The sequence below is a fragment of the Pseudomonas sp. KK4 genome (genome assembly GCF_001984065.1).
Lineage (GTDB): Bacteria > Pseudomonadota > Gammaproteobacteria > Pseudomonadales > Pseudomonadaceae > Aquipseudomonas.
Genome location: NZ_LYVP01000033.1, coordinates 1 through 51697, shown reverse-complemented (window position 1 = coordinate 51697; position 51697 = coordinate 1). Strand labels below are relative to the sequence as shown.

The 51697-nt window shown below is 60.3% G+C and carries 53 protein-coding genes; 26 read left to right on the top strand and 27 right to left on the bottom strand.

What is annotated here, in order from left to right; all coding sequences use genetic code 11:
- Positions 1-161: 161 nt before the first annotated feature.
- The 4 genes from groL to B0W55_RS13715 form a co-directional block, all read right to left on the bottom strand.
- Positions 162-1808 carry a chaperonin GroEL gene (gene groL / locus B0W55_RS13730; RefSeq protein ID WP_077046518.1) on the bottom strand — a complete coding sequence of 549 codons (1647 nt, stop codon included), beginning with the start codon at positions 1806-1808 and terminating at the stop codon, positions 162-164.
- Positions 1809-1857: 49 nt separating this feature from the next.
- A complete protein-coding gene (locus tag B0W55_RS13725; RefSeq protein WP_077046517.1) occupies positions 1858-2151 on the bottom strand; it encodes a co-chaperone GroES in 294 nt (97 codons plus the stop codon).
- A gap of 248 nt (positions 2152-2399) precedes the next feature.
- Positions 2400-2876, bottom strand: a complete 477-nt coding sequence (locus tag B0W55_RS13720; RefSeq protein ID WP_077046516.1) for an FxsA family protein — start codon at positions 2874-2876, stop codon at positions 2400-2402.
- Between the two features lie 66 nt (positions 2877-2942).
- Positions 2943-3674 carry a HugZ family protein gene (locus tag B0W55_RS13715; RefSeq protein ID WP_077046515.1) on the bottom strand — a complete coding sequence of 244 codons (732 nt, stop codon included), beginning with the start codon at positions 3672-3674 and terminating at the stop codon, positions 2943-2945.
- A 164-nt stretch (positions 3675-3838) separates the two neighbouring features.
- Here B0W55_RS13715 and B0W55_RS13710 point away from each other — a divergent pair, with 164 nt between their 5' ends.
- Positions 3839-4597 carry an SDR family oxidoreductase gene (locus B0W55_RS13710; RefSeq protein ID WP_077046514.1) on the top strand — a complete coding sequence of 253 codons (759 nt, stop codon included), beginning with the start codon at positions 3839-3841 and terminating at the stop codon, positions 4595-4597.
- Positions 4598-4725: 128 nt separating this feature from the next.
- Here the strand turns inward: B0W55_RS13710 and apbC are convergent, their stop codons facing one another.
- Positions 4726-5820 carry an iron-sulfur cluster carrier protein ApbC gene (gene apbC, locus B0W55_RS13705; protein ID WP_077046513.1) on the bottom strand — a complete coding sequence of 365 codons (1095 nt, stop codon included), beginning with the start codon at positions 5818-5820 and terminating at the stop codon, positions 4726-4728.
- A 245-nt stretch (positions 5821-6065) separates the two neighbouring features.
- Between apbC and metG the strand changes: the two genes are divergently transcribed.
- The 8 genes from metG (at position 6066) to B0W55_RS13665 (ending at position 12958) form a co-directional block, all read left to right on the top strand.
- Complete coding sequence (metG, locus tag B0W55_RS13700; protein WP_077046512.1) at positions 6066-8117, top strand: methionine--tRNA ligase; 2052 nt, start codon at positions 6066-6068, stop codon at positions 8115-8117.
- A gap of 225 nt (positions 8118-8342) precedes the next feature.
- Positions 8343-8912: an Rnf-Nqr domain containing protein gene (locus B0W55_RS13695; protein ID WP_077046520.1), complete on the top strand. Its 570-nt coding sequence runs from the start codon at positions 8343-8345 to the stop codon at positions 8910-8912.
- Entirely contained in the window at positions 8909-9925 is a 1017-nt protein-coding gene (gene rsxB / locus B0W55_RS13690) for an electron transport complex subunit RsxB (RefSeq protein ID WP_077046511.1), read from the top strand. Before B0W55_RS13695 ends, rsxB begins: the two co-directional genes overlap by 4 nt.
- Complete coding sequence (locus tag B0W55_RS13685; RefSeq protein WP_077046510.1) at positions 9912-10898, top strand: RnfABCDGE type electron transport complex subunit D; 987 nt, start codon at positions 9912-9914, stop codon at positions 10896-10898. The genes rsxB and B0W55_RS13685 overlap by 14 nt, the downstream gene beginning before the upstream one ends.
- Positions 10895-11506, top strand: coding sequence for an RnfABCDGE type electron transport complex subunit G (locus B0W55_RS13680; RefSeq protein WP_077046509.1), 612 nt, complete (start codon positions 10895-10897; stop codon positions 11504-11506). Before B0W55_RS13685 ends, B0W55_RS13680 begins: the two co-directional genes overlap by 4 nt.
- Entirely contained in the window at positions 11499-12008 is a 510-nt protein-coding gene (locus B0W55_RS13675; protein ID WP_077046508.1) for an Rnf-Nqr domain containing protein, read from the top strand. The genes B0W55_RS13680 and B0W55_RS13675 overlap by 8 nt, the downstream gene beginning before the upstream one ends.
- Positions 12009-12033: 25 nt before the next feature.
- Positions 12034-12672, top strand: coding sequence for an endonuclease III (gene nth / locus B0W55_RS13670; RefSeq protein WP_077046507.1), 639 nt, complete (start codon positions 12034-12036; stop codon positions 12670-12672).
- A gap of 106 nt (positions 12673-12778) precedes the next feature.
- Positions 12779-12958 carry a PA3496 family putative envelope integrity protein gene (locus B0W55_RS13665; RefSeq protein WP_077046506.1) on the top strand — a complete coding sequence of 60 codons (180 nt, stop codon included), beginning with the start codon at positions 12779-12781 and terminating at the stop codon, positions 12956-12958.
- A gap of 89 nt (positions 12959-13047) precedes the next feature.
- Here the strand turns inward: B0W55_RS13665 and B0W55_RS13660 are convergent, their stop codons facing one another.
- Positions 13048-13674, bottom strand: a complete 627-nt coding sequence (locus tag B0W55_RS13660) for a response regulator transcription factor (RefSeq protein WP_077046505.1) — start codon at positions 13672-13674, stop codon at positions 13048-13050.
- A 452-nt stretch (positions 13675-14126) separates the two neighbouring features.
- On the opposite strand from B0W55_RS13660, the gene B0W55_RS13655 reads away from it, so the two are divergent.
- The gene (locus tag B0W55_RS13655) at positions 14127-14774 is read left to right on the top strand and encodes a hypothetical protein (RefSeq protein WP_077046504.1); all 648 of its coding nucleotides are present in this window, start codon (positions 14127-14129) and stop codon (positions 14772-14774) included.
- Positions 14775-14900: 126 nt separating this feature from the next.
- On the opposite strand, the gene B0W55_RS13650 is transcribed toward B0W55_RS13655, so the two are convergent.
- Positions 14901-16118 carry an argininosuccinate synthase gene (locus B0W55_RS13650; RefSeq protein ID WP_007938916.1) on the bottom strand — a complete coding sequence of 406 codons (1218 nt, stop codon included), beginning with the start codon at positions 16116-16118 and terminating at the stop codon, positions 14901-14903.
- Between the two features lie 129 nt (positions 16119-16247).
- On the bottom strand, positions 16248-17162 hold the full coding sequence (locus B0W55_RS13645) for an OmpA family protein (protein ID WP_077046519.1): 915 nt from the start codon (positions 17160-17162) through the stop codon (positions 16248-16250).
- A gap of 150 nt (positions 17163-17312) precedes the next feature.
- Here B0W55_RS13645 and pyrC point away from each other — a divergent pair, with 150 nt between their 5' ends.
- Both pyrC and rnt read left to right on the top strand, forming a co-directional pair.
- Positions 17313-18359 carry a dihydroorotase gene (pyrC, locus tag B0W55_RS13640; protein ID WP_077046503.1) on the top strand — a complete coding sequence of 349 codons (1047 nt, stop codon included), beginning with the start codon at positions 17313-17315 and terminating at the stop codon, positions 18357-18359.
- Entirely contained in the window at positions 18356-19033 is a 678-nt protein-coding gene (gene rnt / locus B0W55_RS13635; RefSeq protein ID WP_077046502.1) for a ribonuclease T, read from the top strand. Before pyrC ends, rnt begins: the two co-directional genes overlap by 4 nt.
- 217 nt (positions 19034-19250) lie before the next feature.
- Here rnt and B0W55_RS13630 read toward each other — a convergent pair whose 3' ends face one another.
- Positions 19251-19853, bottom strand: coding sequence for a peroxiredoxin (locus B0W55_RS13630; RefSeq protein ID WP_007971324.1), 603 nt, complete (start codon positions 19851-19853; stop codon positions 19251-19253).
- On the opposite strand from B0W55_RS13630, the gene B0W55_RS29985 reads away from it, so the two are divergent.
- The 3 genes from B0W55_RS29985 (at position 19853) to bfr (ending at position 21051) form a co-directional block, all read left to right on the top strand.
- Complete coding sequence (locus B0W55_RS29985) at positions 19853-20092, top strand: hypothetical protein (protein WP_139340913.1); 240 nt, start codon at positions 19853-19855, stop codon at positions 20090-20092. The two genes, B0W55_RS13630 and B0W55_RS29985, sit on opposite strands and share 1 nt — an antisense overlap.
- A 65-nt stretch (positions 20093-20157) precedes the next feature.
- Positions 20158-20376, top strand: a complete 219-nt coding sequence (locus B0W55_RS13625; protein WP_077046501.1) for a bacterioferritin-associated ferredoxin — start codon at positions 20158-20160, stop codon at positions 20374-20376.
- A gap of 198 nt (positions 20377-20574) precedes the next feature.
- The gene (bfr, locus tag B0W55_RS13620) at positions 20575-21051 is read left to right on the top strand and encodes a bacterioferritin (protein WP_077046500.1); all 477 of its coding nucleotides are present in this window, start codon (positions 20575-20577) and stop codon (positions 21049-21051) included.
- A 188-nt stretch (positions 21052-21239) separates the two neighbouring features.
- On the opposite strand, the gene grxD is transcribed toward bfr, so the two are convergent.
- The 3 genes from grxD to B0W55_RS13605 all read right to left on the bottom strand — a co-directional run bounded on the left by grxD (position 21240) and on the right by B0W55_RS13605 (position 24212).
- On the bottom strand, positions 21240-21581 hold the full coding sequence (gene grxD, locus B0W55_RS13615) for a Grx4 family monothiol glutaredoxin (RefSeq protein WP_007943565.1): 342 nt from the start codon (positions 21579-21581) through the stop codon (positions 21240-21242).
- Between the two features lie 97 nt (positions 21582-21678).
- The gene (locus B0W55_RS13610; protein ID WP_077046499.1) at positions 21679-23787 is read right to left on the bottom strand and encodes a molybdopterin oxidoreductase family protein; all 2109 of its coding nucleotides are present in this window, start codon (positions 23785-23787) and stop codon (positions 21679-21681) included.
- Between the two features lie 134 nt (positions 23788-23921).
- A complete protein-coding gene (locus B0W55_RS13605) occupies positions 23922-24212 on the bottom strand; it encodes a hypothetical protein (RefSeq protein WP_077046498.1) in 291 nt (96 codons plus the stop codon).
- Positions 24213-24621: 409 nt separating this feature from the next.
- On the opposite strand from B0W55_RS13605, the gene argF reads away from it, so the two are divergent.
- Together argF and B0W55_RS13595 are read left to right on the top strand one after the other, a co-directional pair.
- Complete coding sequence (argF, locus tag B0W55_RS13600; RefSeq protein ID WP_077046497.1) at positions 24622-25542, top strand: ornithine carbamoyltransferase; 921 nt, start codon at positions 24622-24624, stop codon at positions 25540-25542.
- Positions 25539-26648 carry an ABC transporter ATP-binding protein gene (locus B0W55_RS13595; RefSeq protein ID WP_077046496.1) on the top strand — a complete coding sequence of 370 codons (1110 nt, stop codon included), beginning with the start codon at positions 25539-25541 and terminating at the stop codon, positions 26646-26648. Before argF ends, B0W55_RS13595 begins: the two co-directional genes overlap by 4 nt.
- Positions 26649-26762: 114 nt before the next feature.
- Here B0W55_RS13595 and B0W55_RS13590 read toward each other — a convergent pair whose 3' ends face one another.
- Both B0W55_RS13590 and ybaK read right to left on the bottom strand, forming a co-directional pair.
- Entirely contained in the window at positions 26763-27545 is a 783-nt protein-coding gene (locus B0W55_RS13590; protein WP_077046495.1) for a PhzF family phenazine biosynthesis protein, read from the bottom strand.
- 125 nt (positions 27546-27670) lie between these two features.
- Entirely contained in the window at positions 27671-28141 is a 471-nt protein-coding gene (ybaK, locus tag B0W55_RS13585; protein WP_077046494.1) for a Cys-tRNA(Pro) deacylase, read from the bottom strand.
- Here ybaK and B0W55_RS29980 point away from each other — a divergent pair.
- From B0W55_RS29980 to glpD, 4 genes are all read left to right on the top strand, one after another.
- Positions 28140-28361, top strand: coding sequence for a hypothetical protein (locus B0W55_RS29980; RefSeq protein ID WP_139340912.1), 222 nt, complete (start codon positions 28140-28142; stop codon positions 28359-28361). The two genes, ybaK and B0W55_RS29980, sit on opposite strands and share 2 nt — an antisense overlap.
- Positions 28362-28414: 53 nt before the next feature.
- On the top strand, positions 28415-29920 hold the full coding sequence (gene glpK, locus B0W55_RS13580) for a glycerol kinase GlpK (protein WP_077046493.1): 1506 nt from the start codon (positions 28415-28417) through the stop codon (positions 29918-29920).
- Positions 29921-30003: 83 nt separating this feature from the next.
- A complete protein-coding gene (locus B0W55_RS13575) occupies positions 30004-30759 on the top strand; it encodes a DeoR/GlpR family transcriptional regulator (RefSeq protein ID WP_077046492.1) in 756 nt (251 codons plus the stop codon).
- A 320-nt stretch (positions 30760-31079) separates the two neighbouring features.
- Entirely contained in the window at positions 31080-32618 is a 1539-nt protein-coding gene (gene glpD, locus B0W55_RS13570) for a glycerol-3-phosphate dehydrogenase (protein WP_077046491.1), read from the top strand.
- Between the two features lie 75 nt (positions 32619-32693).
- Here glpD and B0W55_RS13565 read toward each other — a convergent pair whose 3' ends face one another.
- The 3 genes from B0W55_RS13565 to B0W55_RS13555 form a co-directional block, all read right to left on the bottom strand.
- Positions 32694-33803 carry an NADH:flavin oxidoreductase/NADH oxidase gene (locus tag B0W55_RS13565; RefSeq protein ID WP_077046490.1) on the bottom strand — a complete coding sequence of 370 codons (1110 nt, stop codon included), beginning with the start codon at positions 33801-33803 and terminating at the stop codon, positions 32694-32696.
- A 182-nt stretch (positions 33804-33985) separates the two neighbouring features.
- On the bottom strand, positions 33986-35695 hold the full coding sequence (gene recJ, locus B0W55_RS13560; RefSeq protein WP_077046489.1) for a single-stranded-DNA-specific exonuclease RecJ: 1710 nt from the start codon (positions 35693-35695) through the stop codon (positions 33986-33988).
- A gap of 54 nt (positions 35696-35749) precedes the next feature.
- Positions 35750-36292: a YaeQ family protein gene (locus tag B0W55_RS13555; protein ID WP_056853617.1), complete on the bottom strand. Its 543-nt coding sequence runs from the start codon at positions 36290-36292 to the stop codon at positions 35750-35752.
- Between the two features lie 148 nt (positions 36293-36440).
- Between B0W55_RS13555 and B0W55_RS13550 the strand changes: the two genes are divergently transcribed.
- Positions 36441-37640 (top strand): CaiB/BaiF CoA-transferase family protein, encoded by a 1200-nt coding sequence (locus B0W55_RS13550; RefSeq protein WP_077046488.1) that lies wholly within the window; start codon positions 36441-36443, stop codon positions 37638-37640.
- Positions 37594-38550 (top strand): TIGR02285 family protein, encoded by a 957-nt coding sequence (locus B0W55_RS13545; protein ID WP_077046487.1) that lies wholly within the window; start codon positions 37594-37596, stop codon positions 38548-38550. Before B0W55_RS13550 ends, B0W55_RS13545 begins: the two co-directional genes overlap by 47 nt.
- A gap of 169 nt (positions 38551-38719) precedes the next feature.
- On the opposite strand, the gene B0W55_RS13540 is transcribed toward B0W55_RS13545, so the two are convergent.
- From B0W55_RS13540 to ffh, 10 genes are all read right to left on the bottom strand, one after another.
- Positions 38720-39004, bottom strand: coding sequence for a DUF3509 domain-containing protein (locus B0W55_RS13540; RefSeq protein WP_077046486.1), 285 nt, complete (start codon positions 39002-39004; stop codon positions 38720-38722).
- 272 nt (positions 39005-39276) lie between these two features.
- Positions 39277-40686, bottom strand: a complete 1410-nt coding sequence (gene thrC, locus B0W55_RS13535; RefSeq protein ID WP_077046485.1) for a threonine synthase — start codon at positions 40684-40686, stop codon at positions 39277-39279.
- Positions 40687-40797: 111 nt separating this feature from the next.
- The gene (locus tag B0W55_RS13530; protein ID WP_077046484.1) at positions 40798-42102 is read right to left on the bottom strand and encodes a homoserine dehydrogenase; all 1305 of its coding nucleotides are present in this window, start codon (positions 42100-42102) and stop codon (positions 40798-40800) included.
- Between the two features lie 132 nt (positions 42103-42234).
- Positions 42235-42966, bottom strand: coding sequence for a DsbC family protein (locus tag B0W55_RS13525; RefSeq protein WP_077046483.1), 732 nt, complete (start codon positions 42964-42966; stop codon positions 42235-42237).
- A 249-nt stretch (positions 42967-43215) separates the two neighbouring features.
- Complete coding sequence (gene xerD / locus B0W55_RS13520; RefSeq protein WP_077046482.1) at positions 43216-44112, bottom strand: site-specific tyrosine recombinase XerD; 897 nt, start codon at positions 44110-44112, stop codon at positions 43216-43218.
- 99 nt (positions 44113-44211) lie between these two features.
- Complete coding sequence (rplS, locus tag B0W55_RS13515; RefSeq protein ID WP_003175895.1) at positions 44212-44562, bottom strand: 50S ribosomal protein L19; 351 nt, start codon at positions 44560-44562, stop codon at positions 44212-44214.
- 45 nt (positions 44563-44607) lie between these two features.
- Positions 44608-45360 (bottom strand): tRNA (guanosine(37)-N1)-methyltransferase TrmD, encoded by a 753-nt coding sequence (gene trmD / locus B0W55_RS13510; RefSeq protein ID WP_077046481.1) that lies wholly within the window; start codon positions 45358-45360, stop codon positions 44608-44610.
- A 2-nt stretch (positions 45361-45362) separates the two neighbouring features.
- The gene (gene rimM / locus B0W55_RS13505; RefSeq protein ID WP_077046480.1) at positions 45363-45899 is read right to left on the bottom strand and encodes a ribosome maturation factor RimM; all 537 of its coding nucleotides are present in this window, start codon (positions 45897-45899) and stop codon (positions 45363-45365) included.
- Between the two features lie 5 nt (positions 45900-45904).
- Entirely contained in the window at positions 45905-46156 is a 252-nt protein-coding gene (rpsP, locus tag B0W55_RS13500) for a 30S ribosomal protein S16 (protein WP_007944872.1), read from the bottom strand.
- Positions 46157-46406: 250 nt separating this feature from the next.
- Positions 46407-47786 (bottom strand): signal recognition particle protein, encoded by a 1380-nt coding sequence (gene ffh / locus B0W55_RS13495; protein WP_077046479.1) that lies wholly within the window; start codon positions 47784-47786, stop codon positions 46407-46409.
- A gap of 211 nt (positions 47787-47997) precedes the next feature.
- On the opposite strand from ffh, the gene B0W55_RS13490 reads away from it, so the two are divergent.
- From B0W55_RS13490 to B0W55_RS13480, 3 genes are all read left to right on the top strand, one after another.
- On the top strand, positions 47998-48810 hold the full coding sequence (locus B0W55_RS13490; RefSeq protein WP_077046478.1) for an inner membrane protein YpjD: 813 nt from the start codon (positions 47998-48000) through the stop codon (positions 48808-48810).
- Positions 48811-48822: 12 nt separating this feature from the next.
- Entirely contained in the window at positions 48823-50058 is a 1236-nt protein-coding gene (locus B0W55_RS13485; protein ID WP_077046477.1) for an HlyC/CorC family transporter, read from the top strand.
- Positions 50059-50370: 312 nt separating this feature from the next.
- Positions 50371-51684, top strand: coding sequence for an MFS transporter (locus B0W55_RS13480; RefSeq protein WP_077046476.1), 1314 nt, complete (start codon positions 50371-50373; stop codon positions 51682-51684).
- Positions 51685-51697: the final 13 nt, after the last annotated feature.

Here is a 51697-nt window from a genome sequence, read left to right as displayed (position 1 = left end):
CGCGAAGACGGTGGGTCAGCCTACATTGATGTTGGCTGACCCACCGTCTTCGCGAGCAAGCCCGCTCCCACAATGGATCGATGCGGACCTTGATTCATCAGCAATAAAAAACCCCGCCTGCTTTCGCAGGCGGGGTTTTTCAGTACAGGGGTAAGGCTGGCTTACATCATGCCGCCCATGCCACCCATGCCGCCCATGTCTGGCATACCGCCGCCAGCTGCACCTTCTTTCTTCGGTGCATCAGCGATGGCCGCTTCGGTCGTCAGGATCAGGCTACCGATGGACGCTGCAGCTTGCAGAGCCGAACGGGTGACCTTGGTTGGGTCCAGGATACCCATTTCGATCATGTCGCCGTACTCGCCAGTCGCGGCGTTGTAGCCGAAGCTGCCTTGGCCGTTCTTGACCTTGTCGACCACTACGCTTGGCTCGTCGCCGGAGTTGGCAACGATCTGACGCAGCGGTGCTTCGATAGCACGACGCAGTACAGCGATACCCACGTCCTGATCGGCGTTGTCGCCTTTGAGTTCGGTCAGTGCCTGCAGGGCACGGATCAGGGCCACGCCACCGCCAGGCACCACGCCTTCTTCAACGGCTGCACGGGTAGCGTGCAGGGCGTCTTCAACGCGGGCTTTCTTCTCTTTCATTTCAACTTCGGAACCGGCGCCAACCTTGATCACTGCAACGCCGCCGGACAGCTTGGCCAGACGCTCTTGCAGTTTTTCACGGTCGTAGTCCGAGGAAGTCTCGGCAACCTGGGCACGGATCTGAGCGATGCGTGCTTCGATGTCGCCCTGTACGCCAGCACCGTCAACGATGATGGTGTTTTCCTTGGACAGGGTCACGCGCTTGGCGTTACCCAGGTGCTCAAGGGTGGTGCTTTCCAGGCTCAGGCCGATCTCTTCAGAGATTACGGTACCGCCGGTCAGGACGGCGATGTCCTGCAGCATGGCCTTGCGACGGTCGCCGAAGCCTGGAGCCTTGACGGCTGCGACTTTGACGATGCCACGCATGTTGTTCACAACCAGAGTCGCCAGGGCTTCGCCTTCAACGTCCTCGGCCACGATCAGCAGTGGGCGGCCGGCTTTGGCAACGGCTTCCAGCACTGGCAGCATTTCGCGGATGTTCGAGATCTTCTTGTCGACCAGCAGGATCAGCGGGCCGTCCAGCTCAGCGACCATGGTCTCTGGCTTGTTGACGAAGTACGGGGACAGGTAGCCACGGTCGAACTGCATGCCTTCTACAACCGACAGTTCGTTTTCCAGGCCCGAGCCTTCTTCAACGGTGATCACGCCTTCTTTACCGACTTTTTCCATGGCTTCGGCAATGATGTCGCCGATGGAGCTGTCGGAGTTGGCGGAGATGGTGCCTACCTGAGCGATGGCGCGGGTGTCGGCGCATGGCTTGGACAGGGACTTCAGCTCTTTGACGATGGCGATGGTCGCCTTGTCGATACCGCGCTTGAGGTCCATCGGGTTCATGCCGGCAGCGACGGCTTTCAGGCCTTCGTTGACGATCGATTGAGCCAGAACGGTAGCGGTGGTGGTACCGTCGCCTGCGTCATCGTTGGCACGGGAGGCAACGTCTTTGACCAGCTGCGCGCCCATGTTTTCGAAACGGTCTTCCAGTTCGATTTCTTTGGCTACGGAAACGCCGTCCTTGGTGATGGTCGGAGCGCCGAAGCTCTTCTCGATGATCACGTTACGGCCTTTCGGGCCGAGGGTCGCTTTTACTGCGTCAGCCAGGACGTTGACACCGGTGAGCATTTTCTTGCGGGCGGAATCGCCGAATTTAACTTCTTTAGCAGCCATGATCGATATTCCTTAAATACTTTGTAGTAGCGGGAAAATGAGCGGGTAATCAGCCTTCGATAACAGCGAGAATCTCGTTCTCAGCCATTACCAGCAGGTCTTCGCCGTCGACTTTCACAGTGTTGCTGCCGGAGTAAGGACCGAACACAACCTTGTCGCCCACTTTTACGGACAGTGCGCGCACTTCACCGTTTTCCAGTACGCGGCCGCTGCCTACAGCGAGGATTTCGCCGCTGTTGGCTTTTTCGGCAGCCGAACCTGGCAGGACGATACCGCCAGCGGTTTTCTTTTCTTCTTCGCTGCGACGGATGACGACGCGGTCATGCAGAGGACGAAGCTTCATTGTCGATCTCTCCTAATTGTGGTTTTCATCGGCCGGTGTAGTCCCGGCGGGTTTAACAAAGTCCGGCGGTGCCGGGTGCGGTTCGTCGAGCGAACCGCGGAAGTCTGCCTGGCGTGATTGCCAGAAACCTTGCGGTGACCGTTACATAAGGGCGCATAAGCTTATTACAAGGGCGGGGATCGAAAAATTTTCACCTCGATACCGCGCAAACGATCACGGCACCCGAGGGTGCCGTGTCATGGGAGAAGCTACTTGCTGTCGCGGTGTTCGAACTCGCCCTCGATCACATTGGGCTCGCGGCCCAGTGGCTCTCGTGGCGATGGACCGCCACGGGGCTGGAGGTCATCGGCGAACGCACGCTGGCGGATCGCCTGTTCCTCGGCACGCTGGCGCATCTTGTTGGCCAGCAGGCGGCGGGTGACCGGCAGCAGCATGATCAGGCCGACCACGTCGCTGATGAAGCCCGGCAGGATCAACAGGCCACCGGCCAGTGCCAGCATCAGGCCTTCAAGCATGGTCTGGGCCGGCAGCTCGCCGCGGTTCAGGCTTTCACGGGCACGCAGCGCCGTGGCCAGGCCAGCGACCCGCAGGACGAAAATACCGAACATCGAGCCGAGAATGATCAGCAGCAGGGCCGGGAAAAACCCGATGGCACCGACCACTTTGACGAATACGAACAGTTCCAGCACCGGAAACAGCAGAAAGAGCAACAAAAAAGGGCGCATCAAATGGTTCCTCAACGCAAGAATGCCTTGCCAGTTCACCTTAGATGACGTCGCCCTTTCGTGAATTCAAGCATCGGCCACTTCATTTTTCGGCCACTGCTCGGCGTGAGCCAGGAAAACCAAGGCTTCGCGAACTTGTGTCGGCGTATTACACGGGGCTTGGAACGGCAACCAATACACGCCCTGGCCGATGCGCAGGTGCATGCCTTCGCTGTCGATACCGACCATTTGCGCCGGTGCGGTTTTCGGCAATCGCGCCAGATCCACGTAATGGGCGATGGCCTTGGCGTGATCGGCATTCATGTGCTCGATCATGCTCGCTTCGGCCTTGCCGGCGAACGGGTTGACCAAGGTGAGGTTGTCGATCCAGTGGATGGCGCCAAAACCGCCGATGTAGCGGTGACGCACCGGCTGCAGCACCCAGAAATCGAAATCGTGGGCCTTATGGTAGTTCTGTGAATCGGGGAAATAACGGTAGTAGCGCTCAGCGGCCGCTTCAATGGCGGCCTGGTCCTCGATCCTGTGCGCTTCGGCCAGGTAGGTCAGACGGCCCACAGCCTGCACATCTTCGGCCTCGCGCTCGCCCACCAGCAGCGAACACTTGGGGTCCTTCTGCAGGTTATGGGTGTGCTGGGCGATCCGACTGATCAGGATCAACGGCCGGCCCTGCTCGTCCAGGCAATAAGGAACGACGGAGCCGAACGGAAAACCGGGCATGGCCTTGGAGAGCGTCGACAGGACGCCACGGTATTCCTTGAGCAGCAATTCTCGGGCATGCTTGGCAACTTCAACGCTCAATTTATGACTCCTTTTATAGAATCCGTCAGAAAAACGGACGGGCGACTGGCGAAAGTTCCAGTGCGCCATCAGGGCAGTTCTCATGTGCAGCCAGGCCACGTCGGGCGCAGATCGAGAGGGGCTCAAGAAGGAAACCAACTCAGACCTGCTACCGGGGCATGCGAATGCAACTCACTGACAAAGTAATCATTATCACTGGCGGTTGCCAGGGTTTAGGCCGCTCCATGGCCGAGTATTTCGCGACCAGGGGCGCGAAGCTGGCCCTGGTGGATCTGAACCAGGAGAAGCTCGATGCCGCCGTGGCCGCGTGCAAGGCCGCGGGTGCAGAAGCCCGCGCCTACCTGTGCAATGTCGCCAACGAAGAGCAGGTGACCCACATGGTCGCGCAGGTCGCCGAAGATTTCGGCGCGATCCATGGTCTGATCAACAACGCCGGCATCCTGCGCGACGGTCTGCTGCTCAAGGTCAAGGATGGCGAAATGACCAAGATGAGCCTGGCCCAGTGGCAGGCAGTCATCGACGTCAACCTGACCGGCGTGTTCCTGTGCACCCGTGAAGTCGCGGCGAAAATGGTCGAGCTGAACAACAGCGGCGCGATCATCAATATCTCGTCGATTTCCCGTGCCGGCAACGTCGGCCAGACCAACTACTCCGCCGCCAAGGCCGGTGTCGCCGCCGCGACCGTGACCTGGGCCAAGGAACTGGCGCGCTACGGCATTCGCGTGGCCGGCATCGCACCGGGCTTCATCGAAACCGAGATGACCCTGGGCATGAAGCCCGAGGCGCTGGAGAAGATGACTTCGGGGATTCCGCTCAAGCGCATGGGCAAGCCTGAGGAGATCGCCCATTCGGCGGCGTATATTTTCGAGAACGACTACTACACCGGGCGGATTCTGGAGATGGATGGCGGATTGCGCATTTAAAGACACCCCATAACGAATGTGGGAGCGGGCTTGCTCGCGAAAGCGGTGAGTCATTCAACGGATATGTCGACTGATCCACCGCTTTCGCGAGCAAGCCCGCTCCCACAATTTTGACCGCGTGCAGGCGATCAATCGTCGCTGATGCTGATGTTCGGCATTGCCGGCGACAACGCTTCCTGCAACACGATCCGCGCGCCGACGTGGCGGGCCAGCTCCTGGTAGACCATGGCGATCTGGCTGTCCGGCTCGGCGATGACCGTTGGCTTGCCGCCATCGGCCTGTTCGCGGATGACCATCGACAGCGGCAGCGAAGCCAGCAGCTCGACGCCGTACTGGTTGGCCAGTTTCACCCCACCGCCCTCACCGAACAGATGCTCGGCATGTCCGCAATTGGAGCAGATGTGTACGGCCATGTTTTCCACCACGCCCAACACCGGGATGTTGACCTTGCGGAACATTTCCACGCCCTTGCGCGCGTCGAGCAGGGCCAGGTCCTGTGGCGTGGTGACAATGACCGCGCCGGCCACCGGCACTTTCTGCGCCAGGGTCAGTTGAATGTCGCCGGTGCCTGGCGGCATGTCGATGACCAGGTAATCCAGGTCGCCCCACGCGGTCTGGGTCACCAGTTGCAGCAAGGCGCCGGAAACCATCGGCCCGCGCCAGACCATCGGCGTATTGTCATCGGTCAGGAAGGCCATGGACATCACTTCGACGCCGTGGGACTCCATGGGCACGAACCACTTCTGTTCCTTGATCTGTGGGCGGGTGCCTTCGGTGATGCCGAACATGATGCCCTGGCTCGGGCCGTAGATGTCCGCATCGAGGATGCCCACTTTGGCGCCTTCGCGGGCCAGGGCCAACGCCAGGTTGGCAGCGGTGGTGGATTTGCCCACGCCGCCCTTGCCGGACGCCACGGCCACCACGTTCTTGACGTTGGCCAGGCCCGGGATCTGTGCCTGGGCCTTGTGCGGGGCGATCACGCTGGTGATGTCGACCCGGGCCGACGCTACGCCATCGAGGCCTTCGATGGCCATTTGCAGCATCTGTGACCAGCCACTCTTGAACAGGCCGGCGGCGTAGCCCAGCTCCAGCTGGACGCTGACGCGATCGCCCTGGACATCGATGCTGCGCACGCATCCGGCGCTGACCGGGTCCTGGTTCAGGTAAGGGTCGGTGTACTGACGAAGGACGGCTTCCACCGCTGCGCGATTGACGGCGCTCATGGGCAACTCCGATAACGAGACTGGAAAATCAGGCAGGTATCGTACCTGTTCTGATCGTCGGGCGGGATGGCGAAAAAAAACGTCCTCTGCAGGAGCACGGCTTGCCGGCGATGGCGTACTCAAGACCGTTATCGCCGGCAAGCCCCCCACAGGTTGCTCCTCCAATGAAACAGGCGCACAGGGTGAAAAATTAACGCCACCGCTTTATAGTGGCCGACCTCCGTTTCATCAAGTAGCCGAGCCCCATGTCCGAGCCACGCAAGATCCTCGTCACCAGCGCCCTGCCCTATGCCAATGGTTCGATTCACCTTGGCCATATGCTGGAATACATCCAGACCGATATGTGGGTGCGCTTCCAGAAGCACCGCGGCAACCAATGCATTTATGTCTGCGCCGACGACGCCCACGGTTCGGCGATCATGCTGCGCGCGGAAAAGGAAGGCATCACCCCGGAACAACTGATCGCCAACGTCCAGGCTGAACACAGCGCCGACTTTGCCGACTTCCTGGTGGACTTCGACAACTTCCACTCCACTCACGCCGAAGAAAACCGTGAGCTGTCGAGCCATATCTACCTGAAGCTGCGCGACGCCGGGCACATCGCCACCCGCTCGATCACCCAGTATTTCGACCCGGAAAAGAAAATGTTCCTGGCCGACCGCTTCATCAAGGGCACCTGCCCGAAGTGCGGCACAGAAGACCAGTACGGCGACAACTGCGAAAAATGCGGCGCCACCTACGCCCCGACCGACCTGAAGGATCCGAAGTCGGCAATCTCCGGCGCCACCCCGGTGCTCAAGGATTCCCAGCACTTCTTCTTCAAGTTGCCGGACTTCCAGCAAATGCTGCAAACCTGGACCCGCAGCGGCACCCTGCAAGACGCCGTGGCGAACAAGATCGCCGAATGGCTGGACGCCGGCCTGCAACAGTGGGACATCTCCCGCGATGCGCCGTATTTCGGTTTCGAAATTCCCGATGAGCCGGGCAAATACTTCTACGTGTGGCTCGATGCGCCGATCGGCTACATGGCCAGCTTCAAGAACCTGTGCGACCGCACGCCGGAGCTGGACTTCGACGCGTTCTGGGGCAAGGACTCCACCGCCGAGCTGTACCATTTCATCGGCAAGGACATCGTCAACTTCCACGCCCTGTTCTGGCCAGCCATGCTCGAAGGCGCGGGCTACCGCAAGCCGACCGGCATCAACGTGCACGGCTACCTGACCGTCAACGGTCAGAAAATGTCCAAGTCCCGTGGCACCTTCATCAAGGCCCGCACCTACCTGGACCACCTGTCGCCGGAATACCTGCGCTACTACTACGCGGCCAAGCTCAGCCGTGGCGTCGACGACCTGGACCTGAACCTCGAAGACTTCGTGCAGAAGGTCAACTCCGACCTGGTGGGCAAAGTCGTCAACATCGCCAGCCGTTGCGCCGGTTTCATCCACAAGGGCAATGCCGGCCTGATGGTCGACACCAACGCCGCGCCGGAACTGACCGAAGCCTTCCTGGCTGCTGCGCCAGGCATCGCCGACGCCTATGAAGCCCGCGATTTCGCCCGTGCCATGCGCGAAATCATGGCCCTGGCCGACCGCGCCAACGCCTGGATCGCCGACAAGGCGCCGTGGTCGCTGAACAAACAGGAAGGCAAGCAGGATGAGGTGCAGGCCATCTGCGCCACCGGCGTCAACCTGTTCCGTCAACTGGTGATCTTCCTCAAGCCTGTGCTGCCGCTGCTGGCTGCCGACGCCGAGGCGTTCCTGAACGTCGCGCCACTGACCTGGAACGACCATCAGATCTGGCTGGCCAATCACCAGTTGAACGAGTTCAAGCCGTTGATGACCCGGATCGACCCGGTCAAGGTGCAAGCCATGACCGACGCTTCGAAAGAAGACCTGACCGCCAGTCAGACCGACACCGGCCAGGCCCAACCCGCCGGCAACGGCGAGCTGGCCAAGGACCCGCTGTCGCCGGAAATCGACTTCGACACCTTTGCCGCAGTCGACCTGCGCGTGGCGCTGATCGTCAAGGCCGAACACGTGGAAGGCGCCGACAAACTGTTGCGCCTGACCCTGGACATCGGCGACGAACAACGCAACGTGTTCTCCGGGATCAAGAGCGCCTACCCGGATCCGTCCAAGCTCGATGGTCGCCTGACCATGATGATCGCCAACCTCAAGCCACGGAAAATGAAGTTCGGCATCTCCGAAGGCATGGTGATGGCGGCAGGTCCCGGCGGTGAAGAAATCTACCTGTTGAGCCCGGACAGCGGCGCCAAGCCTGGTCAGCGGATCAAGTAAGGCAACGCGGTAACCCGATCCCACAGTCGTGCCTGACGCGACTGTGGGATTTTCATGTCTGGCCCACCCTCCGTCCTTGCCGGATAATGCCTGAGCGTCAGCCCATTCCCTGTGGGGGCGAGCTCGCTCGCGATGGTCGTCAACGATAATGCGTGGCCACAGGTTGAACACCGCGGCCTTGAGTCCATCGCGAGCAAGCTCGCTCCTACAAACGCCGGCACGATCATGACCGAAGCACTGCTAATGCTTGTCAGCACCGCCCTGATCAACAACCTCGCGTTGCACTGGCCGCTGGGTGTCGATCCGTTGTTGGCGGCCCGACGTCGGCAGGTTCATGCCCTGGGCATCGCGACCACCTGCCTGATGCTGATCGTCGGTGTACTTGGTCATGCGTTCTATCACTGGTTGCTGGTGCCGCTGCAGATCACTGGGTTGCGCCTGTTTGTATTGCTGCCCCTGAGCGTGCTGCTGATCGCTCCGCTGCTTAGCGGCCTGTCGCGGCTGTTCTCAACACTGTCGTTCGAGGGGTTGTGGCCGCTGTTGCTGGGCAACGCCGGCGTGCTCGGGCTGGCGCTGCTCAGTGTGCAGAACGACAAAGGCTGGTTGGCTGCGGCCGCCCTGAGCCTGGGGGCCGGGCTCGGGTTCTGGCTGGTGCTCAGTCTGTTCAGCGACTTGCGTCAACGCACACTCGACAATGATATTCCCCTGCCTTTTCGCGGCCTGCCCATCGACCTGATCGGTGCCGGACTGATCGCAGTGGCTTTTCTCGGATTCACCGGACTGATCAAAACATGAGTCTGATTCAACGCATCGACGCCCTGTTGCCGCAGACCCAATGCGGCAAGTGCGGGCATCCCGGATGCAAGCCTTACGCCGAAGGCATCGCCAGTGGCGAGCCAATCAACAAGTGCCCGCCGGGCGGTAAAGAAACCATCAACGCCCTGGCCGAACTGCTGAACGTGCCGGTGTTGGAGCTGGATGTCAGCCGGGGTTCAGCACCGGCGCAGATCGCCTACATTCGCGAAGCCGAGTGCATCGGCTGCACCAAATGCATCCAGGCGTGCCCGGTGGATGCCATCGTCGGTGCCGCCAAGCTGATGCACACGGTGATCATCGATGAGTGCACCGGTTGCGATCTGTGCGTGGCGCCCTGCCCGGTGGACTGTATCGAGATGCGCCCGCTGCCGACGGCCACGGTGCTGCCGATTGTCGGTGGCATGGCGTTCAGCCTTGAAGAGCAACGGGCCAGGGCCGCCAAGCGCAATCACGCGCGGCGCCGCTTCGAGCAACGCAATGCCCGTTTGCAAAGGGAAGAACAACAGAAAATCGCCGAACGTCAGGCCCGCGCCCAACGGGCCGTTCAGCCCAATGAAGTCAGCCTCGATCCGGTGCAGGCGGCCCTTGAGCGAGTTCGGGCGCAGAAAGCGGCCAACGCCGATGCCGCCTTGAAGAAAGCCAGGATCGATGTGGCGATGAGCCGCGCGCAATTGACCAAATCCCTCAAGGCGTTCGGCCACCCGCCGACCTTCGAGCAGCAGTCGCAGTTGATTGTGCTGCAACAACAGTTCGAAGCCGCCGAACAGGCCTTGGCGCAGTTGGAACGCAGCGCGCCGCCTGCACCTGCGATTGCTCCCGTGACCGCTTCAGCAAAGAACGCCGATTTGAATCGGGCGAAGATCCAGCTGGCCATGCGTCGCTCCGAACTGAAAAAAGCCCAGGCCGCCCAAGCCTCCACCGCGCAGTTAGAAGCCCTGGAACTCGCCGTGCGCGAAGCCGAACGCCAGGTGGACGCCCATGCAACCCCTTGAGTCGGTCGACACACGCCTGCAGCAGGCGATGAAAACGGTGCTGCTGGCGACCCTGCCTGGCATGCTGGCGTTGTTCTGGCTATACGGCTGGGGGGTGTTGATCAATCTGCTGCTGGCGAGCGCCGGTGCCTTGGTCGTGGAAGCCGCGGTGCTGCACTTGCGCAAGCGGGCGCTCAAGCCGACGTTGAGCGATGGCAGTGCCCTCGTCAGCGCAACGCTGCTGGCCCTTGCGTTACCGCCCTACTGCCCTTGGTGGCTGACGGTCAGTGCCGTCGCCTCGGCCATGCTGTTCGGCAAGCACCTGTACGGCGGTGTCGGCAGCAACCCTTTCAACCCGGCGATGCTCGGTTTTGCCCTGGTGATGGTGACTTTTCCCCAACAGATGACCCAATGGCCCGCGGCCCACGGCATGGATCTGTGGGGCGGTCTGCAACAGGTGTTCGGCTTCGGCCATGCACCCGATGCCTGGGTCCGCGCCACGGCGCTGGACAGCCTGCGGATCAACAAAAGCCTGACCATGGACGAACTATTCTCGAGCAACCAGGCGTTCGGCCACTTCGGTGGACGGGGGGTGGAATGGGTCAACCTGGCATTTCTGGCGGGCGGCGCATTTCTGCTGCAGCGACAAGTCATCAGCTGGCATGCGCCGGTCGGCATGCTTGCCAGCCTGTTCATCATCAGCCTGTTGTGCTGGAACGGCTCGGGATCGGACTCCAATGGCTCGCCGCTGTTTCATCTGCTCAGCGGCGCCAGCATGCTGGGCGCGTTTTTCATCGTCACCGAACCGGTATCCGGCGCGAAGGCACCTGGCGGGCGACTGTTGTTCGGAACCGGCGTCGGGCTGCTGACCTATGTGATTCGCACATGGGGCGGTTACCCGGATGGGGTGGCCTTTGCCGTGCTGTTGATGAACCTCGGTGTGCCGGCGCTGGAGCGCCTTGTCGCCACCCGGCAGGAGCGGACCGCACCATGAACCGCGGATCGAGCGTTTTCGTTCTGGCGTTGCTGGCCGCTCTGGGGATCGGGCTGAGCTACGTCGCGCAGTACAACAGCGCGCCACGCATTGCGGCAGAACAACGCCTGATCGACAGTGACAAACTGCTGGACCTGCTGCCCCGCGACAGCTACGACAACTTGCCGCTGGAACAACCGCTCAGCCTGGACGACACCGCGTTGGGCACCAGTACGCTGCAGGGCGGATGGCGCGCGACCCGGACCGGCCAGGCCACTGCCGTGTTACTGCGCAGCCAGACGAGGGGGTATGCGGCAAGCATCGAGTTGCTGATCGCCATCGATCTCAATGGCAGGCTGCTCGGGGTCAAGACCCTCGAACAGACCGAAACGCCGGGGCTGGGCGCCAGGATCGCCGAATGGCCCAATGCATGGCTCTCGCTGTTTTCCGGAAAATCCCTCGTCGAGCCGGACGACAAAGGCTGGGCCTTGAAGAAAGACCAGGGACAATTCGACCAGATCGCCGGGGCGACCATCACCTCCAGAGCCGTGATCAACGCCACCCACGACGCGCTTCGCTATTTCGACACACACCGGCAATCACTGCTCGAGGGGCCTTCCCATGAGTAAATCACCGCCGTTGCAGCACGCCTTGATGCTTGCCCCGCTGGTCGGCGCCACCGGCTCGCTGATGAGTGCACTGGGCCTATGCCTGATGTTCATCGTTGTGGTCTGTGCCTTTGGCGCTGTGATGAGTGCGTTGCGCTCGCGCTTGCTGGCAACGACGCATGTGCTGGCGAGCGTGATCGTCGCCGCCACGCTGACCACTTGCGCAGAGCTCGGCCTGCAGGTGTGGTCACTGCAATGGCATCAACAGATGGGGATTTATTCAGCGCTGATCGCGTTGCAATGTGTCGTGCTGGAGCACGGCGGATTCTTGCGGACTGCCTGGCGCGATCGCCTGCGCCTGTGTGGCGCATTCGGCGCCCTGATGGTGGGCGTGAGCGTGCTGCGCCAGTTGGGCGCCGACGGTGGCTTGCACCTGGCCACGCTGGCCCCTGGCGGTTTCATTCTGCTGGGACTGTTGATCGCCGCCTGGCAGGCGTGGCACCGTCCAACATCTGAACAATGATCGTTTTCGAGGAAACTCACCGCCCATGAATGCCGCAAAACGTCTGGAAATATTCCGCAGGCTGCATGAAGACAATCCGGAGCCGAAGACTGAACTGGCTTATTCATCACCGTTCGAGTTGCTGATCGCGGTGATTCTTTCGGCGCAATCGACCGATGTCGGCGTCAACAAAGCCACGGCCAAACTGTTTCCCGTCGCCAATACACCTGCTGCGATTCACGCACTGGGCGTCGAAGGGTTGTCGGAATACATCAAGACCATCGGCTTGTTCAACAGCAAGGCGAAAAACGTGATCGAGACCTGTCGCTTGCTGGTGGAGCGTCACGCGGGCGAAGTGCCACAAACCCGCGAAGAGCTCGAAGCCCTGCCCGGCGTGGGCCGCAAGACCGCCAACGTGGTGCTCAATACGGCATTCCGTCAGCTGACGATGGCGGTCGACACCCATATCTTCCGGGTCAGCAACCGCACCGGCATTGCTCCGGGCAAGAATGTGGTCGAGGTGGAAAAAAAATTGATGAAGTTCGTGCCCAGGCAATACCTGCTCGATTCCCATCACTGGCTGATCCTTCACGGGCGCTATGTGTGCCTGGCCCGCAAGCCACGCTGCGGCAGCTGCCGGATCGAAGACTTGTGCGAATACAAGCAAAAGACCTCCGACGATTGAGGCGCTATTGAAAATACCGATACGCCGATTGAAAAAATCTTTTTTACCCGCCGTAGGATTGTCGATATAAGGAGCGCCAAAGGCCGTCTTAGCCTGGAGTAACTAAATGAGCACTGGCAAAGAGCAATTGGACGTAGATGATGAATTCGCTGCCGTTGAAGCTGATGATGCCGATCCGGTGGTCGAAGTAGCGAAAACCAACCTGAGCAAGCGCCGCACCATCGACAATCTTCTGGAGGAGCGCCGACTGCAAAAGCAATTGGCCGATTACGATTTTGACTTATGACACCTGAAAGCCTCCGTTACGGAGGCTTTTTTCATTGCGCCGTACTGCGATAAATGCGCGCTCATCGCGAATCGTCTCCGTCGATAAAGTCACACTATTCCATTGCGTTGAGCCAGCTCAATCAGATCGACCAGTGAACGCGCGTTGAGCTTGAGCAACAACCGCGTCTTGTAAGTGCTGACGGTCTTGTTGCTCAAAAACATGCCATCGGCAATTTCCTTGTTGGTCTTGCCTCGGGCCAACTGTTGCAACACCATCATTTCTCGCCCGGAGAGACGATCCACCATTTCGGCCTCGCTGGCATTGCCCAAACTTGCACGCACCGTATGCAGGGCTTGATTGGGAAAGTAGCTGTAGCCGGAAAGCACTGCCTTTATTGCACTGAGCAGCTCGGTGAGATCCTGCTGCTTGCAGACATAGCCGGCAGCCCCCGTTTGCATACAGCGCATGGAAAAGTGCCCCGGTGCCTGGGAAGTCAATATCAGCACCTTCATCGGCATTGCCGTCGATGACAGTCGCGCGATGACTTCCAGCCCGTCCAGTTTGGGTATCCCGATATCCAGAATGACAATATCCGGCATGCATTCGCGCGCCAGTTGCAATGCATCCACCCCGTTATCGGTTTCCGCAACAACTTCGTAGCCATGACGTTCCATCAGCATACGCACCGCAAGACGAATGACGGGGTGATCATCCACGATCAGCACTTTATTCATGGGCAAGTCCAATTTTCGCTGTTCGAATTTTTAGAGCCCGCACAATAGCCTAGTCGTTTCACCCATGGCATGCCGCGCCACCCGGCGACCCGCACCGAGAGACATTCCCTACAAGAAACGCGGATTAATCTTACAAAATTTCATCGAACCCAACGTCGCGAAAAATGTATCCCCTTGATTGCCTTATGGCGCCAGTGGTTTTCCGTATCGGTTTGCTTCCGGTTCGGACCTGAAAAAACAGTGGGCACGTGCATCGCTGTATCAAAGGCAACCAAACTTCAGGGCTGCCAGATCAACTCCGGAAATATCACACACCGAGCATCTACTTGCTCTTACAGCAAAAAATCATGCATGGATAATTATTAACCCAATCGAAAAATCGAAACCCAACAACAGTGATCTCAACTCAAAACCAATCAAGCGGGCATCGACAAAAGCCATGAGTATTCAATATGACCAGACTCAAGAAACGAATGACCAACCCCATGACGCTCATCGCGACATTCGCAACACTGTCTGAAACTTCCGCCGCCATTTCTCTGCCATTCCTCGATAACGATGAAAGAGAAATCTATGTGTGGTTTCTGATCAGCTTTCCGTTTTATCTATTGTTCCTTTTCTTCGCCACTCTCAACTTCAATTACCGGTCGCTGTACTCGCCTTCGGACTTTGAAAAAGACGAAAACTTCCTCAAGGCCATGGATGAAGTCGATCCGCAGGACAGTAACGCCGCGGTGAAATCCCCAGGGTCGGGCGCTTCATCTTGCAGCACCCAGGCACCACCCGAACAAGCCCGCCTGCTCAATCACATTCGCTTGCCTGCGTTATTGAAAGACATGCACATCATCGACGCACGCTGGATGAACAGCCGAGTGGAATTCAGCGCCTTGCTGGACAAGGTTAAAAAACCCCAGGAGGGAAAGACCGATCTGGTTGTATTGCTGACCAACCGGGCGTTGGAAAAATCGCTGAAAGAGTGCCTGCTCAAGTTTTCCAGGCAGCGAACCAAACGAGGCGGCCCCCGTTGCTGCGTTGCCTACGATTTAAGTTCACAACGGGTGACGGTCATGGAGCCGGGGTCGCTGACAAATGGCCGGTAATCCAACATCGACGGCGGCTCTCGGCCTGCTTGCGCGAGATCAGCCTGAAAATCGAGTTCTCGGAATGAAAAAAAACCGTGGCCCCATCGATGACGGGGCCACGGTTCGTTTACAGGCTCAAAGGGCTCAGAACAGCTTGCGGCCCTTGTTCGCGGCAATGCGCATGCGCAAGGCGTTGAGCTTGATGAAGCCCGCTGCGTCGGCTTGGTTGTAGGCGCCGCCATCTTCCTCGAAGGTCGCGATGTTGGCATCGAACAACGATTCGTCGGACTTGCGACCGGTGACGATCACATTGCCCTTGTACAGCTTCAGGCGCACGACGCCGTTCACGTGTGCCTGGGACGCATCGATCATCTGTTGCAGCATCAGACGCTCAGGGCTCCACCAGTAGCCGGTGTAGATCAGGCTGGCGTATTTCGGCATCAGCTCGTCTTTGAGGTGAGCCACTTCGCGGTCCAGGGTGATCGATTCGATCGCACGGTGGGCGCGCAGCATGATGGTGCCGCCAGGGGTCTCGTAGCAGCCACGGGATTTCATGCCCACGTAACGGTTCTCGACGATGTCCAGACGACCGATACCGTGTTCGCCACCGATACGGTTCAGGGTCGCCAGCACGGTGGCCGGAGTCATTTCGACGCCGTCCAGTGCCACGATGTCGCCGTTGCGGTAGGTCAGCTCCAGGTACTGCGGCTTGTCGGGCGCGTTCTCCGGGGAGACGGTCCAGCGCCACATGTCTTCTTCGTGCTCGGTCCAGGTGTCTTCCAGCACACCGCCTTCATAGGAGATGTGCAGCAGGTTGGCATCCATCGAGTACGGCGATTTTTTCTTGCCATGACGCTCGATCGGGATCGCATGCTTTTCAGCGTAATCCATCAGCTTCTCACGGGACAGCAGGTCCCATTCGCGCCACGGAGCGATCACTTTCACGCCTGGCTTCAAGGCGTAGGCGCCCAGTTCGAAACGAACCTGGTCGTTACCCTTGCCGGTGGCGCCGTGGGAAATGGCGTCAGCGCCGGTTTCGTTGGCGATTTCGATCAGGCGCTTGGCGATCAGCGGACGTGCGATGGACGTACCCAGCAGGTACTCGCCTTCGTAGACGGTGTTGGCGCGGAACATCGGGAAGACGAAATCGCGCACGAACTCTTCGCGCAAGTCGTCGATGTAGATCTCTTTGACGCCCATGGCCTGAGCCTTGGCGCGTGCAGGTTCGACCTCTTCGCCCTGACCCAGGTCAGCGGTGAAGGTCACGACTTCACAGTTATAAGTATCCTGCAGCCACTTGAGGATCACCGAAGTGTCCAGGCCGCCGGAATACGCCAGAACGACCTTGTTTACGTCCGCCATGCCATCACTCCACGGGGTTCTACGGAAAGCCGTGAAGTCTACCGCTCATGCAGAATAATTTACAGTGGCGCGACAGCTTATGACGACGAAGCGACAGATTCTGTCGAGGGCGCGACGATGACCGATCGGTCAGGACGTTGCCGAATTGGCCGGCTTTGGGGCTTGAGGCGCTTGAGGAGCCACTTGTTCTGGCGCAGCGCCACGCTCCAGGCGCACGGCAACCCGCCGATTTTTCGCGCGGTTGGCATTGTTGGTATTGGGCGCCAGCGGATAGCTTTCGCCATGGAATCGCAGGGTAATCTGCGACTCCAGAATGCCATTGGCCTTGAAGAACTCCATGACGGCCAATGCCCGGCGCCGCGACAGATCACGGTTGGTGAGGCGATTGCCACTGTTATCGGAGTGGCCGTCGAGTTCGATGTGATTGACCGTCGGGTCGGCCTTCATGTACTCGAGCATCACCTTCAGTTGGGCCTTGGCAGCCGCATCCAGGTCGATGCCGCCACCCGGGAAACCGATCTGCGACTGCTTCACCTGATCGAAATTCTGCGGCAGCAGCTTGGCCACGCACCCCTGATAGTCGGCAAACGCCTTGTTGAACCTCACCGGCAACAGGCGCACTTCCGATACCCTGCCATCCCCCGAAGAATGCCGAACCACGGGGCTGCGGCCATCGATCAGGCCGTTGATCAAACGCCCGGCCTGGGCTTGTGAGCTGTTGAACAACACGTTGCCGCTGCCGATGCGCACCGTGCCCAGGTTGATATCCTCGCGCCCTGGCTGCCACGGCGCCGCGGCGGCCAACAAGGTCGCCGAACCACCGCCCATCATCGCGTTATAGGCGTTGAGCCGAAACGTCGCCTGCTCGCCCGCACGACGCACGAACTGCCCGGAGCCGAAGTCAGTGATCGGCTGAGTCAGGCGGCACTCGAACTTGTCGCCTTCGACCGTCCACTCGATGCTCTCCAGACGGGTCTGGAAAGTGAGCGCCATCGCGGGAAGGCTGGCAAACACACTGAGCAAGGCTAAATAACGCTGGCGCACGGGAGGCTCCACTGGCTTCTGCAACACAAAGACCGACATTACGGCATACCTGTTGGATATCGGAAGCTTGCGGCAAAACTTGATAGCGAGTGCCTGCAAGAGTCTTTTCCGGTAGCATTCCCCTCAGTTTGACCCGCCTGGAATCCCCTCATGTCCGACCGCCTGACCCTGCTGCGTCCCGACGACTGGCATATTCATCTTCGCGATGGTGCTGTGTTGACCAATACCGTCGCGGATGTCGCGCGCACCTTCGGGCGCGCCATCATCATGCCCAACCTGGTACCCCCAGTTCGCAATGCGGCTGAAGCCGACGGCTATCGCCAGCGGATCCTCGCGGCCCGCCCGGCCGGCAGCCAGTTCGAACCGCTGATGGTGCTGTACCTGACCGACCGCACCCAGCCTGAAGAAATTCGCCAGGCCAAGGCCAGCGGTTTCGTTCACGCCGCCAAGCTGTACCCGGCCGGCGCGACCACCAACTCGGACTCTGGCGTCACCAGCATCGACAAGATTTTCCCTGCGATCGAGGCCATGGCCGAAGTGGGCATGCCTTTGTTGATCCACGGTGAAGTCACCCGTGGCGATGTCGACGTGTTCGACCGCGAAAAAATCTTCATCGATGAGCACATGCGTCGTGTGGTCGAGCGTTTCCCGACCTTGAAGGTGGTGTTCGAGCACATCACCACCGCTGACGCCGTGCAGTTCGTCAACTCGGCCCCGGCCAACGTCGGCGCGACCATCACCGCCCACCACCTGTTGTACAACCGCAACCACATGCTGGTGGGCGGGATTCGGCCGCACTTCTACTGCCTGCCGATCCTCAAGCGCAACACCCACCAGGAAGCCCTGCTGGACGCCGCTACCGGCGGCAGCGAGAAGTTTTTCCTCGGCACCGACTCGGCACCCCACGCCCAGCACGCCAAGGAAGCCGCCTGCGGTTGCGCCGGTTGCTACACCGCTTTTGCGGCGATCGAGATGTATGCCGAGGCCTTCGAACAGCGCAATGCGCTGGACAAGCTCGAAGCCTTCGCCAGCCTCAACGGCCCGCGCTTCTACGGCCTGCCGGCGAACACCGATCGCATCACCCTGGTCCGCGAAGAATGGACCGCCCCTGCCAGCCTGCCGTTTGGCGAGCTGACCGTTATCCCGCTGCGCGCCGGTGAAAAACTGCGCTGGCGCCTGCTGGAGGAACACGCGTGAGTGAAGACCATTTCGACGACGAACTGGAAGGTCAAGGCGGTGGAGGCGGTTCGCGTCATCCAATGGCGGCCCGGTTCCGTGGCTACCTGCCGGTGGTCGTCGACGTAGAGACCGGTGGCTTCAACTCGGCCACCGACGCCCTGCTGGAGATCGCCGCGACCACCATCGCCATGGATGAAAAGGGTTTTGTCTACCCGGATCACACCTACTTCTTCCGGGTCGAGCCGTTCGAAGGCGCCAACGTCGAAGCAGCAGCACTGGAGTTCACCGGGATCAAGCTTGATCACCCGCTGCGCATGGCCGTGAGTGAAGAGACTGCGCTGAACGATATCTTCCGTGGCGTGCGCAAGGCCTTGAAGGCCAACGGCTGCAAGCGGGCGATCCTGGTCGGCCACAACAGCAGCTTCGACCTGGGCTTCCTCAACGCCGCCGTCGCGCGTCTGGACATGAAGCGCAACCCGTTCCACCCGTTCTCCAGCTTCGACACGGCCACCCTCGCCGGCCTGGCCTATGGTCAGACGGTGCTGGCCAAGGCCTGTCAGGCTGCCGATATCGACTTCGACGGTCGCGAGGCCCACTCGGCTCGCTACGACACCGAGAAGACGGCCGAGCTGTTCTGCGGCATCGTCAATCGCTGGAAGCAGATGGGTGGCTGGGAAGATTTCGACGACTGATTTGTCGCGATTCTCCTGGTATGAACGCAAACCTGTGGCGAGGGAGCTTGCTTCCGCTGGACTGCGCAGCAGGCCTGTTCGAGGGCTGCTGAGCTGCCCAACGGGAGCAAGCTCCCTCGCCACAGGTTCGGCGTCGCGTTCCAGCCAGCAGCTCAGATTGTGTCACGCATAAAAAAACCGGCCTCGAGGGCCGGTTTTTTTGTACCTGGAGCGTGCCTTACAGAGCAGCGGCGTGCTCGGTCAGGTAAGCAGCAACGCCTTCTGGCGAAGCGTTCATGCCCTTGTCGCCTTTTTTCCAGTTGGCAGGGCAGACTTCGCCGTGCTCTTCGTGGAATTGCAGCGCGTCTACCAGACGCAGCAGCTCTTCCATGTTACGACCCAGTGGCAGGTCGTTGATGATCTGCGAGCGGACAACGCCTTTGTCGTCGATCAGGAATGCGCCACGGAATGCAACGCCGTCAGCGGACTGGACGTCGTAGGCCTTCATGATTTCCTGCTTGATGTCGGCAGCCATGGTGTAACGGACTTCGCCGATACCGCCATTGTTGACCGGGGTGTTGCGCCAGGCGTTGTGGGTGAAATGCGAGTCGATCGAAACGGCAACCACTTCAACGTTACGCGCCTTGAACTCGGACATGCGGTTGTCCAGAGCGATCAGCTCCGACGGGCAAACGAAGGTGAAGTCCAGCGGGTAGAAGAACACCAGGCCGTATTTGCCTTTGATGGCCGAAGACAGGGTGAAGCTGTCAACGATCTCGCCATTGCCGAGTACGGCCGGTACGGTGAAGTCAGGGGCTTGTTTGCCTACGAGTACGCTCATTGGATATCTCCTGGTGTAGTAACGTAAAAACTCAGGTTTGCGCCAGCCTGCCACCCTCAGGCGACAGCCCTGTGACACAAACCCGTTTCGAAAAGACCGGCCATCATACACTGCGTTTTTTGTCTGTCCTCAACCGTTTCTCCCTTCAATGCAAAAATCGCAGTGGCGAAATGCCGGGCATGGCACCGGAGGGCAAACCGTTCGTCAGCCCCGAAAAAACCTTCGGCAAAGCACTTTGACAATCATTCTCGTTAACATTAAGATCCATCGCATTCAAAACATAAACGAGCGACGGTCTTCACTTATGTATGTTTGCCTCTGCATTGGCGTCACCGATGGCCAAATCCGCGATGCGATCTATGAAGGATGCTGCAGCTACAAGGAAGTCCGCCAAGCCACTGGCGTTGCCAGCCAATGCGGTAAATGTGCGACCCTTGCCAAGGAAGTGGTCCGCGAAACCCTGACCACTGTGCAAACCGCCCAGGCTGCGATTCCCTTTCCAGTGGAATTTACAGCTGCATAACTATCGAATCTCAAAGAACCGGACTCATGTCCGGTTTTTTTATGTCTTAAAATCAATTGCTTAGGCGCTAGACGCGGAACACAAACATTCTTATTCCGATTAATTTTCATATATTATTCAATAACTTAGGTTTGACACTCTTAGTTGTGCGGCTCAAACTCTGCCTTATAGACAGCTAATACAGGGCAGGACCCCATCATGAAAGGCGACGTTACAGTCATCCAGCATCTCAACAAAATCCTTGGCAATGAGCTGGTCGCAATCAATCAGTACTTCCTGCATGCGCGCATGTATGAAGACTGGGGCCTGAACAAGCTCGGCAAGCACGAGTACCACGAGTCCATCGACGAGATGAAACACGCGGACAAGCTGATCAAGCGCATCCTGTTCCTTGAAGGCCTGCCGAACGTCCAGGACCTGGGCAAGCTGCACATCGGCGAGCACACCAAGGAAATGCTTGAGTGTGACCTGCGTATCGAGAAAACCGGCCATGCCGATCTGAAAGTGGCTATCGCTCACTGCGAAACCGTCGGCGACTTCGGCAGCCGTGAGCTGCTTGAAGATATCCTCGAGTCCGAAGAAGAACATATCGATTGGCTGGAAACCCAACTTGGCCTGATCGACAAAATTGGTATCGAAAACTATCTGCAATCGCAGATGGGTGATGACGAGTAATGACTCGGCACTAAATTCGATGCAATAAAAAGCCCCGCGCTCTGTTGAAGAGGCGGGGCTTTTTTGTGCCTTTGCTCTTGTAGGAGCGAGCTTGCTCGCGATGGTCGTCAACGATAACGCGGGTAATCTGTTTCTCCGCGGCGTTCTTTGGTCCATCGCGAGCGAGCTCGCTCCTGCAGGAAGCAGGATCAGGCTTCGGTCTTGTTCGCCGCAGCCGCTTCGACAGCCGCCTTGATGGTGGTTTGCAGCGAACCGTCTGCAGCCATCTCGGTCATGATGTCGCTACCGCCGACCAGCTCACCACCGACCCACAGTTGCGGGAAGGTTGGCCAGTTGGCGTATTTTGGCAGGTTGGCGCGGATTTCCGGGTTCTGCAGGATGTCCACGTACGCAAACTTTTCGCCACATGCCATCACGGCCTGCGCGGCTTTCGCGGAGAAGCCACACTGCGGGGCATTCGGCGAACCTTTCATGTAAAGCAGAATGGTGTTGTTGGCAATCTGCTCTTTAATCGTTTCGATGATATCCATGGAGCACCTCGGCTGAACTTTCCGACTCATGGGTCGGCACGGTGGCGCATTGTAACGGAAAGCCGAGCGCCATGCTCGGTCTCTCCGTCAGATACGATCAGGCCGCCGCCACCGTCACCGGCACGCCGTTCAACGCCGCATTCCCCGACAGCTCATCGAGCTGACATTCGTCCGTCAGGTCATTGGCACTGGAACCGGGCTGACCACTGGCAATGGTCATCTGCACACCCGGACGCGCATGACCCCAACCGTGAGGAAGGCTGACCACACCCTTCATCATATCCAGGCTGCCGAGCACTTCCACCTCGATCGCCCCGACCCGCGAGCTGACCCGCACGCGCTGACCGTCGCTCAAGCCACGACTGGCCAGGTCATCCGGGTGCATCAACAGCTGATGCCGCGGCTTGCCCTTCACCAATCGGTGATAGTTGTGCATCCAGGAGTTATTACTGCGCACGTGCCGACGACCGATCATCAACAACTCATCGGCCACAGGCGCCTGCATCGTGGCAAAGCGCTCGAGGTCGGCCAGAATGGCCTCCGGTGCCGCCTGGATTCGCTGATTGGCGGTCTTGAGTCGCGGTGCGAGATTAGGCTTGAGCGGGCCGAGATCGACACCATGGGGATGATCGAACAGGGTCGCCAACGACAATTTGTACTCGGAGGCATCGCCATACAAGCCCATGCGCAAGCCGCGATCGATCATCTGCGCCGGTGCGATGGTCGGTTTCAATTCCTTGCCGGTCCTTGCAGCAAACGCCTTGGCCAGGCCGACGAAAATCTCCCAGTCGTGCAAAGCCCCTTGCGGCTTGGGCAGGATCGCCCGGTTGAAACGACTGACGTTGCGAACCGCGAACATGTTGAACGTGGTGTCGTAGTGATCGTTTTCCAACGCTGAAGTGGACGGCAATATCAGGTCGGCGTAACGGGTGGTTTCATTGATATACAGGTCGACACTGACCATGAACTCCAGCCCGTCCAGCGCCTGTTCCAGCTGACGTCCGTTGGGTGTAGACAGCACCGGGTTGCCCGCCACGGTGATCAGCGCGCGGACCTGCCCTTCCCCTTCGGTGAGCATTTCCTCGGCAAGGGCCGATACCGGCAACTCGCCCGCATACTCCGGGCGCCCGGAAACCCTGCTCTGCCACAAATTGAAATGCCCGCCCGAGGTCGACGCCACCAGGTCCACTGCTGGCTCTGTGCACAGGGCACCACCGACACGGTCGAGGTTGCCGGTGACCAGGTTGATCAACTGCACCAGCCAATGGCACAAGGTACCGAACGCCTGGGTCGAGACCCCCATGCGCCCATAGCACACAGCACTCGGGGCTGCGGCGAAGTCCCGCGCCAACTGGCGGATCTGTTCGGCCGGCACCGCACACAACGGGCTCATGGTCTCGGCGGTAAAACCGGCGACGGCTTCGCGCACCTGATCCAGACCGTCGACCGGCAAGTGGACATCCCGGGTCAGGCCTTCGTCAAACAAGGTATTGAGCAAGCCAGACAGCAACGCCGCGTCGCCACCGGGACGCACGAACAGATGCTGGTCGGCGATGGCCGCCGTTTCACTGCGACGCGGGTCGACCACCACCACTTTGCCGCCACGGGCCTGAATCGCCTTCAAACGCTTTTCCACATCCGGCACGGTCATGATGCTGCCGTTGGATGCCAGTGGATTACCGCCAAGGATCAACATGAAATCGGTGTGATCGATGTCCGGGATTGGCAGCAGAAGGCCATGGCCGTACATCAAATGGCTGGTCAGGTGATGGGGCAGTTGATCCACAGAAGTCGCGGAAAACCGGTTACGGGTTTTCAACAGGCCGAGAAAGTAATTGCTGTGGGTCATCAGCCCGTAGTTATGCACACTGGGATTGCCCTGATAGACCGCCACTGCGTTTTGCCCATGGCGCTGCTGAATGTCAGCCAGACGTTCGGCGACCAGCTTGAATGCGTCTTCCCATTCGATGGGCTGCCATTCGCTGCCCACGCGCCGCATCGGTTGATGCAGGCGATCGGGGTCGTTCTGAATGTCCTGCAGGGCCACGGCCTTGGGGCAGATGTGCCCGCGGCTGAAGGTGTCCAGGGGGTCCCCCTTGATCGAGGTGATCTGCAAATGGCCGGCATCGACCTCGGTGGTTTCGATGGTCAGGCCGCAGATGGCTTCACACAGGTGGCAGGCACGGTGATGGAGAGTCTTGGTCATGGCCAGTCTCTGTCTTGTTCTGGGCGGGCAAGGTCGGCCGCGGAAACAAAACTATGGCGCCTGCCCCGCGAGCGCGCCAGCGACGTTTGTCTTGTGAATTGCGGTCCATCAGGCCAGCCGATGGCAACGCAGGATCAGCTCGACGGCAGCCTGGGCGGCGCCTGCATCTGGATTTCCTGGACGGTTTCGATCTGTTCGTGGGCGACATGCACGCCGGTCAGTTCGCCGATCAGCCGCCAGTGCTCGTCGAGCCCGCTGCTGATGGTGGCCATGCGGTCGATCATCTTGCGCCCGGCATCCCGGGTCACGGGGTCGTGACTGCGCAGCAGTTCGAAGGACATGGATGTGACAGAGGCGGTGAGGTGTGTCAGGGAGCGGGCCGTGAGGCCGAGCAATTCCATTAGCTGCTGTTCTTTCGATTCCATCGGCGGAGGCTTCCTGCATCGCGGGTGTTTTATTTATAACCCAGCACTTTGCATTAGCAAATGTTTCAGATGGAACGCACCGTTTAAACACGTCCCGGCACGACAGGTCAGAAACCGACGGCCGATGCTCTCCCACCGCCCCACTCGATTGCCAAGCTGCGCAGGGGCGGTGTACAAATGCCTGGCTGCTGTCAGGAAACAGGCTTCAAAAGCGCTACTGCGGTTATCCCGTAGCCCCTCTGAAATCCCCTAAAAACCGTAGCCCTATTGGTAAGACGCGACATTTAATTATAAGATCGCGCCTTCCCCTATTTCGTCGCCCCGTGCGGCTTACGCCGCAGGTCTCGCCCGTTGTTCCGTTAAACAAGGCTTTGAGCATCTGCGGTTTGTAGCAAAAAGGTAGTCAATGATGAGCGCAAGGCACTTTCTCTCCCTGATGGATTGCACGCCCGAAGAGCTGGTCAGCGTGATCCGTCGAGGCGTTGAGCTCAAGGACCTGCGTAACCGCGGCGTACTGTTCGAGCCTCTGAAAAACCGCGTGCTCGGGATGATCTTCGAGAAGTCCTCGACCCGCACCCGCATTTCGTTCGAAGCCGGCATGATCCAGCTCGGGGGCCAGGCGATCTTCCTGTCGCCGCGCGACACCCAACTGGGCCGCGGCGAGCCGATCAGCGACGCCGCCATCGTCATGTCGAGCATGCTCGATGCGGTGATGATCCGTACCTTTTCCCACAGCACCCTGACCGAATTCGCCGCCAATTCCCGGGTGCCGCTGATCAATGGCCTGTCCGACGATCTGCACCCGTGCCAGTTGCTGGCCGACATGCAGACCTTCCTCGAACACCGTGGCTCTATCCAAGGCAAAACCGTGGCCTGGATCGGCGACGGCAATAACATGTGCAACAGCTATATAGAAGCGGCGATCCAGTTCGACTTCCAGTTGCGCATCGCCTGCCCGCAAGGTTATGAGCCCAACCCGGTGTTCGTGGCCCAGGCCGGCGATCGGGTGACCATCGTGCGCGACCCGAAGGATGCCGTGCGCGGCGCCCATCTGGTGAGCACCGACGTCTGGACCTCCATGGGCCAGGAAGAGGAAACCGCCAAGCGTCTTGAGCTGTTCGCGCCCTATCAGGTCAACCGCGCGCTGCTCGACCTGGCCGCCGACGATGTGCTGTTCATGCATTGCCTGCCGGCCCACCGTGGCGAAGAGATCAGCGTCGACTTGCTCGATGATCCACGCTCGGTGGCCTGGGATCAGGCGGAAAACCGTCTGCACGCGCAGAAGGCCCTGCTCGAATTCCTCGTCGAGCCGGCGTACCACCACGCATGAGCCAGCCATTACTGCTTAACCTGCGCAACCTCGCCTGTGGCTATCAGGACCAGCGAGTGGTGCAGAACCTCAACCTGCACCTGAACGCCGGTGACATCGGTTGCCTGCTGGGTTCTTCCGGCTGCGGCAAGACCACCACCCTGCGCGCCATCGCCGGGTTCGAGCCGGTGCACGAAGGTGATATCCAGCTGGCCGGCGAGACCATTTCCAGCGCCGGTTTCACCCTGGCACCGGAGAAACGCCGGATCGGCATGGTGTTCCAGGACTACGCGCTGTTTCCGCACCTGAGCGTGGCCGACAACATCGCTTTCGGCATTCGCAAGCATCCGCAAAAGGATCGTGTGGTCGAAGAGCTGCTGGAACTGGTCAACCTGAAAAACCTCGGCAAGCGCTTTCCCCATGAGCTTTCCGGTGGCCAGCAGCAGCGCGTCGCCCTGGCCCGCGCCTTGGCGCCGGAGCCACAACTGCTGTTGCTCGACGAACCCTTCTCCAACCTCGATGGCGAATTGCGTCGCAAGCTCAGCCATGAGGTGCGCGACATTCTCAAGGCCCGGGGCACCAGCGCCATTCTGGTGACCCACGACCAGGAAGAAGCCTTCGCGGTCAGTGATCATGTCGGTGTGTTCAAGGAAGGTCGGCTGGAGCAATGGGACACGCCCTACAACCTGTACCACGAACCGTTGACGCCCTATGTAGCCAGTTTCATCGGCCAGGGCTACTTCATACGCGGTCAGTTGAGCAGCCCGGAATCGGTGCAGACCGAGCTCGGTGAGTTGCGCGGCAATCGGGCCTACACCTGGCCGGTCGGGGGGGCGGTCGATGTATTGCTGCGCCCGGACGACATCGTCTATGCGCCGGACAGCGCCTTGCGGGCGCGCATCGTCGGCAAGTCGTTCCAGGGCGCCTCGACCCTGTATCGCCTGCAGATGCCGACAGGTGCGCAGCTGGAGTCGATCTTCCCCAGCCATGCCGATCATCAGGTCGGGGCGCACGTGGGGATTGGCGTGGCGGCGGAACATCTGGTGTTGTTTCAGGCCAGTGGCAGCACCGCGGCGCAGATACCGAGCGTGGAATCCGGCGTTCGACGCTACAGCACCGCCAACTGATACACGCGGAAAAATGTGGGAGCGGGCTTGCTCGCGAAGGCGTAGTGCCAGTCGACAATCATATCGACTGACAGGACGCCTTCGCGAGCAAGCCCGCTCCCACATGTGTTTTTGTCACCCCAGAAGAAGCATCCCGCTCGCAACGAGTGTCGCGTGCCCGCCAATCTTCACCCGATCCCCCTCCAGTCGACAGAACAGCTCACCGCCGCGCTTCGAGCACTGGTAAGCCGTCAGGCTCGACTTGCCCAGGCGTTTTGACCAGTACGGAATCAGGCTGCAATGGGTCGAGCCGGTCACCGGGTCTTCATTGATGCCAATGGCCGGCGCGAAGTAGCGCGAAACGAAATCGTGCTTGCTGCCACGGGCGGTGACGATGGCACCCAGCCAGGGCAGTTTCGCCAGAGCGACCATGTCCGGCTGACAGTCGAGCACTGCCTGCTCGGATTCCAGCACCACGAACAATTCGTTGGAGCCCAGCGCATCGACGGCTTCCACACCCAGGGCGCGTTCGATGTCCAGGGTCACCCCCACCTCAGACGGCACGATGGCCGGAAAATCCAGCCACAGGCGCCCACCCTCACGACTGACGCTCAGCGGGCCAGACTTGCAGGTGAAGTCCAGGCGCTCGACGGGTTCCTTGTAGATCTCGAACAGCACATGGGCGCTGGCCAGGGTCGCGTGCCCGCACAGCGGCACCTCGGTGGTCGGGGTGAACCAGCGAATGTGCCAGCCCTGCCCCTCGCGCACCACAAAGGCGGTTTCCGCCAGATTGTGCTCGGCGGCGATTTTCTGCATCAACTCATCGGCCAGCCAGGCATCCAGCCGATAGACCATGGCCGGGTTTCCGCTGAAGGCTTGATCGGTGAAGGCATCGACCTGGTGAAACTCCAATTGCATAACCTGTCCCTTTGTTGGAGCGAGCTCGCTCGCGGTGGTCGTTAACGAAAACTCGGGCATTCTGGTTTCCCGCGGTGCTTTGAGTCCATCGCGAGTGAACTCGCTCCTACAGGGGAAGCGATCCGTCAGGCGCGGCCGATGTCGGCAAATTTTGCCTGGGTGTGTTCGGCCAATAGGGCGGGGGCCAGTTCGACTTCCAGCCCGCGCCGGCCCGCGCTGACGAAGATGCTCGCGAAGGGCTGGGCCGAATTATCGATAAAGGTGCGCAGACGCTTTTTCTGCCCCAGCGGACTGATTCCGCCCAACAGATACCCCGTCGAGCGTTGCGCTGCAGCCGGGTCGGCCATTTCGGCTTTCTTCACCCCGGCCGCATGGGCCAGGGCTTTGAGGTCCAGGGTTCCACCCACCGGCACCACCGCCACCAGCAATTCGCCTTTTTCACTGGCCGCCAGCAAGGTCTTGAACACCTGGGCAGGGTCCAGGCCAAGCTTTTCCGCGGCCTCCAATCCGTAGGACGCCGCTTTCGGGTCGTGCTCATAACTGTGCACACGGTGTTCGGCGCGAGCCTTTTTCAGCAAATCCAACGCGGGGGTCATGAAAACTCCAGACTGGGCGGCAACAGAAAATACTGCGTCCGATTCTAGGACATTGGTCGACAAAAGGCTTCCAAACGAAACCATGCCTGAAACAGTTCACTTTCGACCTTTGACAGCCCTCTTTCCTGTCTATATTTTTTCGTTTGTGAAGCTAATCGAAAACACCGCTTGCTACAAAACACGCAATACCGACGAATTTCTTGATACCGTTGGCCCATGATCGTGCCAACGCGCGCCAGGCTTCACTCCCTTATTTCGTCCAAGGCAATCGACATGACCGACACACAGAATAAGAACTACATCATTGCCCTCGATCAGGGTACGACCAGCTCCCGGGCGATCATTTTCGACCGCGACGCCAACGTGGTCTGCACCGCACAGCGTGAATTCGCCCAGCATTACCCGCAAGCCGGCTGGGTCGAACATGACCCGATGGAAATCTTCGCCACCCAGAGCGCCGTCATGGTCGAAGCCCTGGCGCAAGCCGGCCTGCACCACGATCAGGTAGCGGCAATCGGTATCACCAACCAGCGTGAAACCACCGTGGTCTGGGACAAGAACACCGGTCGGCCGATCTACAACGCCATTGTCTGGCAATGCCGTCGCAGTACCGAGATCTGCCAGCAACTCAAGCGCGACGGCCATGAGCAGTACATCAGCGAAACCACCGGCCTGGTCACCGACCCCTACTTCTCCGGCACCAAGCTCAAGTGGATCCTCGACCACGTCGACGGCAGCCGTGAACGCGCGCGCAACGGCGAATTGCTGTTCGGCACTGTCGACAGCTGGCTGATCTGGAAATTTACCGGCGGCAAGGTGCACGTCACCGATTACACCAACGCCTCGCGCACCCTGCTCTTCAACATCCACACCCTGAAGTGGGACGCGAAGATGCTGGAGTTGCTGGATATCCCTCGGGAAATGCTGCCTGAGGTTAAAGCGTCATCAGAAATCTACGGCCGCACCAAGAGCGGCATCGCCATCGGCGGGATCGCCGGCGACCAGCAGGCAGCGCTGTTCGGGCAGATGTGCGTCGAAGCCGGCCAGGCGAAAAACACCTACGGCACCGGTTGCTTCCTGCTGATGAACACCGGCAGCAAAGCCGTCAAATCCAGTCACGGCATGCTCACCACCATTGCCTGCGGCCCACGGGGCGAAGTGGCGTATGCGCTCGAAGGCGCGGTATTCAACGGCGGTTCCACCGTGCAATGGCTGCGCGACGAACTGAAAATCATCAACGACGCCCACGACACCGAATACTTCGCCAGCAAGGTCAAGGACAGCAATGGCGTGTACCTGGTCCCGGCCTTCACCGGGCTCGGCGCGCCGTACTGGGACCCCTATGCCCGGGGCGCGCTGTTCGGCCTGACCCGTGGCGTACGCGTGGACCACATCATCCGCGCCGCGCTGGAATCGATCGCCTATCAGACCCGCGACGTGCTCGACGCGATGCAGCAGGACGCCGGCGAACGCCTCAAGTCGCTGCGCGTGGACGGCGGTGCGGTGGCGAACAATTTCCTCATGCAGTTCCAGGCCGACATCCTCGGCACCCAGGTCGAACGGCCGAAGATGCGCGAGACCACGGCGCTGGGCGCGGCCTATCTGGCGGGCCTGGCCTGCGGGTTCTGGGGCAGCCTGGAAGAGCTGCGCGGCAAAGCGGTGATCGAGCGCAAATTCGAGCCGACCCTGGACGAAACGGCGAAGGAAAAACTCTACGCCGGCTGGAAAAAAGCCGTCAGTCGCACCCGCGATTGGGAGCCGCACGAAGAGACTGAATAACCCAGCGTGTGCATGTAACTGGTCGGGAGTGGATTCCTGCGGCATCATGGGCAAATTTTGCACGGCAGCCCAAAGGACGCCCCATGAATCTGCCTCCCCGTCAGCAGCAAATCCTCGAACTGGTTCGCGAACGCGGCTACGTCAGCATCGAGGAAATGGCCACGCTGTTCGTTGTCACTCCGCAGACTATCCGCCGCGACATCAATCAACTGGCCGAAGCCAATCTGCTGCGTCGCTACCACGGTGGTGCGGCCTACGATTCCAGTGTCGAAAACACCGCCTACGCGATGCGCGCCGATCAGATGCGCGACGAGAAGCAGCGCATCGGCGAAGCGATCGCGGCGCAGATTCCCGATCATGCCTCGCTGTTCATCAACATCGGCACCACCACCGAATCCATCGCCCGCGCCCTGCTCAATCACAGCCATCTGAAAATCATCACCAACAACCTGCACGTGGCCTCGATGCTCAGCGCCAAGGATGACTTCGACGTGCTGCTGACCGGCGGCAACGTGCGCCGCGACGGTGGCGTGGTGGGTCAGGCCAGTGTCGATTTCATCAATCAGTTCAAGGTCGACTTTGCCCTGGTGGGCATCAGCGGCATCGATGAAGACGGCAGCCTGCTGGACTTCGATTATCAGGAAGTGCGGGTGTCCCAGGCGATCATCGCCAACGCCCGGCAAGTGATCCTCGCCGCCGACTCCAGCAAGTTCGGGCGCAACGCCATGATCCGCCTGGGGCCGATCAGCCTGGTCGATTGTCTGGTCACCGATCAGCCGCCATCGCCGGCGCTGTCGCAGTTGCTGAATCAGCACAAGGTGCGCCTGGAAGTCGTTTAACCCCTACCCCTGTGGCGAGGGAGCTTGCTCCCGCTGGGCTGCGAAGCGGCCCTAAAATCGCTCGATCGAGTTCATTCAGATCCACTGGGACGGCCTCTTTTGCGACGGCTGCGCCGCCGAGCGGGAGCAAGCTCCCTCGCCACGGAAGCACGCGGCTTAATCATTCCATGTTCGTATATTTTCCTTTGAAGGCCATTCGATGAGTTTTTTCAATCGAACGTGACTGGCTGCGCGCCTCTTTATGGGCTAATATTTTCGCAAATGAACATCTATGTTCGATTTCAAATACCGAACATCAAAGAATCCCGAGGCCTTAGCCGATGCCCACTTCCACCTTGCCTACGCCCCCACTCGCCGAGGTCTACGATATCGCCGTCATCGGTGGCGGGATCAATGGCGTGGGGATCGCCGCGGATGCCGCCGGCCGTGGCCTTTCGGTGTTCCTTTGCGAAAAGGATGATCTGGCCAGCCATACTTCGTCGGCCAGCAGCAAGCTGATCCACGGCGGTCTGCGCTACCTCGAACATTACGAATTCCGCCTGGTGCGCGAAGCCCTCGCCGAGCGCGAAGTGCTGCTGACCAAGGCGCCGCACATCGTCAAGCAAATGCGCTTCGTGCTGCCTCACCGTCCGCACCTGCGTCCGGCCTGGATGATCCGTGCCGGCCTGTTCCTGTACGACAACCTCGGCAAGCGCGAACAGCTCAAAGGCTCGAAAAGCCTGAAGTTCGGTGCGGACAGCGCACTGAAAAACGAAATCACCAAAGGCTTCGAGTACTCCGATTGCTGGGTCGACGATGCACGCCTGGTGGTGCTGAACGCCATGGCCGCACGGGAAAAAGGCGCCCATGTCCACACCCTGACCCGTTGCGTCAGCGCCCGTCGCACCAAGGGCCTGTGGCACCTGCACCTGGAGCGCGCCGATGGCAGCCTGTTCTCGATCCGCGCCAAAGCCCTGGTGAATGCCGCGGGTCCATGGGTAGCTAAATTCATTCGTGATGATCTGAAAATGGAATCGCCCTACGGCATTCGCCTGATCCAGGGCAGCCACCTGATCGTGCCGAAGCTGTATGAAGGCGAGCACGCGCACATTCTGCAAAACGAAGATCAGCGCATCGTGTTCACCATTCCGTACCTGAACCACTTCACCCTGATCGGCACCACAGACCGCGAGTACACCGGTGATCCGGCGGCTGTGGCGATCACGGACGGCGAAACCGATTACCTGCTGAACGTGGTCAACGCCCACTTCAAGAAGCAGATCGGCCGCGAAGACATCCTGCACAGCTATTCCGGTGTGCGTCCGCTGTGCAACGACGAGTCCGACAACCCGTCGGCGGTCACCCGCGACTACACCCTGGCGTTGTCGGGCAGTGGTGAAGAAGCCCCTCTGCTCTCGGTGTTTGGCGGAAAATTGACCACCTACCGCAAGTTGGCCGAATCGGCCCTGGCTCAACTGGCGCCTTACTTCTCGCATATCTTGCCGAGCTGGACCGCCAACGAAACCCTGCCAGGTGGCGAAGGCATGACCACGCCCCAGGCGCTGAGTTCGCAGTTGCGCGACACGTTCGACTGGCTCCCCACCGAAATTGCCCGGCGCTGGGCCACCACCTACGGCAGTCGCACCTGGCGCATGCTCGAAGGCGTACAAAGCTTGAGCGACCTGGGCGAACACATCGGCGGTGGTCTTTACACCCGCGAAGTCGATTACCTGTGCAGTGAGGAGTGGGCCACCACCGCCCACGACATTCTGTGGCGGCGCACCAAGCTCGGTCTGTTCACCACCGTCGAGGAACAGGACAAGCTCAAGGATTATCTGAGCAGGGTCGAACAGAACCGCAGCAAGATCGAAGCGGCCTGATCACACGGCCTAAAAAAACCCCTGAATCTGGCGATTCAGGGTTTTTTTTATGCCGCTCGTGCAGGGCTGCTGTCTCTATAGATCCCGCAGATCCGACTCATGTATGGGCTGATCACGATGTGTGGCCCGTTGATACTGCGCCGGCCAGACCGCCTTGCGGCCGCCCAGGTCGTCGTCCGCGTGCAGCGGCCAGTACGGATCACGTAACAGCTCGCGGGCGAGGAAGATGATGTCCGCCTGACAGGTGCGCAGAATGTGCTCAGCCTGCGCCGGCTCGGTGATCATGCCGACGGTGCCGGTGGCGATGCCCGATTCCTTGCGTACACGTTCGGCGAAACGGGTCTGGTAACCCGGACCGGTAGGGATTTCCGCGTTGGCCGCGGTCCCCCCCGACGAGACATCGATCAGGTCCACCCCCAGCGTCTTGAGGCGCCTCGCCAACTCGACGGTTTCATCAGGGTTCCAGCCGTCCTCTACCCAGTCCGTGGCCGACACCCGCACAAACAGCGGCAGCTCTTCAGGCCAAACCGCACGCACTGCTTCAGTCACCTGCAGCACCAGGCGGATGCGATTTTCGAATGAACCGCCGTACTGGTCACGCCGCTGATTACTCAGGGGCGACAGAAACTGGTGCAGCAGATAACCGTGGGCCGCATGCACTTCCACCACTTTGAAACCGGCGACAAGCGCGCGCCTGGCCGCGTCGACGAAGGCCTGAATGATATCGGCGATTTCAGTTTCTTCGAGTTGTTTGGGTTTGGTGTGTTCCGGATCGAAAGCAATCGGTGACGGGCCGACCGGGATCCAGCCGCCGTCTTCGACCTTGACGCTACCGTGCTTGCCAATCCACGGCCGAAAGGTGCTGGCCTTGCGTCCGGCATGGGCGAGCTGAATGCCGGCCACCCCGCCCTGGGCGGTGATAAAGCGGGTAATGCGTTGCAGCGGTTCGATCTGCTCATCGTTCCACAAACCAAGGTCTTGGGCGGTGATCCGTCCGTCGGCGGTGACCGCCGTGGCTTCGGTCAACACCAGCCCGGCACCGCCGATGGCACGGCTGCCGAGATGAACCAGGTGCCAGTCGTTGGCCAGGCCATCGACACTGGAATACTGGCACATGGGAGAGACCGCGATGCGATTGAGCAGGGTCAGTTGGCGCAAGGTATAGGGTTCAAGCAGCAGACTCATGGGGCACCTCTCGAATCAGTGGTCAGGCTCCAGGGTTCTGTTTGAAAAGTCGACGAGTGACAGGAAAAAGGATGCAACACCCGCCCCCGCGGGCAAAAAATTCGACAAGACGTCACAAGGATAATCAAGCAGTGCTTAGAGCCTAGTCGACATCGGGGGATGCCGCCCCTGCCGTTATGGGCTCAACGCGGTTCGATGTGGGCAATCATCAATTGCACGGTCTCGTTGCCGCGAAACTCGTTGACGTCGAGTTTGTAGGCCAATTCCACCCATTTGATGGTCGGATTCGGCCAGACGTCGCGATCAATGCCAAAGGCGATGCCATCGAGCTTCACCGACCCGCACTCGCTTCTGAGCACCACTTTGAGGTGCCGCTCGCCGACCACCCGTTGCTCCACCAGTTGGAATACCCCGTGAAACAGCGGCTCCGGGAAGTGCTGCCCCCAAGGTCCGGCATGCCGCAGTGCGCGGGCCAGTTCCAGGTGAAACTCTTCCACCGCCAGGGTGCCGTCCGACAGCAGGCGCCCGGTCAGGTCTTCTTCGCGCATCTGGCGACGCACTTCGGCATCGAAGGCTTCGGCGAACAGCGGGAAATGCTCTTGCGGCAGGGTCAGGCCGGCGGCCATGGCATGGCCACCGTACTTGGTGATCAGGTTCGGATGCTGCGCCGCCACCACACTCAGGGCATCACGAATGTGAAAGCCCTGCACCGAGCGGCCCGAGCCTTTGAGCAGGCCATCGCCTGCATCGGCGAAGGCAATGGTCGGGCGGAAATAGCGCTCTTTCATGCGCGACGCGAGGATACCGATGACGCCCTGGTGCCATTCGGCATCGAACAGGCACAGGCCGAACGGCATCGATTCCACCGGCAGATCCTTGAGCTGCGCCAGCGCTTCACGCTGCATGCCCTGCTCGATGGATTTGCGGTCCTGGTTCATGCCGTCCAGTTGCGCGGCCATCTCCCGGGCCAGCGCGGCGTCTTCAGTGAGCAGGCATTCGATGCCCAGGCTCATGTCGTCCAGGCGACCCGCCGCGTTCAAGCGCGGGCCGACGATGAAGCCCAGATCGGTGGAGGTGATGCGTGCAGGGTCGCGCTTGGCCACCTCAAGAATCGCCTTGATCCCCGGTCGGGCGCGCCCGGCACGAATCCGCTCCAGGCCCTGATGCACCAGGATCCGGTTGTTGGCATCCAGCGGCACCACGTCAGCCACGCTGCCCAGCGCCACCAAGTCCAGCAGTTCGCCGATGTTCGGCTGCGGCCGGGTCTCGTACCAACCCAGGCTGCGCAATCGCGCGCGCAGGGCCATCAGCACATAGAAGATCACCCCGACACCGGCCAGCGCCTTGCTCGGGAACTCGCAACCCGGCTGGTTCGGGTTGACGATGGCATCGGCCAGCGGCAGTTCATCGCCGGGCAAGTGGTGGTCGGTGACCAGCACCCTGAGCCCGGCCTTCTTCGCCGCCGCCACGCCTTCGACGCTGGAAATACCGTTATCCACGGTGATCAGCAACTGTGGCTGACGCTCCAGGGCCACCGCGACGATTTCCGGGGTCAGGCCGTAGCCGTAATCGAATCGGTTGGGCACCAGGTAATCGACATGGGCCGCGCCCAACAGACGCAAGCCCAGGGTGCCCACGGTGCTGGCCGTCGCGCCGTCAGCGTCGAAATCGCCGACGATCAGGATGCGCTGGCGCTGCTCCAGCGCCACCACCAGCAAATCCACCGCTGCCTCGATGCCCTTGAGCTGCTGGAACGGAATCAACCGCGCCAGGCTCTTGTCCAGTTCGGCTTCGGACTGCACGCCCCGCGCCGCGTACAGACGGGTCAGCAGAGGTGGAATATCACCAAGGAATGGCAGGGTGTCGGGCAGCAGGCGGGGTTCGATACGCATGGGGTGACAGAGGCTTCTATTGAATACGGGGGATCAATCGGGGACAGCGCAGCCTCAGCCGCGCTCGCCCAGCAACCAGGTCAACTGGACTTCGTGCTGACCACGGTCGTCAGTGACGAAAATCGTCCCTTCGCTGATCATCACGTCCCACTTGATGACGCGGGGCATGTCCTTGGCCAGGGTTTCCAACACTTCCTGAGGCACGGCGGCGATGTTGACGTTCTTCAGGTTCTTCACCGCTGGCACCACTTTGCCTTCCCAGACCCGCAGGCTGCCGTAGGCCAACAGGCTGGTGCGTTCGGTGCGGCGCGAGCACCAGGTCAGGCGTTCGGCATCCGGCTGGCCGACTTCGATCCAGTGCAGGACACGGTCATCCAGGCTTTTTTCCCACAGGGCCGGCTCATCCACTTCTGACAGACCACGGCCAAAGGACAGCTGTTCGTTGTACCAGAGGGCGTAGGCCAACAGGCGCACGGTCATGCGTTCTTCGGTTTCCGAAGGGTGACGGGCGATGGTCTGTTTGACGCTCTCGTAGACGCTGCGGTCGAGGTCGGTGAGGTTCAGTTCAAACTTGTAGGTCGTGGACGGCTGGGCCATGAACGGGCTTCTTGATACGGGGAAAGGCGGCAAGTCTAACCGATGCGACGGGCAATCATCGAATTGATGGCAATCTACCCTGAGCGCCGGACAGTCGGCTATGTTAAAACTCTGTATTCGCTCTGTCTCTTGTCCTACAGGATCCCGTATGCCGTTCACCGCCAAACCGCTTTCAGGCCTTAAAGTCATTGAATTGGGCACCCTGATCGCCGGTCCGTTTGCCTCGCGCATCTGCGCCGAATTCGGTGCCGATGTGGTCAAGATCGAATCGCCGGACGGCGGCGATCCGCTGCGCAAATGGCGCAAGCTGTATGAAGGTACTTCGCTGTGGTGGTTCGTGCAGGCGCGCAACAAAAAGTCCCTGACCCTGAACCTCAAGCACCCGGACGGCCTGGCGATTCTGAAAAAACTGCTGAGTGAAGCGGACATCCTGATCGAGAACTTCCGTCCCGGCGTGCTGGAGAAACTCGGCCTGGGTTGGGACGTTTTGCACGCACTGAATCCGAAACTGGTGATGGTGCGACTCTCGGGGTTTGGCCAGACCGGTCCGATGAAGGATCAGCCCGGCTTCGGCGCCGTCGGTGAATCCATGGGCGGGCTACGCTACATCACAGGTTTCGAGGACCGACCTCCGGTGCGCACCGGCATTTCCATTGGCGACTCGATTGCTGCGCTCTGGGGTGTGATCGGCGCACTGATGGCGTTGCGTCACCGCGAGGTCAACGGCGGCCAGGGCCAAGTGGTGGACGTGGCGCTGTATGAAGCGATCTTCGCCATGATGGAAAGCATGGTGCCGGAGTTCGACGTGTTCGGGTTTATCCGCGAGCGCACCGGCAATATCATGCCTGGCATCACACCCTCCTCGATCCATACCAGCGCCGATGGCAAGCACGTGCAGATTGGCGCCAATGGCGATGCCATCTTCAAGCGTTTCATGCTGATCATCGGCCGTGAAGACCTGGCCAACGACCCTGTGCTGGCCAGTAACGACGGCCGTGACAGCCGTCGCGACGAGCTCTACGGGGTCATCGATCGCTGGGTCAACTCGCTGCCGCTGGACACTGTCCTTGAACGGTTGAACCAGGCCGAGGTGCCCGTCAGCCGGATCTTCAGCGCCGAAGACATGTTCAGCGATCCGCAGTACCTGGCCCGGGAAATGTTCCTGCAGGCCAAGCTGCCCGATGGCAAAGCCTTCAAGATGCCGGGCATCGTGCCGAAACTCTCAGAGACTCCCGGAGATTGTGAATGGGTCGGGCCGCAGTTGGGTGAGCACAACACACAAGTACTCCAGGACCTGGGCTATGACGCGTCGCAGATCACACAGCTGCGCAAGGACGGGGCCATCTGAGCTCGAACGTCTGATTGCGCGCGCCATCCAACAGGGCCAGCGGGCCGTGTGCGCATTGCTGGCTGCGATGATGTTCGCGGCGCTGATGCCATCTGCCTTGGCGCAGGGCAAGCCAACCCTGGTCTGGCTCAAGCGTGATTTGCCACCGTTGTTCATTTTCGAGGGCCCCAAAAAGGGTCAGGGGATTATCGATCAATTCTTGACCACGTTGATCGCCGGCATGCCGCAATACCAGCACAGTGTGTTGAGGGTCAATCGCGCCCGTGGCCTGCAAATGCTCCACGAGCCCGCCCTCACCTGCGATGCGGCGCTGAACTGGAGCAAGGAGCGCGCAACCTGGATAGCGTTTTCCACCCCGCTCTTTCGCGCCATGAGCAATGGCCTGGCCGTACGGCGCGTCGATCGCGAACTGTTGGCGCCTTTTATCCAGGACGGAGAAGTGGATCTGGCGGCGTTTCTGGCCCCGGGTAACGTGACACTGGGGATAGTCGCCGAGCGCAATTACGGCGAGTTCCTCGACACCCTGCTCAAGCAGGCGCCACCCAAGGCCCTGACGCTTCACTATGGCAACCAGGCCTTGGGCAGCCTGTTGCAGATGCAGCGACTGGGGCGCTTGCAGGTCCTGTTGGGCTATCGTCCGGAAATTCGCTATCAGGCCCAGCAGCAGGGGATTGGCGAGGATGAATTGCAGTTCTACCCGATTCGCGGCACGGGCAAATACCTGTCCGGCTACATTGGTTGCACCGATACGCCCCAAGGCCGACAAGCCATCGTCGAGATCAACCAACTGCTGCGCACCCTGCCCCGGGATCACCTGAGCGAGGCCTACGCCACCTGGCTCGACCCGGACAGTCGCCGCCAATACCTGGAGGCCTCGAAAGCGTTTTTCGAGGAGCAGGCCGGGCACTGAATCGCGGGCAAAAGAAACCCCGAGAAGTGGGGAGACGACTCGGGGCTAAACGTGGCCTGCATAAGACCAGTAGCAGCAAGCTACAAGCACCGGAGCACAATGCTTGATCCTGCTGTTAAAACCTCTGACTGACCGGGGGCCGGTAAGGTTCCCGTGAAAAATAATTCACTTACGCGCGGGCCAGGACCTTCTCCTGCGCGACATTGCGCAACGCCGCGATCACACAGGGTTCCAGGCGCCCTTCGGCAATCATCAGATCGCGGTGCAAGCCATCGACCACATCGGTGAGCGAACGCTTGTAAGCCAATTGCGCCTGATTGAACAGCCGCTCGACCACTATGGCGCCGGTTGCATTCTTCAACGTCACCAGGCATTCACCGTGAATGCCTGACGGGGTCAATGTCACCTGATACGGGCTCAGAGCCTCACCGAGCAATAGGCAGATACTTTCCATCTCGATCACCACTCAATAGTCCGAAAACGAAGTGCCAGGGGCGTGTCTACAGTAAATGACCGCCAGCACGAGAAGAAAGTTCTGGCTGCAGAACGCATGTACCTGTGCGTCTCTGGTCGAAAGAGCATGCAGGGTGAAGATGACAGAGAAAAAACAGAGGGCGTGACGTCTGTCGGTTTGCCAAATTTCATGAAGCGCACATCAACCTGTGGCCTGATTGAAATAAAAAAAGCCCGTCATACGACGGGCTTCTTTATGTGGCAGATTGACGGTTACAACGGTTTGCCGCGATTACCGTGTTGGCTCACAAACGCCTGTACGGCTTTCAGGTCATTGGGCAACACCGTGCAGCGCTCATCGCGCTCAAACAGATCGGTGAGGTGCATCGGCAGTTCCAACGCCTTGCCCACGCCAGCCTTTTCCACGGCATCCGGGAACTTGACCGGATGGGCCGTGCCGAGGATTACCATCGGGATATCCAGGCTGCGGCGGCATTCTCGGGCTGCCTTGACGCCGATGGCGGTATGCGGGTCCAGCACTTCGCCGGTCTGTTCGTACACTTCGGCGATGGTTTCGCAGGTTTGCGCATCATCCACGGCCAACGAGTCGAACAGCTTGCGGGCTTCGGTCCAGCGCTCCTGTTCAACGCTGAAGCCGCCACCCTGCTTGAAGCTGTCCATCAGCCCGGCAATCGCCGCACCGTTGCGACCGTGCAGGTCGAACAGCAGGCGTTCGAAGTTCGACGACACCATGATGTCCATGGACGGCGACAGCGTGGCGTGCAGGGTTTCCTTGACGTACTGATTACCGCTCATGAAGCGGTGCAGGATGTCGTTGCGGTTGGTGGCGACGATCAACTGGTTGATCGGCAGGCCCATGTTGCGCGCCAGGTAACCGGCGAAGATGTCGCCGAAGTTGCCGGTCGGCACCGAGAACGCCACCGAACGCGCCGGGCCGCCCAGTTGCAGGGCCGCGTGGAAGTAGTAGACGATCTGGGCCATGATCCGCGCCCAGTTGATCGAGTTGACCGCCACCAGGCGAGTGCCCTTGAGGAAGCCCTGGTCGGCGAAGCTGGCCTTGACCATTTCCTGGCAGTCATCGAAGTTGCCTTCGATGGCGATGTTGTGGATGTTCTCACCGAAAATGGTGGTCATCTGCCGACGCTGCACGTCGGACACACGGTTGTGCGGGTGCAGGATGAAGATGTCGACGTTTTCGCAATGCTTGCAGCCTTCGATGGCGGCCGAACCGGTATCACCGGAAGTGGCACCGACGATCACCACGCGCTCGCCGCGCTTTTCCAGCACGTAGTCGAGCAGGCGACCGAGCAGTTGCAGGGCGAAGTCCTTGAACGCCAGGGTCGGACCGTGGAACAGCTCCAGTACCCATTCGTTGCCGTTCAGTTGACGCAGTGGCGCAACGGCGCTGTGGGCGAAGACCCCGTAGGTTTCTTCAAGGATCTTTTTGAAATCGGCGTCCGGAATGCTGCCGGCAACGAACGGGCGCATCACGCGGAAAGCCAGTTCGTGGTACGGCAGGCCGGCCCAGGAGGCGATTTCTTCCTGGGTGAAACGTGGCAGGTTTTCCGGGACGTACAGACCGCCGTCGGTGGCAAGACCTGCCAGCAGGACGTCTTCGAAATTCAGGGCCGGTGCCTGGCCGCGGGTGCTGATGTAGCGCATGGGGGCAAACCTTCGGTTTGGGCTTCAAGCTTCACGCTTCAAGCTGCAAGTTCAAAGCGGCGAGGCTTCTCACTGGCAGCTTGCAGCGGATAGCTTGCAGCTGCTTCTAAATTAGTTCAGGTGCTCGACACGGATCCGCACGACCGGACCGACCACGCCCGCCAGGGCTTCCAGGGCGGCGATCGCATCATTGATGCGTTGCTCCAGTACGCGGTGGGTCAGCAGGATCATTGGCACAAGGCCGTCGTGTTCTTCGACTTCCTTCTGCATGATCGATTCGATGTTGATGCCGCGCTCCGACAGGATGCTCGCCACTTGCGCCAGCACGCCTGGATGATCCTTGGCCTGAATGCGCAGGTAGTAGGCACTTTCGCAGGCTTCGATCGGCAGGATCGGGTGGGCCGACAGCGAATCCGGCTGGAAGGCCAGGTGCGGTACGCGGTTTTCCGGGTCGGAGGTCATGGCGCGAACCACGTCCACCAGGTCGGCGATCACCGAGGAAGCGGTTGGCTCCATGCCAGCACCGGCACCGTAGAACAGGGTCGAACCGGCGGCGTCGCCATTGACCATCACCGCGTTCATCACGCCGTTGACGTTGGCGATCAGGCGATCGGCCGGGATCAGCGTCGGGTGCACGCGCAGTTCGATACCGGCCGTGGTGCTGCGCGCCACGCCCAGGTGCTTGATGCGGTAGCCCAGTGCTTCGGCGTAATTGACGTCAGCGGTGGTCAGCTTGGTGATGCCCTCGGTGTACGCCTTGTCGAACTGCAGCGGAATACCGAACGCGATGGACGCCAGGATCGTGAGCTTGTGCGCCGCGTCGATGCCTTCGACGTCGAAGGTCGGATCGGCTTCGGCGTAACCCAGTGCCTGAGCCTCGGCCAGTACGTCTTCGAAGGTGCGACCCTTCTCGCGCATTTCCGTCAGGATGAAGTTGCCGGTACCGTTGATGATGCCCGCGACCCAGTTGATGCGGTTGGCCGACAGGCCTTCGCGAATCGCCTTGATCACCGGGATGCCACCGGCCACGGCCGCTTCGAACGCAACGATCACGCCCTTCTCGCGAGCCTTGGCGAAAATTTCATTACCGTGAACGGCGATGAGCGCCTTGTTCGCGGTGACCACATGCTTGCCATTCTCGATGGCCTTGAGTACCAGCTCGCGGGCAACGGTATAGCCGCCCATCAGCTCTATGACGATGTCGATCTCAGGGTTCGTGGCCACATCGAAGACATCGTTGGTAATCGCAATACCGGTCGTTTGGAACTGAGGCTTTGGCGTGCGAATGGCAATTTGTGCCACTTCGATCCCACGCCCGGCACGACGAGCAATTTCCTCGGCGTTGCGCTGAAGTACGTTGAAGGTACCGCCACCGACGGTCCCTAACCCACAGATGCCTACTTTGACCGGTTTCACTGTGAACTCCCCATAAAACGGCCGACTCGAGGCCGGCCGTGAAAACAACCGCGGGCTCGCGGCTCTCTATTGATGGCCCGGCGATGTCGCTGCCGGACCACGATCGTCAATGGCTGGCCGTGACGATGCGAATCACTTCGCGCTCAACGCCAGTTTGGCGACTTGTGGCGCAGGCTGGTAGCCCGGAATGACCTGACCGTCAGCCAAAACGATGGCCGGTGTACCGTTCACGCCAATCGACTGGCCGAGGGCGAACTGCTTGGACACCGGGTTATCGCACTTGGCGGCCTTGATTTCCTTGCCGTCGACCATCTGGTCCATGGCCACTTTCTTGTCCTTGGAGCACCACACCGCCTGCAGTTGCTCGTCACCTGGCGAACCCAGGCCCTGACGCGGGAACGCCACGTAGCGCACTTCGATGCCGCGCTTGTTCAGCTCGGGCACTTCGGCGTGCAGCTTGTGGCAGTACGGGCAGGTGGTGTCGGTGAACACGGTGATGTGCGACTTGGTTTCGCCGATGGCCGGGTAGACCACGGTTTCCGCAACCGGAATGTCGTTGATCAGCTTGGAGATGCCCAGGCGTTCGGTCTTCTCGGTCAGGTTGACCGGCTTGCCGTCCTTGAGCTGGAACATGTAGCCCTGGACCACGTACTGTCCGTCGGCGCTGGCGTACAGCACGCGGCTGCCCTTGAGTTTGACTTCGTACAGGCCCGGCAACGGGCTGGCGGTAATGGTTTCTACCGGCACTTCGAGCTGGAGGTTTTCCAGGCTTTTACGGATGGCTTTGTCGGCCGCGTCATCGGCGACGGCAAAAGTACTGACCAACGCAATGGCAGCGGCGGCGAAAATCTGGGTCAGACGCATGAGAACTCCTGAAGGCGGACAAATGGGACGATCTGATCGCGGGTATCGAAACACCGGGTCGTAATCGCCCATCGTGCAAACCGGCAAAGCCTACCACATAAGGCTCGCGGGGCCGAATGCGCCTGTCGCAAGACTTGGGGGTCACGCTGAACCTGTGTGGGGCTTGCTCGCGAAGGCGGTGGGTCAGCCAGCGAAGGTGTCGGCTGACCCACCGCCTTCGCGAGCAAGCCCGCTCCCACCGATACCGTATCAGCCGCGGGGATGGTGTTTGGCGTGCAAGTCCTGCAGGCGGGCCCGGGCGACGTGGGTATAGATCTGGGTGGTCGACAGGTCGCTGTGGCCGAGCAACATCTGCACCACCCGCAGGTCCGCGCCGTGGTTGAGCAGGTGCGTGGCGAAGGCGTGGCGCAGGGTGTGCGGCGACAGTGACTTGCCGATGCCGGCGACCTTGGCCTGGTGCTTGATGCGGTGCCAGAACGTCTGGCGGGTCATCTGCTCGCCGCGCTGGCTGGGAAACAGCACATCGCTGGGACGCCCGCCGAGCAGCTCGCCGCGGCCATCGCGCAGGTAACGCTCGACCCAGGCAATCGCCTCCTCACCCATCGGCACCAGCCGCTCCTTGCTGCCCTTGCCCATGACTCGCAACACGCCCTGGCGCAGGTTGACCTGCTCCAGGGTCAGGCTGATCAGCTCCGTGACCCGCAGGCCGCAGGCGTAAAGCACCTCGAGCATGGCCCGGTCCCGCTGACCGATGGCGTCGCTCAAATCCGGCGCCTTGAGCAGTGCTTCCACGTCCGCTTCCGACAAGGATTTAGGCAATGGCCTGCCCAGTTGCGGCATATCGATGCGTAATGTCGGATCGACGGGAATCAACTTTTCCCGCAACAAATAGCGATAGAAACCACGCACGCCAGAAAGAAATCGCGCCGTGGAGCGAGGCTTGTAGTTTTGCTCCAGGCGCCAGGCCAGGTGGTCGAGGATCAATTCGCGGCCGGCATTGATCAACTCCAGCTCTTTTTCCTGCAACCAGCCGTTGAACAGCGCCAGGTCACTGCGATAGGCGTCGCGGGTGTTGTCGGAAAGACCTTTTTCCAGCCACAGGGCGTCGAGAAACTGGTCTATCAGAGGATGATCGATGGCAGGCATAAAGGCTCAGGCAGGACCGGCAAGACGGCCATGGAAGATAAATCGCGGGCAACAAAAAAGCAGCCCGTAGGCTGCTTTTTTCTGCATCGGAAGCTGGACTTAAGCCAGTTTTTCCTTGATGCGAGCTGCTTTACCAGACAGGTCACGCAGGTAGTACAGCTTGGCTTTACGTACGTCACCGCGACGTTTAACGGCCATGCTGTCGATTTGCGGGCTGTAGGTCTGGAAAGTACGTTCTACGCCAACACCGTTGGAGATTTTACGAACGGTGAATGCACTGTTGACGCCGCGGTTACGCTTGGCGATAACAACACCTTCGAACGCTTGCAGACGCGAACGGTCGCCTTCCTTCACTTTCACCTGAACGACAATGGTGTCGCCCGGGGCAAAGGTAGGGATCTCTTTGGTCATCTGCTCTGCTTCGAGTGCAAGGATGATTTTGTTAGTCATGCTGTGCTCCTAAGGTAAATCGTCGGATCTACCATCGATACGTTGTTAACTATCGTCCCGCTCGCGGATGTATTCCTCGAGCAGCTTCTTCTCTTCTCCAGAAAGCGAGCGGCTTTCCAGAAGATCGGCGCGTCGTTCATAGGTCCGACCAAGGGACTGCTGTAAACGCCAACGCCGGATGTGCGCGTGATTGCCACTTAGCAATACGTCGGGAACACGCTGATCCGCATACACCTCCGGTCGGGTGTAGTGCGGGCAATCCAGCAAACCATCCGTAAAGGAATCTTCCTCGGCGGAGTCCGCATGCCCTAAAGCTCCAGGCAGCAGTCGTGTAACCGCATCGATCAGGACCATCGCCGGCAGCTCGCCGCCAGACAGTACATAGTCGCCAATCGACCACTCTTCATCGACATGAGCATCAATAAAACGCTCGTCAATGCCTTCATAACGACCGGCAATCAGGATCAATGCATCCAGATTCGCCAACTCGCGTACCGCCGACTGAGTCAGTTGACGGCCTTGGGGGGACAGGTAAATCACCTTCGCTCCCTCCCCGGCGGCTGCCTTGGCCTGAACCAATGCATCTTCCAGGGGCTTGATCTTCATCACCATGCCCGGACCACCGCCAAATGGGCGATCATCCACAGTGTGATGTCGATCCGTCGTGTAGTCTCGCGGGTTCCAACAGGTGAGCTGCAAGAGCCCCTGTTTCACCGCCCGACTGGTGATGCCGTACTCGCTGATGGCGGAGAACATCTCGGGAAACAAACTGATCACTTCTACGCGCAAGTTAGCCACGCTTAGAAGTCCGCATCCCAATCCACCTTCATCTCGCCTGCGACCAGGTCGACGGCCAACACGCATTGCTCCGTATAGGGCAACAGGCGTTCGCGATCATCCAGGCTGCCAGCGCAAGGCTTGACCACCATTACATCGTTCGAGCCGGTCTCCAGCAGGTGATCGATCTTCCCGAACAGCTGCCCGAGGGTGTCGATGACCTTGAGACCTTCCAGCTGGTACCAGTAGTACTCGCCGTCGGTCAGTTCAGGGAACAGGTTGCGCGGCACGCAGATCTCATAACCGGCCAGAAGACGAGCTTCTTCACGATCATCGAGACCCTTGAGCTTTGCGACCAGGAACTTGTCGTTCCCGCGTCCGCTGACCAGCTCTACCTGCTTTACATTGCCGTCACGCTTGAGCGTCCAGGTTTTGTAGTCCAGCAGGTTTTTAATCGGATCAGTAAAGGAATACACCTTCACTTCGCCACGAACGCCATGGACAGAATATATCTTGCCGATAACGATCAAATCATCAGCAACAGCTGGCGTCGCGTTCATATTGCTCAGGCCGCAGCCTTAGCAGCGTCCTTCAACAACTGAGCAACGCGCTCAGAAGGCTGTGCACCAACGCTCAGCCAGTAGGCTACGCGCTCTTGGTTCACGGACAGACGGACTTCCTGACCACGAGCAACAGGGTTGAAGAAACCAACCTGTTCCTTGTGCGAACCGTCGCGCGGGTTGCGGCTGTCGGTTACGGTCAGGTGGTAAAACGGGCGCTTTTTGGAGCCGCCAAGGGCAAGACGGATTGTTAGCATGTGAACATCGTTCCTGTAGTCGGTGCTGCAAATCTAAAGGCACAGCGGGCATGGGTGCCCGAAAGGCCGCATATTCTAAGGAATATCCGGACTTTTGCAAATGACTTTTTCCGGCGGCCTTTCGGTCACCAGCCAGATTTGCTATAGAGCCGTCGTTGTAAACGGCCGGTCAGCTCCCGCCAAGCGCGGGTTTGCTGGAGATCCCGCGTCCTTGCGGGTCTGCGCCGGTGCGATGACCGGCGCGGATTCTTTACATCTTGGGCATGCCACCGCCGCCGGGCAGCATACCGCCCATGCCGCGCATCATCTTGGCCATTCCGCCCTTGGCGGAGAATTTCTTCATCATCTTCTGCATCTGCTTGTGCTGCTTGATCAAGCGACCGATGTCCTGCACCTGGGTGCCGGAGCCCATGGCGATCCGGCGCTTGCGCGAACCGCTGATCAGCTCAGGGTCGCGGCGCTCGGCCGGGGTCATGGAGTTGATGATGGCTTCCATCTGCTTGAACTGCTTCTCTGCCGCATTCTGGGCATTGCCCATCTGCGCCAGGTTCACGCCGCCCATGTTCGGCAGCTTGTCCATGAGGCCGCCGAGGCCGCCCATGTTCTTCATCTGTTGCAACTGATCGCGGAAGTCTTCGAGGTCGAAGCCCTTGCCCTTCTTCAGCTTCTTGGCCAGCTTGTCGGCCTTGTCCTTGTCGAGGGTCGCTTCGGCCTGTTCGATCAGGCTGAGCACGTCACCCATGCCGAGGATGCGCGAGGCGATACGCTCAGGGTGGAACGGATCGAGCGCTTCACTCTTCTCGCCCATACCGATGAACTTGATCGGCTTGCCGGTGATGGCGCGAACCGACAGCGCGGCACCGCCACGGGCATCACCGTCGACCTTGGTCAGGATCACGCCGGTCAACGGCAGCGCATCGCCGAAGGCCTTGGCCGTGTTGGCGGCGTCCTGGCCGGTCATGGCGTCGACCACGAACAGGGTTTCGACCGGGTTGATCGCGGCGTGCAGGGCCTTGATCTCGCCCATCATCTCTTCATCGATGTGCAGGCGACCGGCGGTATCAACGATGACCACGTCGATGAATTTGAGTTTCGCTTCCTTAATAGCAGCCTGGGCGATGTCGACCGGTTTCTGGCTCAGGTCGGACGGGAAGAACGTCACGCCGATGTCGTTGGCCAGGGTTTCCAACTGCTTGATCGCCGCCGGACGGTAAACGTCCGCCGACACGACCATGACCGACTTCTTCTTGCGCTCTTTAAGGAAGCGCGCGAGCTTGCCGGCGGTGGTGGTCTTACCGGCGCCCTGCAAGCCGGCCATCAGGATCACGGCAGGCGGAACGGCGCTGAGGTTCAGGTCTTCGTTGGCCGCGCCCATCAGGCTTTCGAGTTCGGCCTGGACGATTTTCACGAAGGCCTGGCCCGGCGTCAGGCTGCGCGACACTTCGGTGCCGACCGCGCGCTCCTTGACCGAGCTGACGAAGTCCTTGACCACCGGCAAAGCCACATCGGCCTCGAGCAACGCCATGCGCACTTCGCGCAGGGTGTCTTTGATGTTGTCTTCGGTCAGCTTGGCCTTGCCGGTGACATGGCGCAGCGTCTGCGAGAGACGGTCGGTTAAGTTTTCAAACATTGCGCGATCCTTTCAGGCCCTGTGTAGACCGGGATAATGGCGGCCCGGACCGGACAAAAACACGTACTCGGCGAGCCTGCGGCGTGGGCAGGTCGCGGATTATAGCGAAGACTGCGTCTGGCGGACACCTCGCCGTCAGCTTGACTGGTCTTTCGTGCCGTATCGGTTCTATGCCAAACTCAGCGCCTTTCGGGCTTGCCTAACAGGACTTATGCTCCCCTTGTCACCCAGTTTGCTCACCACCCTCGCCGCCGCCTTTCTTTATGCCGCTGCGACTATCTATCAAGGCACCCGCCTGGCCAACTGCGCCAAGGCGAACAAACGCCTGCTGGTCACACTCGGCGTACTGGCCGTGCTGGCCCACAGCGCCAGCCTGCTGACCCATCTGTTGACGCCGATCGGCCTGGGCCTGGACTTCTTCAGTGCCGCCAGCCTGATTGCCGCCGCGGTCATCGCCCTGACCCTGCTGGCCTGTTCGCGCATTCCGGTGGAAAACCTGTTGGTGCTGCTGTTCCCGCTGGGGGCTGCGACGGTGCTTCTGGCGCAATTCGCCCCCGCCGGCACAGTGCAGGTCATCGACGAAGAACCGGGCATCCTGGCCCATATCCTGCTGTCGATCCTCGCCTACGGCATGTTCACCATCGCGGTGTTCCAGGCCTTGCTGCTGCTGGTTCAGGACCATCAGCTCAAGCACAAGCACCCCTCCGGGCTGATCAAGAACTTCCCGCCGCTGCAAACCATGGAGAGCCTGCTGTTCGGCTTCCTCTGGGCCGGCTGGACGCTGTTGTCGATGTCACTGATTTCCGGCTGGCTGTTCGTCGAGAACCTGTTCGCCCAGCACCTGGTGCACAAAACCCTGCTGGCGTGTCTGGCCTGGATCGTCTTCAGTGTGCTGCTGTGGGGCCGTAACCGACTCGGCTGGCGCGGACACAAGGCTATCCGCTGGACCCTGGCCGGCTTCTGCCTGCTGATGCTGGCTTATTTCGGCAGCAAGCTGGTCCGTGAATACATTCTGCACATCTGACGGGCGGCATTAATGGACGATTTGCCCTTAGGGCCGATGCTCGCGGTGGTGGCCCTGCTGATTCTATGGTCGAGCCTGTTTACCGCCATCGAATCCGCTCACCTGCACTTGCTGGCCAAGCGCACGGCGTCGCGCTCCAGCGACAAGCCGCTGGCCAGACTGACCTTCCCCCTCAGCAGCCTGATTTTCTGCAATACCCTGTGCCGCACGCTGGTGGTGGTCATCTGCACCCTGCTGGCGATTTTCACCTGGGCGCAAAACGGCCCCTGGATAGCCTGCCTGGGGGCCGGTGCGATCCTGCTGGTACTCGCCGACTACCTGCCGCGCACCCTCGCCGCTCGCTATCCGGATGCGATCCTGGCCCTGGGCAACAACCTGCTGCCCATCCCGCTGAAAATACTCTACCCGGCAGCCTGGCTGCTCAGCGCCATCAGCCAATTGCTGACGCGTCCCTTTGCCCGCAAAGCCAAGGTTGTGCAACACAGTGAAGACGACGTACCGCAGGAGCGGCACGACGATCACGAACCCGCCGTCTGCCGACCGCATTCGCTGCCAGGTATCCATGCGCTGGACAACATCACGGTCAACGACATTCTGGTGCCGCGCAGCGAAGTCGACGGCATCAACCTCGACGACCCGATCGAAGAGATCATCGAGCAATTGCGCCACAACAACCGCACGCGCCTGCCGGTGTTCCACAGTGACATCAACCAGGTCGAAGCGGTGCTCAACACCCGGCAGATCGGCCACTTGCTCGGCGATGGCAGCCTGACGACAGAAGCGCTGCTGGCCGCCAGCCGCGAGCCCTACTTCGTGCCGGAAAGCACCCCGCTGCAGTTGCAGTTGCTGAATTTCCACAAGCAGCAGCGACGCCTGGGCATGGTGGTCGACGAATACGGCGAAGTACTGGGCATCGTGACCCTGGAAGACATCCTGGAAGAGATCGTCGGCGAGTTCGAAAGCCAACAGAACCAGGACAATCCGCATATCCATCCCCAGGCCGACGGGCGCCTGGTGATCGATGGTGCTGCCACCATCCGCGAACTGAACAAGACCCTCGGTTGGCACCTGCCCAGCGACGGCCCGAAAACTCTGAACGGCCTGGTGACCGAAGCGCTGGAAACCATTCCCGAGAGCGCGGTATGCCTGAAAATCGGCCGCTACCGGCTGGAAATTCTGCAGACTGAAGACAATCGCGTGACGCGGGTGTTGATCTGGCAGACCAGCGCCGTCCCTTCCACCCTCTGAAACCATCCGTGGCGAGGGCGCTTGCTCCCGCTGGCCTGCGAAGCAGGCCCCTTACATTCACCTGATAAAGTCTGCGGCCGCTGCGCGCCCGAGCGGGAGCAAGCTCCCTCGCCACAAAAGCTGGCGGCCAATTGCGAATGCCGATGCCTGCACCTGCCCCTTGTTGAATCGTTAGCCCCCTTCCTATAATCGATCCGCTTACCCAAGCCGCCTCTACCCGTGCTACCCGCACCCTGCTGCAAACCCACATCCCTGGGTGTTCGACCATAATAATTCGCTCCAACGGAGCACATGACTGTCAGGGATTACCGCATGACGACCAGCACGACTTACAGCGATTCCACGCCCGCGCAACCGACCAACTCCGCCAGCCGCGTGGCCACGGCGAGTTTTATCGGCACCGCCATCGAGTTCTACGACTTCTACGTCTACGCCACCGCCGCTGCGCTGGTGATCGGCCCGGTGTTCTTTCCGCAGACGTCCGGCACCGCGCAGATGCTGTCGGCCTTCCTGACCTTTGGCATTGCCTTCCTCGCTCGCCCCCTGGGTTCGGCATTGTTTGGCCACTTCGGTGACCGCATCGGCCGCAAATCGACCTTGGTCGCCTCACTGTTGCTGATGGGCGTATGCACCACGTTGATCGGCGTGCTGCCGGGCTACGACAGCATTGGCGCCTGGGCACCGATCCTGCTGTGCGTGCTGCGTTTCGGTCAGGGCCTTGGCCTGGGCGGCGAATGGGGTGGTGCGGCGTTGCTGGCCACCGAGAACGCGCCCAAGGGCAAGCGCGCCTGGTTCGGCATGTTCCCGCAACTGGGCCCTTCCGTCGGCTTTCTGGCGGCCAACGGCCTGTTCCTGACCCTGGCCATGCTGCTCAACGACGAACAGTTCCGCTCCTGGGGCTGGCGCATTCCGTTTTTGCTCAGCGCCGTGCTGGTGATGGTCGGCCTCTACGTGCGCCTCAAGCTTCATGAAACACCGGTGTTCGCCAATGCCATGGCCCGCGAGGAACGGGTAAAAATCCCGCTGATAGAGCTGTTCAGCCAGTACTGGCTGCCCGTGCTGCTGGGCGCCGGCGCAATGGTCGTGTGCTATGCGCTGTTCTACATTTCCACGGTGTTCTCCCTCAGTTATGGCGTGGCCACACTCGGTTACAGCCGAGAAACCTTCCTGGGCCTGCTGTGCTTCGCCGTGCTGTTCATGGCAGCCGCCACACCGTTGTCGGCCCTGGCCAGCGACCGTTTCGGGCGCAAACCGGTATTGATCATTGGCGGCGTGCTGGCGATTCTGTCCGGGTTCCTCATGGAGCCGCTGCTGACCCAGGGCTCGACCTGGGGCGTGGCGTTGTTCCTGTGCATCGAATTGTTCCTGATGGGCGTGACCTTCGCGCCGATGGGCGCACTGTTGCCGGAACTGTTTCCCACCCATGTTCGCTACACCGGCGCCTCGGCGGCCTACAACCTGGGCGGGATCGTCGGCGCTTCGGCGGCGCCGTTCTTTGCGCAGAAACTGGTGGCGATGGGCGGTTTGAGCTATGTGGGCGGGTATGTGTCCGGGGCGGCGGTGCTGAGTTTGATTGCGGTGCTGTGCCTGAAGGGAGGGTGTCAGAAATTTTGTGTTCGGGCATAACATGAGTAAGAGG

Coding starts and splice junctions, on each gene's coding strand:
- groL (WP_077046518.1), bottom strand. CDS start 1,808: ATGGCTGCTAAAGAAGTTAAATTCGGCGATTCCGCCCGCAAGAAAATG.
- B0W55_RS13725 (WP_077046517.1), bottom strand. CDS start 2,151: ATGAAGCTTCGTCCTCTGCATGACCGCGTCGTCATCCGTCGCAGCGAA.
- B0W55_RS13720 (WP_077046516.1), bottom strand. CDS start 2,876: ATGCGCCCTTTTTTGTTGCTCTTTCTGCTGTTTCCGGTGCTGGAACTG.
- B0W55_RS13710 (WP_077046514.1), top strand. CDS start 3,839: ATGCAACTCACTGACAAAGTAATCATTATCACTGGCGGTTGCCAGGGT.
- apbC (WP_077046513.1), bottom strand. CDS start 5,820: ATGAGCGCCGTCAATCGCGCAGCGGTGGAAGCCGTCCTTCGTCAGTAC.
- metG (WP_077046512.1), top strand. CDS start 6,066: ATGTCCGAGCCACGCAAGATCCTCGTCACCAGCGCCCTGCCCTATGCC.
- B0W55_RS13695 (WP_077046520.1), top strand. CDS start 8,343: ATGACCGAAGCACTGCTAATGCTTGTCAGCACCGCCCTGATCAACAAC.
- rsxB (WP_077046511.1), top strand. CDS start 8,909: ATGAGTCTGATTCAACGCATCGACGCCCTGTTGCCGCAGACCCAATGC.
- B0W55_RS13685 (WP_077046510.1), top strand. CDS start 9,912: ATGCAACCCCTTGAGTCGGTCGACACACGCCTGCAGCAGGCGATGAAA.
- B0W55_RS13680 (WP_077046509.1), top strand. CDS start 10,895: ATGAACCGCGGATCGAGCGTTTTCGTTCTGGCGTTGCTGGCCGCTCTG.
- B0W55_RS13675 (WP_077046508.1), top strand. CDS start 11,499: ATGAGTAAATCACCGCCGTTGCAGCACGCCTTGATGCTTGCCCCGCTG.
- nth (WP_077046507.1), top strand. CDS start 12,034: ATGAATGCCGCAAAACGTCTGGAAATATTCCGCAGGCTGCATGAAGAC.
- B0W55_RS13665 (WP_077046506.1), top strand. CDS start 12,779: ATGAGCACTGGCAAAGAGCAATTGGACGTAGATGATGAATTCGCTGCC.
- B0W55_RS13660 (WP_077046505.1), bottom strand. CDS start 13,674: ATGAATAAAGTGCTGATCGTGGATGATCACCCCGTCATTCGTCTTGCG.
- B0W55_RS13655 (WP_077046504.1), top strand. CDS start 14,127: ATGACCAGACTCAAGAAACGAATGACCAACCCCATGACGCTCATCGCG.
- B0W55_RS13650 (WP_007938916.1), bottom strand. CDS start 16,118: ATGGCGGACGTAAACAAGGTCGTTCTGGCGTATTCCGGCGGCCTGGAC.
- pyrC (WP_077046503.1), top strand. CDS start 17,313: ATGTCCGACCGCCTGACCCTGCTGCGTCCCGACGACTGGCATATTCAT.
- B0W55_RS13630 (WP_007971324.1), bottom strand. CDS start 19,853: ATGAGCGTACTCGTAGGCAAACAAGCCCCTGACTTCACCGTACCGGCC.
- B0W55_RS13625 (WP_077046501.1), top strand. CDS start 20,158: ATGTATGTTTGCCTCTGCATTGGCGTCACCGATGGCCAAATCCGCGAT.
- bfr (WP_077046500.1), top strand. CDS start 20,575: ATGAAAGGCGACGTTACAGTCATCCAGCATCTCAACAAAATCCTTGGC.
- grxD (WP_007943565.1), bottom strand. CDS start 21,581: ATGGATATCATCGAAACGATTAAAGAGCAGATTGCCAACAACACCATT.
- B0W55_RS13610 (WP_077046499.1), bottom strand. CDS start 23,787: ATGACCAAGACTCTCCATCACCGTGCCTGCCACCTGTGTGAAGCCATC.
- B0W55_RS13605 (WP_077046498.1), bottom strand. CDS start 24,212: ATGGAATCGAAAGAACAGCAGCTAATGGAATTGCTCGGCCTCACGGCC.
- argF (WP_077046497.1), top strand. CDS start 24,622: ATGAGCGCAAGGCACTTTCTCTCCCTGATGGATTGCACGCCCGAAGAG.
- B0W55_RS13595 (WP_077046496.1), top strand. CDS start 25,539: ATGAGCCAGCCATTACTGCTTAACCTGCGCAACCTCGCCTGTGGCTAT.
- B0W55_RS13590 (WP_077046495.1), bottom strand. CDS start 27,545: ATGCAATTGGAGTTTCACCAGGTCGATGCCTTCACCGATCAAGCCTTC.
- B0W55_RS29980 (WP_139340912.1), top strand. CDS start 28,140: ATGAAAACTCCAGACTGGGCGGCAACAGAAAATACTGCGTCCGATTCT.
- ybaK (WP_077046494.1), bottom strand. CDS start 28,141: ATGACCCCCGCGTTGGATTTGCTGAAAAAGGCTCGCGCCGAACACCGT.
- glpK (WP_077046493.1), top strand. CDS start 28,415: ATGACCGACACACAGAATAAGAACTACATCATTGCCCTCGATCAGGGT.
- B0W55_RS13575 (WP_077046492.1), top strand. CDS start 30,004: ATGAATCTGCCTCCCCGTCAGCAGCAAATCCTCGAACTGGTTCGCGAA.
- glpD (WP_077046491.1), top strand. CDS start 31,080: ATGCCCACTTCCACCTTGCCTACGCCCCCACTCGCCGAGGTCTACGAT.
- B0W55_RS13565 (WP_077046490.1), bottom strand. CDS start 33,803: ATGAGTCTGCTGCTTGAACCCTATACCTTGCGCCAACTGACCCTGCTC.
- recJ (WP_077046489.1), bottom strand. CDS start 35,695: ATGCGTATCGAACCCCGCCTGCTGCCCGACACCCTGCCATTCCTTGGT.
- B0W55_RS13555 (WP_056853617.1), bottom strand. CDS start 36,292: ATGGCCCAGCCGTCCACGACCTACAAGTTTGAACTGAACCTCACCGAC.
- B0W55_RS13550 (WP_077046488.1), top strand. CDS start 36,441: ATGCCGTTCACCGCCAAACCGCTTTCAGGCCTTAAAGTCATTGAATTG.
- B0W55_RS13545 (WP_077046487.1), top strand. CDS start 37,594: ATGACGCGTCGCAGATCACACAGCTGCGCAAGGACGGGGCCATCTGAG.
- B0W55_RS13540 (WP_077046486.1), bottom strand. CDS start 39,004: ATGGAAAGTATCTGCCTATTGCTCGGTGAGGCTCTGAGCCCGTATCAG.
- thrC (WP_077046485.1), bottom strand. CDS start 40,686: ATGCGCTACATCAGCACCCGCGGCCAGGCACCGGCCCTGAATTTCGAA.
- B0W55_RS13525 (WP_077046483.1), bottom strand. CDS start 42,966: ATGCGTCTGACCCAGATTTTCGCCGCCGCTGCCATTGCGTTGGTCAGT.
- xerD (WP_077046482.1), bottom strand. CDS start 44,112: ATGCCTGCCATCGATCATCCTCTGATAGACCAGTTTCTCGACGCCCTG.
- rplS (WP_003175895.1), bottom strand. CDS start 44,562: ATGACTAACAAAATCATCCTTGCACTCGAAGCAGAGCAGATGACCAAA.
- rimM (WP_077046480.1), bottom strand. CDS start 45,899: ATGAACGCGACGCCAGCTGTTGCTGATGATTTGATCGTTATCGGCAAG.
- rpsP (WP_007944872.1), bottom strand. CDS start 46,156: ATGCTAACAATCCGTCTTGCCCTTGGCGGCTCCAAAAAGCGCCCGTTT.
- ffh (WP_077046479.1), bottom strand. CDS start 47,786: ATGTTTGAAAACTTAACCGACCGTCTCTCGCAGACGCTGCGCCATGTC.
- B0W55_RS13490 (WP_077046478.1), top strand. CDS start 47,998: ATGCTCCCCTTGTCACCCAGTTTGCTCACCACCCTCGCCGCCGCCTTT.
- B0W55_RS13485 (WP_077046477.1), top strand. CDS start 48,823: ATGGACGATTTGCCCTTAGGGCCGATGCTCGCGGTGGTGGCCCTGCTG.
- B0W55_RS13480 (WP_077046476.1), top strand. CDS start 50,371: ATGACGACCAGCACGACTTACAGCGATTCCACGCCCGCGCAACCGACC.